Raw genomic sequence first — 57,671 nt, forward strand, 5'->3', positions numbered from 1 at the left:
GGCAGCGGCGGCGTCGGCGGCCAGGGCGGCGAGGCCGGCGCGGGCGTGGGCGGCGGCGGCGGCAGCGGCGGCGAAGGCGGCAGCGGCGGCTCCTCCTGCGTCGGCCCGGACGACAGCACCAGCGATGTCGCGGCCTGCGACGCCATGAACATCACGCCCAAGCCGAAGGGCCCCGCGGCGACCTGCCAGGGCGTCGACGCGAACGGCAACCCCATCGAGTACGACCCCCCCGGCTACGGCACCTGCAAGCGTGGCTTCGAGATCTACACGCGGGGCGCGGCGGGCGTGCTCGAGGACTGCCTCTCGGGTATCGGCGTCGAGCCCTCGAACGCCTGCGACGACAAGCAGGTCGCCGACTGTGTCGGGAAGATGTACGCCGCGGCCTGTCCGTCGGCCGACTCGGCCCTCGCCTGCCAGACGATCGCCACGGATCTCTGCATCAACGGCGAGATCTTCGACACGCAGGGCTGCCAGCTCGAAACGAACCCCTTCAACAGCGCGGCGCTCCAGGAGCTCGCCGACTGCATCACGAACAGCGCCGAGCCCGACTGCAACAAGGCGTACGACGGCTGCTTCGCGCTCGTCACGAGCTACTGATCCGCCCACGTCGCGCGCCCGGCGCGGACCATCGTCCCGGGCGCGCCGCTCCTTCGGCGCACGCGCCTCGCACCCCTCCGTCCTCGCGCCATTCCCCCGGATCGCGAGTTCTCCCACGATGGCGGCCGTTCGTTTGGGCGGCCGCTGCGCGCGTCGGGCCTCGTCCGAGTTGAGCCGCACGCGGAAATCTGAGACGATGCTCCGGAAGTCGCTTCGGCCCGCTTGATTCGGAGCGGCACTCCCGGCAGGCGCGCGCTCCGGATCCGACATGAGCGGCGGGTGCTCCACGTGGCCGCACCACCGCTGGTATCGGGCGGCGCCGCGCCGGCGCTTTGCTCCCGGAGGTTTTGCTGATGGCTCGTACCCTTCTCTTTTCCAGCTCGCTGCTCCTGCTCGCGGGCGCCCTCGGTCTCGCGTCGTGCGCGGACGACACACAGGGCGGCGTGGGTGGCAGCGGCGCGACCGGCGGCTCGGGCGGCGCAGGCGCGACCGGCGGGATCGGCGGCACAGGCGGCGGCGGCACGGGGGGCACCGGCGGGATCGGCGGCACAGGCGGCGGCACAGGCGGCACCGGTGGCGTCGGCGGCACCGGCGGGATCGGCGGCACCGGCGGCGTCGGGGGAACCGGCGGCGAAGGGGGCGTCGGTGGTGCCGGCGGGATCGGCGGCGCAGGCGGCGCAGGCGGCGCAGGCGGCGCAGGCGGCGCAGGCGGCGCAGGTGGCGCAGGCGGCGCGGGTGCCGGTGGGGCCGGCGGTCAGGGCGGCGATCCGACGGCCGTCGACAACGACGGGGATGGCTGGACGGTCGCCAACGGCGATTGCTGCGACAGCGACGTCAAGTGCGACAAGCCGGCGAGCGTGAACCCCGGCGCGTTCGAGTACCCCGGCAACGGCTTCGATGACGACTGCGACGCTTCGACGAAGGACGACGTCGGCGCAACCGACTGCACGGATCCGCCGCTCCAGGTGCCGACGAGCACGCTCGAGCTCGTGAAGGCGATGGATCTCTGCCAGTTCACGACGGAGAACCCGCCGCTCCCGCAGAGGAAGTGGGGCGTGATCTCGAGCCACCTCTTGCTCGCCGACGGGACGAACGCGGTCGTGCCGAAGGACATTCAGGTCGGCGTGCTCGCGAACTACGGCCCCAACGTGCTGCCGAAGCGGGGCGCGACGATGGCCGTGCTCTCGACGGGCACGGCGCGCGACGAGGGCGACCCGGGCTTCATCCACCCGCAAAACGGGCCGAACCCCGACGTCCAGAAGGGCAACTACAAGGCGAACACGGTCTGCCCGATCCCGCCCGCTTACCTTACGGCGAACGGCGGCAAGGTCCCCTCGCCCCCGGAGTGCCCGGCGTGCCAAGGCGAGGACTGCACGAAGGCGTTCGACTCGGTCAACTTCAAGATGCGCATCCGCGTGCCGACGAACGCGAAGTCGTTCTCGTATCGGCTGAAGAGCTACACCGCGGAGTACCCCGAATATAGCTGCGGCCAGTTCAACGACTTCTTCCTCGCGCTCCTGAAGAGCAACTGGACGCCCGGTCCGAACGACCCTCCGCCCCCCGCGGATCGCAACATCGCGAAGGACTCGACCGGCAAGACGATCACGGTCAACAACGCGTTCTACGACGTCTGCTTCCCCTCGCCCATCGCGCTGCCGGATGCGTGCTCGTCGGGCACGCTCGAGCTCATCGGCACGGGCATGGGCGGCTGGAACGGTGATTACAAGGATGGCGGCGGCACGGTGTGGCTCGTGAACGAGGCGCCCGTCCTGCCCGGCGAGATCATGGAGATCGAGTTCATCATCGCCGACGCCGGCGACGCGAACGTCGATTCGACCGTGCTCCTCGACTACTTCCGGTGGGGCCTCGAGCCCACCGGGTTCGGCGTTCACAAGTGATCTGCTGCGCGCCGCGATCTGCGGGGGCGCGGCGCGTGGCCTCGGGCTTCGGATGGTGCGGGCTCGGCCCGCTCGTGGTTTTACGGTGAGGTATTCGAAATGATGAAGCGTACGAGGCGGACCGACATGCGCATTTCGCTATCGACCCTGCTCGTCCCTGCGCTCGTCGCATACGCGGCTGCGGCTGGCTGCAGCGCGCAGGTCGGCGGGGGAGCGGGCGGCTCGGCGGGCACGTCGAACGTGAGCGACGGCGGAAGCGGCGGCACGGGGGGTGCAACCGGCACCGGGGGCATGGGCGGCACCGGGGGCATGGGCGGCGCAGGCGGCATGGGCGCCGGGCCCACGGGTTGCGTGAACGACAACGATTGTGCGAGCGATCCCAACGGCACGATCTGCAACGCGGACACGAACACGTGCGTCGAGTGCATCCCGAGCGGCGACCCCTTGGTCGATGACTGCGGCCTCGGGCAGTACTGCAATCCGCAGTCGATGAAGTGCCAAGTCGGCTGCACGCACAAGGGGGACTGCCTCGGCTCGCAGGTCTGCGACGAGAAGAACAACTGCGCCGACGGCTGCAACGTTGACACGGACTGCTTCCCGGGCTCGATCTGCATCTCGAACACCTGCATCCCTGGCTGCTCCGCGACCCAGCCTTGCCAGGCTGGCTTCAGTTGCTGCGGGTCGAGCTGCTACGACTTCGCGACGGACGAGGCCAACTGCGGCTTCTGCAACAACCCCTGCTCGCTCGCGTGGACCATCGACAAAACCACGGACCCGCCGACCATGGGCCCCCCGCCGAACGGCGTCGCGGTCTGCGACAACGGCGTCTGCGCGCTCAGCGCTTGCAAGCCTGCCTTCTCCGACTGCAACAATGACCCGACCGACGGTTGCGAGTGGAACGTGCTGCAGGACGGCCCGTGCACCTGCGTGCCTGGCCAGACGCAGTCGTGCTACCAGGGCCTGCAGGGCACGCTCGGCGTCGGGCCGTGCAAGGCCGGCACGCAGACGTGCAAGGAAGACGGCACGGGCTGGGGCCCTTGCGTCGGCCAGGTGCTCCCGAAGTACGAGATCTGCGCGAACCTCGTCGACGACGACTGCAACGGCGAGGCCGACGACTCCACCGGTGACTACGACGGCGACGGCTACAGCTCGTGCGGCGGCGGCGACTGCTGCGACTTCCTGAGCCCCGGTTGCCCGAACCCGAGGGCCGTCAACCCCGGCGCCTTCGAGTTCGCCGGCGACGGCGTGGACAACGACTGCGACCCGACGACGCCCGACACCGAGGCGCCGCCCTGCAGCTCGTCCGCGAAGTTCGCCGCCGTCACGGCCGAGGACGTGGCGAAGGCCATCGAGCTCTGCCAGTTCGTGCCGGAGACCCCGCCGGCCGGGCAGTTCAAGAAGTGGGGCGTGCTCGGGGCGAAGCTCGTCTTCGCCGACGGCTCCACGCCGACCGCGGCGCAGCAGTTGGTTTTGTCGGACAAGTCGAGCGCCATCCTGACGGGGTACGGCACGGTCGTGACGCCGCGGAAGGGCCTCACGATGGCCGGCCTCTCCAGCGGCGTCATGCGCGATCAGGACGACGCGGGTTACGCGGGCACGAGCACGAGCCACAGCATCAACGGCAGCCCGCCGGCCACGTACCTCCTGGCGAACGCCGGCAAGCTGCCTTCGTCGCAGGGCTGCAGCGGCAGTTGCGCGGCGGGCTCGGGCGCGAACGACTCGGTCAACGTGCGGCTCGACATCCGCGTGCCTACGAACGCGAAGTCGTTCGAGTACCAGTTCCGCTTCTTCTCCTCGGAGTACCAGAGCTGGCAGTGCTCGTCGTACAACGACTTCTTCCTCGCGCTGCTCCAGTCGGGCGCCATGGGCCTGCCGCTCGACAAGAACATCGCGAAGGACGGCGGAAACAACCCCGTCAGCGTCAACAACGGCTTCTTCCAGGTGTGCGTCGCCAAGGGCTGCAACACGTGCCCCTCGGGCGCGGGCGAGCTCACGGGCACCGGCATGCAGATCAGCAACGTGGGCGGCGGGACGGATTGGCTCTACAACACCGCCTCCGTCGTGCCCGGCGAGAAGATCACGCTCGAGCTCATGATCTTCGACGTGACCGACACCATCCTCGACTCGCTCATCCTGCTCGACAACTTCCGCTGGAACGCGGCCGATCTCGGCACCGGCATCCACGAGTGATCCCCTGAGCCCGCCGCCGCGAGGGCGCCTCTCCCCGAGCGCGCCCTCGCGGACAAACCCGTCCGTGGTCCAACCATTGGACCTCCAAAGACAGATTTTCCGAGGAGCCTCGAGCCCGTTGTCAAGCGGCGAAAGCGCGGGAAGACGATCCCGCCTGCGGGCGTTGGCATTTTCCCCATTGCGTCTCGCCGCGACCGCAGGCATCGTTCGAAGCGCGTGGCGGTAACGGCGGACGACGCAGACTGCAGAATGCCCGGCCCTCCTGGGCAGCCCATGCGATCCAGCCTCCGCGCGCCTCGCGCCGCACGGCACCTTTCCAGCCTCGTCGTGACGGCCGCCCTGGCCTCCGCGGCCGTGGGGTGTGCTGCCCCGGGCGGGCTCTCGCAGCTCCACGCCGTGAAGGAGCCGAGCGCGAACCCGCGCGTCGCGTCGGTGGTCGCCGCCCGCCCGCCCGCGCCTGCCGCGCCTGCCGAGCGGCCCATCGCGGTCCGTTCCACCGAGGCGCGTGTCGTCACGGTCGAGACGCGCCTCGCCGCGGCCGCGTGGCGCTCCTTCGCCGAAGACGTCGACAGCGAGATCCTCGCGAACACCGCGCGCTGCCCGATGGAGATGGCGCTCGTCGACGGCCGCGTCTGCGTCGATCGCTGGGAGGCGTCGCTCGTCGAGCGTGGCCCGAGCGGCGAGGTGCACGCGTGGTCGCCGTTCTACCCCGTGGATGGGCACGAGGCGGCCGTGCGCGCGGTGTCCCGGCCGGGCGTGATCCCCCAGGGCTACATCAGCGGAGAGCAAGCGCAGCGCGCCTGCCAGGCCTCGGGCAAACGGCTCTGCGCGGCCGACGAGTGGGAGCGCGCCTGCCGCGGCCCGAAGCACACCCGCTTTCCCTACGGCGACGAGCGCAAGAGCCGCGTCTGCAACGACGACATCCGCAGCGCGCATCCCGTCATCGAGGTGGCCTTGCGCCTCGGCATCCCCGACGAACGTCGCTGGAGCGAGGGGATGAACCAGCCGCTCATCAACCAGCTCCCGGACTCGCTCTTCGAGACCGGCATGCGCGCCGAGTGCACGAACGAGTACGGCGTCTTCGACATGGTCGGCAACCTGCACGAGTGGATCGAGGATCGCGACGGCACGTTCCGCGGCGGCTTCTACATGGACACGTCGCTGAACGGCGACGGCTGCTCCTACCAGACCACCGCCCACGACTTCCGCTACCACGATTACTCCACGGGCTTCCGCTGCTGCATGGATCCCGATCGAGTCGAGTGAGATGTTTCGAACGACGATGGGCCCCTGGTCCCCGACGGCCTGCGCGCTCATGCTCGCGCTGTCGCTCCTCCCGAGCTGTTCCAAGAAAAAGGAAGAGGCTCCGATCGCGCCGCCGCCGCCTCCACGCGGGGCTGCCTCGCTCGATCAGCTCTCCACCGGCCTCGGCACCGCCAAGGGCCTCGACGCGAGCCTCGCGCCGCCGTCGATGAAGTTCGATCACGTGCTCGTGCTCGACGACAAGCGGGCCATCCTGGCCGGCGGCGTCCCTGGCAGCGTGGCGATCGCGCTCATGACCGTGGACGCGGGCAAGACGTGGAAGGCCTTCCGCACGGACCGCGACACCTGGTCGAGTTACGCCTTCGGGACCGACGGCATGTTCGCGCTCGCCCTCGGCCCGAAGGAGACGACCGCGGAGGCGCCCCCGGCCTTTGGAAAGAAGGCGCCTCCGCCGCCGCCCTTCCAGTTCTTCTTCGCGGGGCTCGACGCGCCCTCGTTCGGCACGGCGACGATGGTCGACCAGCCGCCGCTTGCGCGAAAGCCTGACCCGAAGCAGCCGCTCCCCAAGCCGCGCCTCGCGCTCCTCGACAAGGAGACGGCTTCGCTCGTCGTCGAGCCTACCGCCAAAAAGTTCGTCGCGCGGTACGTCACGCCGCCTGGCACCGACGCGCCGGCCGAGGTCGTGTTGCCCAAGCTCGAGACCTTCGCCACGGGGCCCGTCGGAAGGCCGCCGCGGCTCTTCTCCGTGAAGGGACGGGAGCTGCTCTCGCGCAAGTGGCCTGCGCCCGGCCAGCCCATCGGCGAGCCCGAATACGTGGACGCGGTGAAAACGACGACGACGCTCGTGAGCGAACTCTCCGCGTCTTCGGCGTGCGATGTCGGTTCGATGTCGTACCAGGCGATCACGCAACCGCCGACGAAGCAGAATCCGAACAAGAACTACTACCTCGTGGTGACGCCCGATCGGCTCACGCTGGTCCCGCGTCCGGTCGAGGCGCTCGCCGGCGCGGCTATCGGGTGCAACGACACGAAGTTCGTCGTCGAGGCGCCTGATGCCGACAAGCAGAGCATAACGCTCTTGTTGTGTGACCTGGAAGGCAAGTGCACGACCCCAACGCGCCCCGTATTCAAGCCGTGGATCGAGAAACACGAGCGGGAGATCGTCGCGGTACCGACGTCGACGGGCGCGGCCGCCGTGATGGGCGCGCAGGCCGGTGAGCGCTGGGGCCTCTACTACGCGCAGTCGACGGACGGCGGGAAGTTTTACGAGCGCGCGCGCATCATCGGCGAAGGGACCGGCGCGCGCGGGCGCGTCGACTTCGGCGCGCTCGTTTCGTTCGGGAAGCGCACGTTGCTCATCGTGTCCGCCGATGTAACGGGTACTTCGAGGCGCGGCTTCTACGTGCTCGTATCCGACGACGACGGCGCGACGTGGAACCCGCCGTAAAACGTTCGTCGCACGATTCCCGCGCCTGCATCCCCGCTCCCTCACGCGCGACGGCGTTTGAAGATGAAACGCGCGCGGGCGTGCGTCGTTCAAAATTGAAAGGTTCGACCGTTATCGGTCTGTAAAAAGGCGTCGAACGCGTGACGCCCGCGTCGTTTTGGCGACGCGCATAACGACGAGCGCGTGTCCGCGCAGCGCGGCATGACGTGCAACCCACGGACTCGCTGGCCGGGTTCGTCCGAGCAAGCGGCGTGGAAGTGGCCTCGGTCCGAAAGGACATACCGTCTGCGCGCGCCAGCGTTTTGCCCGACACACGCCTGCCCGTCGTGCTGGGTTTGGCCGCCGACCACCAATCGAACGGGCGACGCGATCCAGCGCGAAAAACGTTTTGGACGTCGCGGCCTCCGGGGGGGCGACGCGTCATTCGGGCGTCACCGCGGGGTCGGCCATAACGATCGATCGTGGGCAACCGCTCCGGTCGAGCAGAGCCGGAGGGCGCGTGATGTCGGCGACGTCGTTTTGACTTCGTCCGGACGACCGATCGACCCTTCGAAACGACCGCGCGGCCCGAATCGAGGGCGGGGAGTCCTCTCCACCACCTTCGCGTCGGGCCGCCACGTTGCTAGCAGGACGTCGATAAAGTTGCTTCGCGCCCTGCTGGCAGGTTGTTGATCAGTCGCGACTCACTTCGCCGCGGGCGCCGCCGCAGGGGCCGCCGCGCGCTTACGCGTGACCTTCGCCGCGGGGGCCGCCTTCTTCGCGGGGGCGCCGGCCGTCGAGGGGCCGCTCGCCGTCTTGCGCGCGTTCAGGCTCGCCTGCTCCGCCGTCTTGAGGTCGGCCGCATAACGGGCGAAACGACGATCACCACCCTGGAAGATGCGCTTCGCGAGCTTCAGCTCCTTGAGCGCCGCCGCCGCCCGCGTCTGCGGAATGCCGGCCTGGCGGGCCACGTCGCTCGCGCTCACGCCGTTCGACGCCTTCACGATGCGCTCCACCGAATTGAGGACCTCTTGCCGCTCCGCGGAGAGGGCCGCCGTCTTCTTCGGACGGCCGGGCTTGCGCTTCGCGGGCGCCGCCGGAGCCGCCGCGCGGCCACGCTTCGCGGGAGCGGGGGCTTCCGGCACAACCGCGAGCGCCTGCGGCACGCGCGCCGGACGACCGCGACCCCGGGTCGCAGCCGCAGCCACGAGCGGAGCCGCCGCCGGAGCGGAGGCAACAGCCTGGCCGAGTTTATCCTTGACCAGTGCGAGAATCGCCGAGTCGGGCATCTTCCGCACAAGTTCCACAATCTGCTGCTCGAAAGCGTCGGTTGCCATGTCTTCTCCCTCGCCGAATCCCGCTCGGCGGATGGTTACGACTATGCCTTTGGTGACGGTCGGGTCAAGCGAATAAAGTGGCAGGACGGTCCTTTCGTTCATTTTTTGGTTCGGCCCGCGCGAGGCTCCCTGGGTTTTGCCTCCACCGCCGCCCGGTAGCGCCGGACGTTTACCGGACCGACCGACCGCTCGAAATCCCCCGAGAGACTGCGCGATGCTCGCATTGTCCAGTCAGGCCCTCTCGTTTGGCGCGCGCGGGCTGCCAGTCGATCCTGGCTTTGCGACCCGGGCTTTGCCGTGCGTGCTGCCGTGTCTTCCCGGATTGGGGGCGGGGCTCTCCCTAAAGACCGGCCCCGACGTCCCCTCATTGCTGCACCTGCACTACGCAGCCCATGCTCGGCGGTGGCACCGGGATAGCCACGAGGACGACCTCGAGCCCTTCGTCGTTGACGAGGCATGCCTCACGACGCGTCCGTGACGATTTGTGTCCGGCTCGCGCGCGTGCCCACGCCCGAGGCCTGAGCGGCGATAGCGGCGCGTCCGGCGCCCATGAAGCCAAGCGGTTCGCCGCAAAGCCGCAGCACGTTGCGCCACGAAACCGACGAGGAGCAGGCGCCCGGGACTTCGGGCTTCCGCCGCGGCTCGTTCTCGCGCTCTATATTATAAGGAGAGGAGGCGCGCCGAGGCAGCCTTCCGGCCGTGCAGCGACGGCCCTCACGAAGCAAGCCGGCGCGCGGTCGACGTTGTCTCCTTTTCGAGGAGCCCGGCTCCACCGAAGTCACGATGGTGCGCCGATCGAGATGAAGAGGAGATGGAGACGAGATGTAGAGAGATGAAGAGGCGCGCGTATCGACGCGGGAGCGCCCCCCGAGGGAGGGCGCGTCGATGTCACTCCGGGTCGATGCGGTACAGCTTGCCGGGTGTCCCGCCCTGGCTGTTGTCCACGATGACGTAGAGCTCGCCCGCGGTGTCCTCGCCGAACGAAGTGATGCCTGCGCTCAGCGCCGTGCTTTCGAGATCGGCCGAAATCTCCCCTTCGGCGATGACGTTGCCCTTCGACCACGCGAGCGTGTAGAAGCGCTTCGAGCAATAGTCGGCGTAGAGGTACGTCCCGACGAGCCCCGGCATCTTCGACCCGCGGTAGACGTATCCGCCCGTCACCGAGCAGTCGCCGAGGCCGCTTGCATGGATGTACTCCGTGACCGGCAACGTGAGGCCCGTCTTGTCGCAGTTGGCTGCCGGGTCGAAGCAGTGCGTGCCTTCCATGGTGTTCCAGCCATAGTTTTTGTTGCCTTCACCCGGCGGCTCGACGTTGATTTCTTCGACCACGTTCTGGCCGACGTCGGCGATGTAGAGATCGCCGGTGCATCGATCGAAGCTGAAGCGCCAGGGGTTGCGCAGGCCCCAGTCCCAGATGTCCTTGTCGCCGTCGTTGAGGTTTCCCGGCGGCGGCGTCGGGTAGTTATCGACATCGATGCGGAGGATCTTGCCGAGCTTGGCGTTGATGTCCTGCCCGTTGTCGTCCGGATCGCCGCCACCGCCGCCGTCGCCCGTGCCCACGTAGAGGTAACCGTCGGGCCCGAACGCGAGCATGCCGCCGTTGTGGTTGCTGTAGCCCGGGTGCGGGATGGTGAGAATCACCTTGCCCGAACCCTGGACCGCCACGTCGGGCGAGGCGCCACGCGCGTACTCGGCGACGGCGATCGCGCCGCTCGGGTTCGCCTTCTGCGTGTAGTAGACGAAGAATCGGCCATTCTGGGCGTAGTCCGGGTGGAACGCGAGGCCGAGCAAGCCGCGCTCATTGGCCTGCCCCTCGACGATCGCGCTGATGTCGAGGAAGGGCTCCGGCGCGAGATTGCCGCCGTTCACGACGCGGATGCGCCCCGGCTTCTCCAGCAAGAAGAGGCGGCTGGTATCGCCCGGCGCGCCCGTCACGTAGGTGGGGCGGTCGAGGCCCGTCACGAGCTCGGTGAGCTTCAGCTTGGGCAAGGGGTCGGCCGTGCCGGGCGCGCATGCCTGCATGCCGCCGCCGTTGCCGCCCGCGCCGCCCATGCCGCCGTCGCCGCCCGCGCCGCCCTCGCCGCCCATGCCGCCCATTCCGCCGGCTGCGCCCGCGCCCCCGTCACCGCCGGTGCCTCCGCTGCCGCCCTTGCCGTCGTCGCCGCAGCCGACGGCTGTCAGCGCGGTGGTGGCCGCGCCGACGAAGAAGAGAAATGCAAACCTGGTCCCGTTCGACTTCAAGAAATCCATGTCCACAACGTACGCGGATCGACCCGCGACGTCGATCCCTTCGCTGGAAATGGCCGGTGGACGGTCTCCGTGGAAGCGGCCATCGGGACGAAACATTGCGACATCGCGGTGGATGACTACGTTTCGTCGGACCGGTTCTTCACCCGCACATCATCCAGGGAGTGAACAGCATGAACTCGTGGGACTACAGGGAGCAACCGTGGGGCGCGCAAGGCCTCACCCGTGGCGCGAGCCGCGTGGCCTTCCTGAAACGCGTCTACGGCCTCTTCACGGCGAGCGTCGTGTTTTCCGCCGCCGGCGCGCTTTTGGCCCTCCGCGGGGGTCTTTCCGCTTCGCAGGCGTTCGTGAGCGTCGGCGGTTCACGCGTGGCCGTGCCGCCGCTCGTCGCGTTCTTCGGGGAGCACTACATCATCGGCATGCTCGTCATGCTCGGCGCCGTCTTCGGCGCTTCGATGGTGCGACACATGAAGGGCATCAACGTGGTCGCGCTTTTTGGTATGGCGACCGTGATCGGCGTGGTCCTCGCGCCGTCGCTCTTCTACGCGACGCTCGCCGCGGGGATCGGCAAGACGCTCTCTTCGTCCCCCATTCGCGACGCGTTTTTGCTCTCCGTGGGTGGTTTCGGCGGGCTCACGGCGTATGCGCTTACCACGAAGAAGGACTTTTCGTTCCTCGGCGGCGCGCTCACGATGGGCCTCTTTGTGGTCATCGGCGCGGGGCTTCTGAACATCTTCCTCGGCAGCGCGGTCTTTGGCCTCGCCATCGCGAGCGTGTCCGTGCTGCTCTTCGGCGCATACGTCCTCTACGATACGTCGCGCCTGCTCCAGGCCGGGGAAGACGACGCGGTGGGCGCCGCGATCCAGCTCTATTTGGACTTCCTGAACATCTTCCTCGCCCTCCTGCGCATCCTCTCGTCGCGCCGCGGAGATTGACGCGCGGCAGGAGACGCGCGAAGCACCTCGGCGCCCGCACCCCTTCGCGGGCGCCGAATCCCCGATGCGACACTGCGTTTCCACGGCCCTCTCCTTGATCGCCTGCCTTTCCCTCGCCGCTTGTGAAAAAAGCGGGAACGAGGGGGGATCGCCGCCTGCTTCCTCCATCGCCCCCGCGCCGGCCGTTCCGTCCGGAAAAACCGCCGAGGTCGCGCCGAGCGCCGCCGCGCCGAGCCCGAGCGCTTCGGCCGCCGCGCCCGCCGAGCCGCCTGGGCTCGTGGGGACGTGGGAAGGCCGCTACGACGCAAAAAAGGGCGAGGTGGAGATGCCGCCCAAAGTGAAGGACAAGGTCCGCACGAAGGACGACGGCAAGGCGGCGATGGGACCGGGGACGCTCTCCATCACCATCGGCCCGGACGGGGAGCTGAAAGGAAAAACCTCGGGCGCGCTCGGCGCCGCGGCGCTGAGCGGCAAAGTCGAGGGCGACGAGGTGCGCGCGACGTTCTTCCCGGACGACGCGGTTTCGAAAGAAGCGATGTTCGGCATCGTCCAGGGCAAGCGCAAAGATGACAAGATCGTCGGGCGCATCCGCGTGGCGAGCGGGGATGCGTCGGTCGTGCGCGAGGCCGAAATCGAGCTGAAGAAGAAGGACTAGAGCGCCGAACGGTTCGGCGCTCTGCGCGATCGCAAAGCGAACTCGCCTCGGGGGGTGAATCGTCCGGGCTTTGCCCGGGCGAGAGGGGGACGCGAGGCGTCCCCCTCGGGACGACGGCCCGCGTTATCGCGAAGACGCCGCGAGGGCCGAGTGCGGCGCGCCGGGCTGTTCGAGCACGGTCCACACCTTCGCTTCGATGAAGACGCGCACGAGGTCGGCGTCGACGTGCTGGTCTTTGACCTCGAAGCCGAGGATGTCGAGCGCGCGGTCGACGGGCACGGCCTTCTTGTAGGGCCTGTCGCTCGCGGTGAGCGCGTCGAAGATGTCGCTGACGCTCATCATCTTGGATTGCAGCGGGATTTCCTCGGCGCGCAGTCGGTGCGGATACCCCGTGCCGTTGAGGCGCTCGTGATGCGAGCCGGCGATGACGGCGACGCGGCGGAACTGTTTGCCCCAGGGGATCTGCGAAAGGAACTGGTAGGTGTGGACCACGTGGTTGCGGATTTCTTCGATCTCCGCGGGCGTGAGTGATCCTCGCGCCACCGACAAACACGCGACCTCTTCGGCGCGCAGGAGCGGCACGACGTCGCCCGAGAAGTCGGTGAACGTCTCGCGCGCGATGGCCTCGATGCGCGCGAAATCGCCGCCTTTGAGGACCGAGGGTTCGTTCGCGGCGACGATGGCCGTATACGCGGCTTCGAGCTCGGCCTTGCGCGCCGATAACTCCTGATCGAGCGCGGCGAGCTCGTCGGCGCGCGCGCCGCGTTGCACGAGCCGGAGCTTGCGTTCGAGGATCTCCACCTCGTACGAGCGCGAGGCGATCTCGATGCGATGGCGGATGATGGCGAGCTCGTGGGGATAGAGCTTCTTCGCCTTCACGAGCACCTGCTCGCGGACGCCGATCTTGCCGAAATCGTGTAGCAGCGAGGCGTACTCGAGCTCGCGCAGATCGTCCTTCGTCCATGTGACGCCGCGATAGGGCCCGGCCTTGTCGCGCTCGAGCGCGCGCGCGAGCCCCACCGTGAGGAGCGCGACGCGGCGCGAGTGACCACTCGTCGTCGGATCCCGCTGCTCGATGGCCTCGACGCTGGCGCGCACGAACCCTTCGAGCATGTGGTGGATCTCGGTATAAAGCACCGCGTTTTCCAGCGCGATGCCGGCCTGCGATCCGAGCGTGCCGACGAGCTCTTCGCTGCGCGCGTCGAAGGGGACGACTTGGTCTTCGACGTCCTCCTCGGAAAGCAGCTTGCGGTCGGCCGCTCGTTTCTTGTTGATGAGCTGGATGACGCCGATGACCTCGCCTTTGCGCGAGAGCAGCGGCATGCACAGCATCGACTTCGTGCGATAGCCGATCTTCGCGTCGAACGATCGATCGAAGCCGTACGGCGATACCGCGGGCAGGTCGTAGACGTCGGCGATGTTGATCGGCCGTTTGTGGAGCGCGACGTACCCCGACATCGATCGGGGGCTCACGGGCAGGGTGAACTCGCGCGCGTCGAAGGGGACGGAGTCGTTTTGCGAGAGCTTGAAGCGCAGGGTGCGGCGTAGCGGATCCGGGTCGTCGCCTTCGACGACGTAGATGCTCCCGGCGTCGGCGCCCGTGATGAAGCGGCTCTTCTCCAGGATGAGCGAGAGCAGTTTGTCGAGCTCGCGCTCGGTGGTGATGGCCTTGGCAATCTCGATGAGCTCGCCGAGCTCGTAACGATAGCGGTTCAGCCATTTGCCGCGCGCCTCGGCGCGGGCCTTCGACTCGAGCAGCTCGCAGACGTTGTGGATGGCGACGTAGAGCTCGTCGGCGCTCGGATCGGGGCTACAGAGCGCGCCGAGGCCGCGGTTCAAAGCGCCCGCCACGTCGCTCACGGCGGGGCTGCCGACGAGGACGAGCATGGCCTCGCCCGAGGCGAGCTTGTGCGCGAAGGGGCGGAGCACCTCGCGGCCGCGATCCCAGAGCGAGCCGGGCGCGAGCACCGCGAAGAGCCTGTCGCTCCGCACCGTGACGAGCAATGGATGCGGCCGGACGACGGTGCGATCGGAGAGGCGCGCGTCCGACACGAGGCGCGCCTCGATGAGGTTCATCGTGGTCAGCGCGTCGCGGCCGGATCGCGCCGAGCTCCGGGCGGCGTCGTTCGCCCCGTCGAGGAAAAGGCTCACGAGGCCGCCCCTTTTTCGCGAGGTTCGTCCGCGGGATCGGGGTTCGTCGGGGTCGATTGCGCCGCAGCCGGTCCGTCGCGCCGATCTCGCTCGCGTTCTTTTTCTGCGCGCCGGGCCGCGACCTCCTGATCACGTTTCTCGTAGGCGACGATGATGCGCTGCACGAGCGGGTGGCGGACCACGTCGACCTCGGTGAAGTGACATATCGCGATGCCATCGATCCCCGCGAGCAGCTCCCGCGCTTCGGCGAGGCCGCTGCGGGCGCCGTGCGGCAGATCGACCTGCGTGACGTCGCCCGTGACGACCGCGCGCGACGAGTAACCGAGGCGGGTCAGGAACATGCGCATCTGATCACTCGTCGCGTTCTGCGCTTCGTCGAGGATGACGAAGGAATCGTTCAGCGTGCGGCCACGCATGAACGCGAGCGGCGCGACCTCGATCTGCCCGCGCGAGACGAGTCCGGAGGCTTTGTCGGCATCCATCATGTCGTGCAAAGCATCATAGAGCGGACGGAGGTACGGGTTTACTTTCTCCGCGAGGTCGCCCGGCAGAAACCCGAGCCGCTCGCCCGCTTCGACGGCGGGCCGCGTGAGGATGATGCGTTTCACTCGCCGTTCGAGGAGCGCGTGCACCGCCATGGCCATGGCGAGGTACGTCTTGCCCGTACCGGCCGGCCCTATGCCGAACGTCATGTCGTGCGTACGGATCGCCTGGATGTATCGCTTTTGCGCGATCGTCTTGGCGGTGACGGGCCTGCGCCGCGCGGTCACGAGCACGACGTCTTCGAAGAGCTCGCGCAGCGTGAGCGCGGGGTCGTCGTGGAGGGCTTGCACGGCGCGCACGTAATCTTGCGCGTCGAGCACGGCGCCGCCGCGCAGGAGCTGGGCTGCCTCGGCGAGGAATCGCTCGGCGAGCGCGACTGCGTCGGCGTCGCCGGCGAGGCGAATGATGTTGCCCCGCATGCTCGCGTCGATGCCGAGGGTTCTCGCCACGGACTTCAGGTGTTCACTCGCAGGACCGGCGAGCGAGACGAGCGTGGCGTTGTCGAGCACCTCGACGTCTGCCGTGATCCGAATGGGCGTGCTGCTGCTCATGGTTGGAACCGTCGCTTCCTCCGTGCGACCCGGACCGCGCGTGGCTTGACCGTCCGCGCGTCGCATGCGAGCGTCGTGCCCGCCTGTCGGGCGCGAAGCCGGAAACATTCGCGAATGCTGCATAGGAAAAGCCGGGACACGAAGCGCCTCGAAGGAGGCCTCCGCGGGAGCATAGCCAAGGCGGTGCTCTCCGGCGCGCTCGCGTGTGTTTTTTCTGTCCCCGCGGCGCTCGCGCAAGTCCCGCCGGCGCCGCCTGGTCCCGGCCCCAAGCCAGCAGGGGAAGGAAAAACCCAGGCCGATCCGGCGGCGCCCAAGCCCACGGGGAGCGTGCCGCGGCCCTTCGTGCGGCCGAACGCGTTGATTCCAGCGCCGCAGCCCGCCGGCCCTCCGCCGCCGCCGCCCGCCGGCAAAACACCACCTGCGATCACGCCGCCGCCCGCGCCCGTGCAGCCGTTTCCGATCGAGGTCGACGTGCCGACGCGCACGGAGCCGCGGATGGCGCTGGCCGGTTTTCAAGGCGGAATTTTCCTTCGGGATCCCTCGGACGACATCCGTGTGTATGTCCGGGGCCGCCTGCACCTCGATTTCCATTCCTTCCTCGGGGGTGGCGCAGCCGACTTGCCCGCCGCGGAGGGCGGCGCGCTGCTCGCGCCTCGTTTTTTTGCACGCCGCGCGCGTATCGAGCTCGCCGCCGACCTCTTCCGTCGATGGTTTGCCCTGGTCGGGGTGGATTTCGGCGGGCAGCCCATAACGAACCCGATGGGCGACGCGCAGCCGCCCACGTTGCCGCCCGGACAAGCGCCGCTCCAGGCGTGGACGCGCTTCGCGCCGCCGCAGTCCGTCGGGCCGTCGGCGCAGCTCGCGAACGTGTACATCGACTACACGCTCCTCCGTCAGTTTCACGTGATGCTCGGGCAACACCAGGCGCCGTTTTCCCTGGAGAACCGCACGGGCAACGATCAGCACCCGTGGATGGAGCGCGTGCTGCCGATTCGAGCGTTCGTCCAGCCGAACGGCAAGGAAATCGGCATGACGATCTGGGGCGACATCAACGAGGCGCAAACCCTGAGCTACGAGCTCGGCCTCTTCGTCGGTGACGGACCGAATCGACCGCAGGTCGACAGCTACCCCGATTTCATCGGCCGCATCGTGGTGCGCCCGTTCGCCCGGGGCACGCCGGTCGGGAAGGAGGAGGCGCCTTCGGGTTTGTCGAAGTCGTTCTCCCGCGCGCACCTCGGCGTGAGCATGCAACGGGGCGCGCGCGACCCGGCGTTCGTCGTGTACGACTATCCGGCGATCACGACGGCGCAGGGGTTCGCATTGTGGGATCCGCGGTACGTCGACGCGCGCGGCAGGCTCGTGCGGGTGCTGCCGTCGGGCGCGCAAAACCGCATCGGAGGTGAGCTACGCGTGCCGATCGATCGGTACGAGCTGCGCGCCGAAGCGTACTGGGTCGACAACGGGACACGCGAGGCGATCGACGGGCTCGCGTTCGAACACACCGCGCGGCTTGGAAATGTCGAGGGCGTGGGCTGGTACGTGCATGCCTCGGCGTGGCCTGTCGGCGATGCGTTCGTGAACGGGGAGCCGGGTTTTTCCCGGCCACCCAGGCTCGAACTGTCCGGTGCGACGCCCAAAAAGAGCTACGACGATCGGCGCGGCCTCGAAGTGATGGCGATCGCGGCGGGTGTACAGGCGCGATACGACGGCGCCGCGCGCGACGGCGACTACGACGCGGCGACGCCGGGCGCTCCGGGGCGGACGTCGAAGATCTCGGTCGTGCAGCTCGGCCTCGGCGCGACGTACTGGCACACGCGGTTCGTCCGGGTGTCGGTGAACTGGCTCGCCTACCACACGCCGGGGAGCGGCGCGGGGGAGAACCTCGCGCTCGTCCCGGGGAATTTGCTGCGGGACGCGGAGAACCCCGCGCGATCCGCGGCGTGGATGCACGAACTCGGCGCGCGCGCGGCCGTGAACTTCTGAGGCGAACCGGTCGCACAACAATTTTGGCCCAGCCCCACGCCGCGCGTTAAGGCCCGAGGAGCCAATGCGTCAGTGGATCGCCATCGGTGCCGCCGTGGGCCTCGTCGCCGTCACGCTTCCCATGCTGCGCAAGCATGACGTGGAGCTCGCGGGCCTCCTCGCAAAAAGCAAAATCGAATCGAACGGAGGGCCCGTCGTCACGCGGGAAGTGACGCCACCACCCCTGACGGACATCGACCTGACGCGGATCGACGATCGCGGAAACATCGCGATCGCCCCCGCCCACGGCAATCGCAGGGCCGAGCTCACCGTGGTGCCGAAGTACCAGCGCGCCGCGGTGGCGCTCTTGCGCGGCGGGCACGTGCCCGAGGGCGCCGTCGTGATGACCGACATCAAGACGGGTCGGGTGCTCGCGTGGGCGAGCTACGTGGATCAAGGCGCGATGCACGACGTCGCGGCGGAGGCTTCGGCGCCTTCGGCGAGCGTGTTCAAGATCGTGACCGCGACGGCGCTCGTGGAGCACGCCGGGCTCGGGCCGAACACGAAGCAGTGTTACTCGGGCGGCGAGCACGCGATCACCGCGAAGGACATGGTCGACAACAAGAAGCGCGACAAGTGGTGCGCCACGCTCGCGCAGGCGATGGGCCGCAGCTTGAACACGGTGTTCGCGCGGCTCGCGGCCAAGAACCTCGATCGCAACGAGCTCGAAGGGACGGCGCAAAAGCTCGGCTGGGGGCAGGACATCCCGTTCGACGTGAAGCTCGCGCAGAGCACGATCACGCTGCCCGAGGATGACCTCGGCTTCGCCCGCACGGCCGCTGGCTTCTGGAACACGACGCTCTCGCCGTTCCAGGGCGCGAACCTGGCGACGACGATCGCGAACGGCGGCGAGATGGTGCGCCTGTCGATCGTGGCGAACGTGAAGGACGAGGACGGCGAGATCTACAAGGGCCCCACGGTCCGTATGCCCCTCAAGCGCGTGATGAACGAGCAGACGGCCCGCGCGATCACGTCGATGATGGAAGAGACCGTCGACTCGGGGACGAGCTACAAGTCGTTCCACGATCGCGCCGGCAGGGCCTATCTGCCGGACATTCGCATCGCGGGGAAGACCGGCACGCTGACGAAGCCGACGCCCGAGGGCCCGTTCTACACGTGGTGGGTGGGCTTCGCGCCGAGCGACAAACCCGAGGTCGCGCTCTCGGTGCTCGTGGCGAACGGCGCGAAATGGCGCGTGAAGGCGACGCACGTGGCCTCCGACATGCTTCGCGTGTACTTCGCGGACAAGAATGCGCCGGGTGTGCGGAGCCCCTTCGATTCCGGGTCCGTGGCGCGGCGCGACTAAAACTCGGTGCGGGGGACGTCGCGGTCCTCGAAGCAGCCGCGGCAGCGCGCCTCGTAGCTCTCGGCGCCGCCGACGAGCACCGTGGTGGCCTTGGGGATGAGCCGCTGCGAGCGGCTCGCAGGACCGCCGCAAACGGCGCAGACGGCGTGCACCTTCGTGACCTCCTCGGCGATGGCCATGAGCTCGGGCATCGGCGGGAAGGGGCGGCCGAGATAGTCCTGGTCGAGGCCGGCCGCGATGACGCGCAGGCCACGATTGGCGAGTTTGTCGCAGACCTCGATGATGCCCCGATCGAAGAACTGCGCCTCGTCGATGGCGACGACGTCGGTCTCGTCGAGGACGCGCTCCTCGATGCTCGCGCTCGTGCCGACGGCGACGGCCTCGACGCTCACGGCCTCGTGGCTGACGATGCGGTGCGCGTCATAGCGATCGTCGATGCGAGGCTTGAACGCCTGCACGCGCTGGCGAGCGAGGATGGCGCGCTTGATGCGCCGGATGAGTTCCTCGGTTTTTCCACTGAACATCGAGCCCGTGATGACTTCGACGGACCCGGTCGGACGAGCAGGTACCCCGCGCACGGGCGGAGACAGACCGCGGACGGCGGAAAGAGGCAAGGGGAAACGGCAGGCACGGGGGAGACGTGCCGCCGGGCCCCGCGTATGACGCGCCTCGGAATGGCTAGGATCTCGGGGAATTTCGGAGGTTTGTGGGAGCCTGGTCGCTCGATGAAAACCCTCCCGAGGCGAAGCACGCGTCGCGTCGTTGGCGGATTTGCAAAGACGCGCGCTGGACGGAAGCGCGGAAATCAGGCGACGCCTTTGTGCAGCTTGTGCCCGGCTCGCGAGTGCATGCTAGGATGGCTGCTGTGCAAGTTGTGCTCCGCAAGCTCGGCCGTGGCTCCCGCGCCGTCGTCGGTCGACTGGTACGTGCTCCGCGGAAAGGCTCCGTCGTCGTGATCGAGTTTTCCGACGGGATGCACGAATACGTGACGACGCCGGTCAAGCGGGTCCTCCGGCTCGCGGGGCGGGAAGTTTTCTACATCGAGACGGTGAACTCCCGGTATCGCCTCGAGGTCCGCGGCCGTGAGGTCGCCCTCGACGGAGCGGTCGGCGGGAGCTGACGAGCCCACCTCGATCGCTACCCAAATCCTTGCGGGCGGGCCCCTTCTTGGGCAGATTTGCCGCCCGTTTTTCAGACCGAACGACGGGGCCTCCGCAGCCGTGGCTGCGCAGAGGCCCAACGATCCCCCGAGGAGTCACACGCGATGGGTTACCGTGATCGCCGCAGCTCAATCAAGATGAGGCGCCGCAAGGCACAGGCGAAGAAGAAGGCGCGCGCCAAGGCCCCGAAGGTCGAGCAGACCACGCAGGAGACCGCAGCGCCGAAGAAGTCGCGCAAGGCCGCGGCGGCGCCTGCGGCGAGCTGAGCGGATCGACTCCCTCACTCTCTGACCGACTCTCTCACCCCCACCCCCTCTCCCCTGCGGGAGAGGGGAGGGTGAGGAGAGGACCTCAAAGGTTCTACAAACCGTCCTTTGCGCTGCCGGTCTCGCCTTCGGGCGTGTCCGTGTCCGCGGGACGATCGAGGAGCGCCGTGTCGCCCGAGGCGCACTCCTCCGTGGCGACGTGCCAGCCGCTCGCGTTGCGCCACTTCTGGACGAGCTCGGTCGTGCGCAGCTCGGCTTCGTCGGGGCGTTGCCACTCGACACGCACGTGCACCTCGGCTTCGTCGCGCGTCTTCATGCGGACGTCCGCGAGCTCGAGATCGAGGACGCGCACGCGGTCGCGCCAGGACGCATGGCGCTTCGCCCACGCGTCGCGCGCCGAGGCCGCGACGTGCTCCCGCGCGAGATCCATGCGCCCGAAGCGCAGCGCGGTGTTGTGGTCGTACGCGGCGTCCATGAGTTTGTCCGTCGGCGTATTGGGCATGACGCAGCCGAGCGGGGCGAGCGCGAGGAGGAGGAGGGCGAGGGGGCGGCGCACGTGCCGAAGAGACGCCTTGCGCGAGGATCGGGGCAAGTTCTTGGCCTTTCTCGTCAGAACGCGCTCGAAGCGACGAAGTACGCCTGGCCGCCCGGGATCGCCTTCCCGCTGAAGCCATAGGCGTAGCCGAGGCGGAGCTGCGTGTTGAGGTAGTAGCCGAGCGAGAGGCCGAGCCAGAGCTCGGCGCCGACCGAGGTGTGGAGCTTGGGCGCGTCGATGAGCGCGCCGTTCGAGAGGAACGAGACGTCGTCGCGCGTGAGCTTGTCGAAGGCGCCGCCGTAGTCGACGAAGACGTTGCCGTCGAGGCGGCGGATGAAGAAGGGGAGCGTGGACAAACCCCAGTCGGGCTTGACGATCGGGAAGCGGTACTCGGCGTTCGAAAGGACGTACGCGCGGCCCGACGCGCTCCCAGGCGCATACCCGCGCAGGACGAAGGAGCCGTCGTAGATGCCCGTCGTGACGGTGTCGACGATGCTCACGTTGTCGAGGTCGTAGCCGCCGACGAAGAAGAAGCCGTCGCGCGGGTAGCTGCCCGCGGCGATGCCACCCGCGACGCGCAAGGCGAGCGTGTGGAGGCCACGCCAGGGCATGGGGATGTAGCCCGCGATGGAGGTCTCGGCGGTCTGCAGGGTGAAGTCGCTGCCCGTCATGGGGCCCGCGTACTCGACGGCGAGGCGCATGGAGTAGCCACGGATCGAGCCCGCGGCGTCGAGCGAGCCTTCGACGTTGGAGAACGAGTACGCGGCGCGGACGGTGCCGATCGTGCCGCCGATGGGGAGGCGCGTGCGCGTGGCGTAGGGGTCGGGCTGGGTTTGTCCGGGGAGGTCGCCGCGGAAGCCGGTGAACGAGTAGGAGAAGCTCACGCTCTGATCGGTGAACTCGCCGGGCATCCGGTAGACCATGCTCGACGAGAGGCCGATGCCGCGCTCGTCGTAGGGGATGTCGCGGCCGTTGCTGCGGTAGCCCTGGTAGCGCGGGGAGACGGCGTAGAAGAAGCGGAGGCTGAGATCGACGGGGAGCCTGCGGTAGGAGTAGTCGAGGTTCACGCGCGGCGCGGGCGCGGCGAAGTCGGCGATCATCTCCGCCTGGAACTCGTGAAAGCCCGCGACGTCGGCGCCGAACGTGGAGAGCGTGAGCGCGTTCTGGCTGTAGTTGCCGGGGCCAAAGGCGACGCCGTAGTTGCGCGGCGCGAGCGTGGAGAGCGCCTGGTACGGGACCTTGCGCATGAGGACACGCTCGGGCTCGGGCGGCGGATCGGGGCGATCGGTCGGCGCAGGCGGCGCGTCGAGGAAACGCGCCGGGTCGAGCGGCATCGCGTAGAGGTCGTAGCCCTTCGAGGTGTAGCCGACGTAGACGAGCGTCTTGCCGTCGGGGCTCACCGCGGGCTGGAGCGCGCCGATGCGCACGTTCGTGACTTGCTTGAGCGCGCGGCTCGCGACGTCGTAGGCGTAGATGTTCGGGACGCCGCTGCGATCCGAGGAGAAGTAGAGGGTCTTGCCGTCGCTCGACCAGGTGGGGTTCGCCTCGATCGCGCGGTCGTGCGTGATGTTCTGGAAGGAGCCGGTGGCGACGTCGACGACGCGGATGTCGCGGTAGCCGCCCGTGGTCCACGCGCTGTAGGCGATGGAGCGGCCGTCGGGCGAGAAGCGCGGCGTGTAGGCCTGCTCGAAGCGCGCGCTCGGGACGAGGTCGCGGCGGTTCTGGATGCGGCCCTCGGGGTCGAGGTCGGCGATCTGGAGGAAGGTCGTGCCCTTCGTGTTGACGGTGAACGTGATGCGACGGCCGTCGGAGCTGATGTCGGGCGCGCCGGCGCGCAGGCCCGTGGTGAGGCGATGGCGCGCGGCTTCGTCGCCGCGTGGGGCCGTCTTGCCGTTCTCGACGCGGTAGAGGTCGTCGCGGCGGTAGACGAGCTTGAAGGGGCTGTTGCTCTGGTGGAAGTGATCGCCGGCGGGCGAGAACGCCGAGGGCGAAGCGCCGCGGGTGCGCGCGACGAGCTTCGCGTCGTCCTCGAACGCGTCGTGTCGGGCGCTCAGCCGCGCGCGGTAGATGCCCTCGCGGACGTTGTAGTCGTCGCGGTAGTAGACGAGCTCGTCGGCGTCCGTGGCGCGGGCGTTTCGTGGGACGAACCGCGGGTAGAGGACGTTTCGGCCGTGGCGCGTGAGGCGCACGCCTTCGCGCAGGCCTTTGGCCTCGATGGCGCGCACCTGCGCGGCGTACTTGAGGCGCAGGTGATCCTTGAAGCCTTCGAAAAGCTCCTCGTACGTCCGGCCGGTCGCGCGGCGCATCGAGCGGTTGATGCCCCAGGGGATGACGTTCTGGCCGTAGTCCGCGGCCACGGCCGTCATCGTGTGCCCGCCGTAGACGTCGGTGATCCAGCCGAGGAAACGCGAGCCGTAGAGGTACCAGATGTTGCCCTGCGGCCAGCGCATCGAGGTCGACGACATCTGATCGAGCCGGGCGATGTTGTCGTCGAGCACGTCGGCGCGCAGGAACATGTCGAAGAGCGCCGAGCGCAGGCGGCCCGCGCTCGACTCGCGCGACTCGTACACCGTGGCGAGCCCCTCGATGACCCACCGGGGCTGCACCTGGTTCGGCGCGTAGCTCTTGCCGAGGATCGCGTTGGCGATCGCTGGAATCCCCGAAATGTTGTCGAGGTGCAGGATGTGCGTGTGCTCGTGCGTGATGAGGTCGAAGAGCCAGTCGTCGTAGTCGCCGAGCGGCGAGAGGTCCTCGGGCGAGGTCGCGTAGAGGCGAACCGTGTTGAAGGGCAGCGCCGTGGCCGAGCCGTTCGCCGAGTCGACGTCGTCGGTGATCACGACCTCGGTGATGCTGCGCGGGCGGTTGCCGAGCGCGACGGTGAGGCGCTCGTGGATGGCCTCCGAGAGGCGCGCCACGCGCTCGGCGAGTGGCGTGAGCGTGCTCGGGTGATGCACGCGGAAGTGCGCTGTCTCGATGGTTTGCCAGTCGAGATCCGGGTCTCCGACGGCCTCCGCGGTGCGCGGCACGGCGAGGGCCAGGGAGAGCGCGGCGCCTACGAGGGCCGCGCGGCGCGCGAAAAAAGCTTTCACAGGTCGTCGTAGAACATGGGCTCGCGGTTCCGCGCGTAGCGGTAGACGAGCTGCCTGCCCTCGTTGCCGATCTGGGTGAATCGAGCGCCGAAGCCGGGCTCGGAGGAGCCGCTCGACTCGCGCGTCCACTGCACGACGGCGCGCGCGTAGAACTCGTAGTCGCCGGGGAGCAGGACGCGGAGCTGCACCTCGGCGCCGAGCTTCGGGATGCGGTAGGTCGAAACGAAGATGCCGCCGTGCTCGATGACGTCGTTGCCGGAGAGGCCCTTGTAGAAGTTTGAGGAGCTGTGCGTGCCGAGCTCGACGTCGACGGTGCGCGTGCCGGGCGGAGGCGTGGGCTCCTTGGCCTTCACGGACGCGGGCGCAGGCGTGACCTTGGCGGGCGCGGGCGTGGGCTGCACCTTCGCAGGCGCGGGCGTGGGCGCGGGCTCCTTGGCCTTCACGGGCTGCGGCGCAGGCGTGGCCTTCACCTCGACGACGGGCTGCGGCGCGAGGATCGGCGCGGGCTTGATCTCGGCGACGGGCTGCGGCGCAGGCTCGGGGACGATCTGGAGGACCGGCGCGGGCTTGATGATCTCGACCGGCTGCGGCGCAGGCTCGACCGCGACAGGGTGCGGAGGAGGCTCCGGAGCGGGCTTGGGAGCTTCCGCGGCTTGCAGCGGTTGCGCCGGAGCGGGCTTGGGCGCTTCCGCGGCTTGCAGCGGTTGCGCCGGAGCGGGCTTGGGAGCTTCCGCGGCTTGCAGAGGTTGCGCCGGAAGGGGCTTGGGAGCTTCCGCGGCTTGCAGCGGCTGCGCTGGAGCGGGCTTGGGAGCTTCCGCGGCTTGCGGAGGTTGCGCCGGAAGGGGCTTGGGCGCTTCCGCGGCTTGCGGAGGTTGCGCCGGAGCGGGCTTGGGCGCTTCCACGACGGGTTGGGGCGCAGGCTGCGCAGCGGGCGCGGGCGCGGCGGTTCCCTTGTACTTCGCGAGCGCGTTCACCTTCGCGAGTGACGCGGCGACCGCTTCGAGCACCGTGTCGACGGCGGGGTGATCCACGTCGAGCGCCTGCACGTCCGCGAGGACCTTGCGCACGTTCTTGAGGGCGACGTCGCGGCCGTCGAGCACGGCGCCGTGGCTGCGCTCGATCTTGTGCAAGATGCCCATCGTCTTCGCGATGGGCTCGGCGGCCTCGAGGAGCTCGTCGGGCGCGTCGTCGGCACTCTGCAGGGCACCGAGCGCTTCGGCGAGGGATGCGCGCGCGGTCTTTGCGAGCTGAGCGGGTTCCACGGTCCTCCTCCAAGAAAGCGCGCCTGTCGCGGAGCGCGGCGTCAGCCTAGCAAAGGCTCCGGCGCAAGAAAGAGCCGGGCGAGGGCTTCCGCCTCGACGGGCGCGCCTTCGATCTCACCCCGGACCAGGATCACCGCGCCATCCCCGGTGCGAATCACGGCGTGGCCCCCCTCGGCGTACCCCTCTCCAGGCTCGAGCGCGTCGGGAAACCGAGGCGCTTTGCGGGCCTCGAGCACGGTGACGAGCACGCCCGCGATTTCGGTGAAGGCCCCCGGCGTGGGCGCGAGCGCGCGGATGTGCCGGAGGACGCGGTCGGTGGGCCAGGACCAGCGGATCGCGTGCTCGTCCTCGCCGAGGGCAGGCGCGTGCGTGACGAGGTCTTCGTCTTGCGTGATCTCGGCGATCGTCTCGCCCCGCGCGAACCTCTGGCACGTGCGACGCAGCGCGCGGAGCGAAGGTCGATCGAGGGCGCGCGCGAGATCCCAGCCGGTCCAGCGTGGATCGATCACGAGCTCTTCCTGATCGAGGATCGCGCCCGTGTCGTACTCCGCGGCGATGCGATGCACGGACACGCCCGTCACCGCGTCGCCGCTCAAGATCGCCCACGTCGTCGGATCCGGGCCGCGATGGCGAGGCAGGAGCGAGGGGTGGACGCCGATGCCGCCGAGCCGGGCGGCCTCGACGAGGCGCATGGGCAGGCGCGTGGTCCAGAACCAGCTCACGACGAGGTCGGGCGCGAGGCGCTCGACCCGGTCGGCGAGCGCGCGATCGGTCACCTTGGGCCGGACGAGGACGCGCTCGCCGAAGACGCGCCGCGCGCGGCGTGCGCCGAGCGCGTCCTTGCGGCAGAGGGCGCAGAGCTCGATCGAGTGCCCGTCCTTCGCGAGCAGGAGCGCGGCGAGCGGCAGGCCAAAAAACGCGATGCGGAGCGGCATGTCCTCTCTCCCTTACCCCAAAAATTTTCCCGCTCCGTAGGGCCCTGATAGCAATCGCGCCCATGGCGTCATCCCCGCGCCCTTCGTTTCACCCGGCCTTGCGGACCGGACATCGGTTCGACCCGGCTACAGCGAGGCGACCGATCCTGGTGTTCGAGGACGTGCACAAGGCCTACCGGTCCGATCAGCCCGTCCTGCGGGGGATGTCGCTCACGATCGAGCGGGGAGAGTTCGTGTTCATCACGGGACCCTCGGGCTCGGGCAAGAGCACGCTCCTGCGCCTCGTGCACCGCACCGAGCGCGTCGACGACGGGCGGATCCTCTTCCTCGGCCGCGACGTGGGTCGCCTCCGAGACGAGTCGATCCCGGCCTTGCGCCGCAACATCGGGTACGTGTTCCAGGACTTCAAGCTCGTGCCGAGCTGGACCGTGTTCGACAACGTCGCCGTGGCCCTCGAAGTCGTGGGCCTGCCGCCGCGCCTCGTGCGCAGCCGCGTGGGCGAGGCGCTCGAACGCGTGGGTCTCACGGGGCGCGGCGACGAGGAGGCCAAGCGCCTCTCGGGCGGCGAGCAGCAACGGGTCGCGATCGCGCGGGCGATCGTGGGCGAGCCGGCGCTCATCCTCGCGGACGAGCCGACGGGCAACCTCGACCCGCAGCTCGCGATCGACATCCTCGGCCTCTTCGAGGACATCCACGAGACCGGGGCCACGGTGCTCTTCGCGACGCACGATCGGACATTGCTCGATGTGCGTCCGCGGCGCGTGGTGGTGCTTGATGCCGGCAAGGCGACGGACGCGCCGAACGGGCTCGACGCGGCGGGGGCAGAAGCCCCGATGAACCTCGTGGCGTAGAGAGGGAGTGACCGCATGGCGAGCGAACGGTACGGCGTGCGAGTGCCCATGAAGGCCTGGAGACCCGGGCGAGGGGACATGCGCGTGCACGTGCAGTCGATCTTCTCCCTCGCGGTCGCGTTCGTGTGCCTGGCGGCCTCGCTGCTCGTGGTGACGAACCTCTCGGCGGTGCGGGATCGCTGGTCGCGGGCCGGGCGCGCGACGGTGTACCTGCGCGAAGGCGTGGCCGATCCCGACGTGAACGAGCTCGTCCGCGCGCTCGAACGAACACCCGGGATCAAGCGCGTGCGGCACGTGACGAGCGTGGAGGCGCGGCGCGAGATCGTGGTCGACGAGTCCGACGCGGCGCTCGCGTCGCTGCCGCCTGGCGCGTTTCCGGCCTCGCTCGAGCTCGGCTTCACGGACGACATCGGCGAGACCGATCTCCAGTCGATCGCGCTCAAGTTGCGGGCGCTGCCGGCGGTGGAGTCGGTCGAGACGTACCAGCGCTGGACCGAGCGCCTCTCATCGCTTCTCGGCGGCGGCGTCTCGGCGAGCGCGGCGCTCGCGGTGGTCGTGATGTGCGCGGTCTTCAGCGTCATCAGCTCGACCATGCGCCTCTTGCTCAGCCGTCGGCGGACCGAGGTCGAGGTCTTGAAGCTCGTCGGCGCGACGAACGAGTTCGTGCGTCGTCCCTTCGTGATCGAGGGCGCGATGCAGGGTGCGGCGGGCGCGGCGGCGGCGATCGCGCTGCTCGGCGGGCTGTTCTTCCTGGTGCGCGGGCGCTTCGATCACGAGCTCGCGAACCTGCTCGGTCTCTCGCCCTCGTTCTTGCCCTGGACCGTGTCGCTCGGTCTCGTGCTCCTCGGCGGCGCGCTCGGCGCGACGACGGCGCTCGTGAGCCTGCGCCGGATGGCGGCGATCTGATCATGTTGCGCCGCACGTCGTTCCTGCCGCTCGTGTTGCTCGCCCTCGTCTCGGGCGCGGCGCAGGGCGGCACGCCCGTGGAGCCGCTGCCCGCCCAGGCAACGAGCGCGCTCTCGTCCGTCGCCGATTTCGAGCGGCTGCTCAAGCACATCGACGACGAGCAACGCGCTGTCGAGACCGAGCTCGCGGGGATCGACCCGCGCATCGAGACCGTGCGCAAGCGCATGCTGGCGCGCGGCCGGGCCTACTACCGCCACGTGCACGCGGGCCTCTTGCCGGTGGGGGAGGGCTTCGATGCGCTCGTCGATCATGCGGCGCGGGTCGAGCGGGTTCGCCGCGCGCTCGAACGCGACATCGCCGACGAGAAGGCGCTGCTCGAACGTCGGACCGAGCTCGAAGGCCGCATCCTCCGGCTCCGCGGCGAGCGCGCGCCGCTCGAAGTCCAGCGCGAGGCCATGATGCGGGCCAAGCGCGCGCTCGAAGCCGAAGACGAGCGAAGGGCGGCGTTCGCGCGCGCCTTCGAGTCGTCGTCACGCCCCGATTACGTGGCGATCTACGGCGCCGACAGCGGACCTCGGGACGCGGACGCGCGCCTTGGGTTCGAGGCGCAAAAGGGCCGCCTGCTCTTCCCGGTCGCGGGTCGCGCCGAGGTGCGACGCTCGTCGAAGCACGGCGTGAGCGGCGTTGAGCTCTTCACGCAGCCCGGCGCGGCCGTGCGCAGCGTCGCCGCGGGTCGTGTGGTGTTCGCGGATCGGTACGACAGCTACGCGCTCACCGTGATCATCGACCACGGGGATCGGTACTACAGCGTGTACGCGAGCCTCGGCGGGACCGAGCTGCGCGCCGGGGATCCCGTGGCCGCGGGTGCGCGCGTGGGGACGGCGCCGAGCGCGGGGCAGGGCGACACCGTGTATTTCGAGATCCGACGCGGCGCGAGCGCGCTCGATCCCGGCGACTGGCTCGGGCTCTAGGCCAGGGGATCGACGCGACCGCACAGGGCTTGCGACCTGCCGCGGGGTGGGGCTCGGCGGTGCTCGCCGATGGGTCGACCTGCGCGCATGCGGGTTGCCTGGGTCAGGCGGAGGTGGTCGACCCTGCTCGAAGGGGTGGTGGGAGGGTGTTCGGGCAGGGTGGGACCTGCTCAAAGGGGTGGTGGGAGGGTGTTCGAGGAGGGTCGAGGCAGCCGGGGAGAGGCTCGGGGTGGGTGTTGGAGGATGATGGGACCTGCTCGAAGGGGTGGTGGGAGGGTGTTCGAGCAGGCGGGGACCTGCTCGAAGGGGTGGTGGGAGGGTGTTGGAGGAGGGTAGGACCCGCTCGAAGGGGTGGTGGGACGGTCTTCGAGGAGGGTTGAGGAAGCGGGAGAGAGGCTCGGGAGGGTGTTGGAGGAGGGTAGGACCTGCTCGAAGGGGTCGTGGGAGGGTGTTCGAGCAGGGTTGAGGAGGTCGTCAGGGGGAGGAGGACAGATCGGAGAGGACGGCGGTGGCGAGGTCGAGCGCGTAGCGGTTCTGTGTACGCTCGGCGAGGGGGAGGGCGCGCGTGATGGCGACGAGGGCTTCGGTGGGTTGACCAAGGAGCGCGTGGGCGCCCGCGATCGCGGCGAGGACGCTGGAGAGGCCAAAGGCATTGTCCAGGGCCTCGTACAGCGCCAGCGCGGCCTGATAGTGGGGCAGGGCGGCGGCGGGCTCGTCGCGGACGATCTCCACGTCACCGTGCGCTTGAAGGACGTTTGCCTGTCCGAGGCGGGAGTCGACGAGGAGGTAGAGCTCGAGAGCGCGCTCGTAGTCGAGGAGAGCGCCGTCGAGGTCGTCCTTGACTCGTCGGAGGTCGCCGCGTGCTTTCAGGACGTTTGCCTGTCCGAGGCGGTCGTCGACGAGGAGGTAGAGCTTGAGAGCGCGCTCGAAGTCGAGGAGAGCATCATCGAGGTCGTCCTTGACTCGTCGGAGGTCGCCGCGTGCGTAAAGGACGTTTGCCTGACCGAGGCGGTCTTCTGTTTGGTCAAACGACACGAGCGCCTGCTCCAGATCCTGAAGGCTCGTCTCCACATCGTCCGACGCCCGTGCGCGCTTCCAGAGGATGCGTCCGCAATCTGCCGCTCGTTCGAGTGCCTGGTACATCGCCAGCGCGCGACCAAAGGCTGCCATCCCCTCGCGGGGGTTATGCAGCCAAACGTCGACATCCCCCCGCAGCTCCTCGCAGAGCGCCTCCTCGTAGCTGCCATGAAACGATGGGAGACCCCCCAGGATCGCGGCCCCCTCCGCAAGACAAGCCTCGGCGCCCCGTGGATTCCCCTGCCACAGCAGCTCGTTCGCATGCCGCAGCAGCAACCGCCCGAGGTTTCTGTCATCGCCGACCTTCCGCGCCGCCTCGATCAGGCGCGGCGTCTCCTCGCGATCGACCACCTCGCTCCCCACCATCATCGTCGAGGAGGCGCGCTGCATGTCGTGCGTGCCGAGCAGCGGAATCCGGAACGTGAGATCCCGGATCGACCAGAAGTCCGGCGCCTCCTCCCACGTCGCATTCAAGAACGTCCGAAGCCCACACCAGACGAGCGTCTTGCCGAGCCTCGCTGCCAGCGTGTCGCGCTGCAAGTTGAGCCCGTTGAGCCCGTCGCGGATGTCGTCCGTCACGTCGCGCGGCCCGAGCACCACCACCACGTCCACGTCGCTCACGGGCACGGAGAGCAAGTCCCGCGCGAACGCGATGCCCTGTCCCGGCGTCACCACTACGCGCGCGACCTTCATGCCCGCCCGCTCGAACGAGGCCACGAGCTCGCGGCCGACGTCCATGGAAGGCACCTCCACCGGCGCGAGCACGAACCCCTCCTGCATCGCGAGCGTCGCGCGGAACTCCGCGAAGTGCCCGAGGTAGGGACGCGCGAACGGCGGCGCTAGCTCCCGCTCGGCTCGCTCCCGCTCGGCTTCTTCAGGCGCGCGGAGACCCTCGGATCCCGTCGCGCCATCGGATGAAGGTCGTACCATTCCTTCCCGTTCCTGTACGCCAGCACGAGCCAGCGATCGAGCAGGCGGATGAACCGCCCCACCTCCCCATCGTTGCTCAGCGGGACCGCGTTCTTCTCCGCCACCTGCACGAGGACGTCGAGCTCGTCTCCGTAGAGCGCCATCGCGTAGTCCTGCGCGAGCCGCTCGATCTGTCGCTCGATCTGCTCGGGCGTCGCCGGGAAGCCGCCGCCGGAGGTGAGCAGGTTGCGCACGAGGCGGAGCAAGTCCCGCGGATAACCGCCGGTCGCGAGGATCATGCGGTCGAGCGTGTTCGACGTGTCGTCGCCGAAGATGCTCTTCACATCGAGCCGCTTGCCGACGAGCGTCGTCAGGCAGTCGATGCCTTCCCGGACGGGCTCACGCTCCTTCGTCGTGACCTTCACCATAGGCAGGACGAGCGGCTCGCCGTCGTACGTCGCTCCGAGGTCCGGGCGTCGATACCGCAGCCACAAGGGAAACGTGTAGATGACGTGGCATGGCAGCCGCAGGAGCGGCGCGTGCGTGGAGAACAAGAGCTCGACGCTCGCCGCGATCGCCTCGCGATCTTGCTCCCTGCGGGGTCGCATCTTCTCCAGGCCGTCCGCGATGACCACGACGCGCTGGGCGTGCGAGCCCCGCGCCTTTTTCAAGCGCACGACGGAGTTCATGATGCTCAGCCGTGCCTCGTCTACGAAGAGCTGAAACCGCCCGCTGAGGGCCTTTTCCGCGCGCTGGTAGAAGTCGGGGTTGTTCTTGAACTCGAGCATGAGCGTGGCGCCGTAGGCGCTCAGCTCGACCCCCTTGGGCAGCTCGATGTTGGTCTGCTCCAGGAACTTGATGAACCGCTGGAGATACCCGGGCTTCTTGTCCGGGTCGCCGCCCTCCATCCGTGTCGCCTCCCGGTCCATGCAATACGCGAGGATGCGCAGGACGTCGGTGACCGCGATGGGCGAGAAGATGTCGATGTACTCCTCGAGGTCGACGTAGACGATCTGCGTGGGCAGGTCCTTCGCGTCCTCGAAGCGCTGCTTCAGCCGGCGGAGTTCGGTGGTCTTTCCGGTCCCGGGGAAGCCCGTGAAGAGCTGGCAGGACTCGTCCGTGATGAGGACCGTCTGCTCCAGGAGATCCACGCACGTCGGCCCGGTGCTGCCGCGGACGCGGTCGAGCGAGACGTACCGCTCGTCCGTACCCGAGAGAGACTTGTTCGGATCACACGAAGCGTAGAAGCGCTTCAGATCTTCACGCGGGACCGTCATCGCGCGGCACGGTACCGCGGAGCGCGCGCGGGCGCCAAGAAGCCGCGGGACGTCGCGCCTCGAGGCGTCCCAGGCGGCAGGGGCCGACGAAGAGGCAGACGAGCGCAAGTCGGTCTCGTGCTTGACGCCCGGGTGCGATCTGCTTGTCCTCGGGCCCGCGAGCCAAGGCGATCCCTCATGACCGACGACCGGCCATCTCTCCTCACCCGCCGCCGCGCCCTCCTCGGCCTCGCCGCGTTCTCGCTCGGCGCCTGTCGCAGCAAGCAGACGCCGCCGTCACCGGTGGACGGGCTCCGCTGGAAAGACCTCTCGTTCCCGATCGACGAGCAGCGCGCGCTCGTGCTCACGCCGCCGTCTGCAAGGCCGCTCCCCGTCCTCGTCGCGCTGCATGGTCGTGGGGAATCCGGGCGCGGCCTCGAGGTCGGCGCGTTTGCGTGGCGGGACGACTACGGCCTAGATCGGATCGATCGAAGGCTCTCCGCGCCGCCGCTCACAGGCGTTGATCTCGAAGGGTTCTTCCGATCCGAACGCCTCGCGCAGATGAACGACTCGCTCGCGAAGCACCCGTACGAGGGGCTCGTCGTCGCTTGTCCGTACACGCCCGTCGTCGCGGATCGATCCGAGAAAGGCGCCGCGCCCTTCGGCCGGTTCGTGACGGACGTGCTCCTGCCGCGCGTGCGCGCCGAAGCAAAAGCGTCCACGGATCGCGCGGCGACGGGCATCGACGGCGTGAGCATGGGCGGGCGGCTCGCGCTCTTCGTCGGGTTCGCGTTTCCGGAGATCTTCGGCGCGGTCGGCGCGCTTCAACCCGCCTTGAAGCCGGACGAGGCTCCGGTCTTCGCCAAGCTCGCCCGCGCCGCGATGGATCGGCAGCCGTTCGCGCTCCGGCTCGTGTCGAGTGACGGCGATCCGTTCCTGCCAGCCGTCCGGGCGCTCGCCGCGGCGCTCGCGGACGTCAAGGTCCCGCACCAGCTCGTCGTGACGCCGGGGCCCCATGACTACGCCTGGAATCGTGGGCCCGGCGGGGCCGAGATGCTCCTGTGGCACGAGCGCGTCCTGCGCAGATGGCCCGCCCCCTGAGCGCCGCCGCGCACAAAGCATGGTAAGGCGTCGGCGTGGTCGACCCTTCGGCGCGAGCAGGTAGAACGCCCGGCGGCACGGACACGCCGAACGGCTACGAGAACACCCTCCGTCCGCTCGCGCTCGCCTGGAGCCGCAGGCGCGGCGACGCACGGCGCTTCGGCGGCAAGGCCACGAGCCTCGGGCGCCTCGTTCGCGAGGGCCTGCCCGTCCCGCGCGGCTGGGTCCTGCCCGCCGATCACTTCGACGCGCTCGCCGAGACCACGCTCCCGCGCGGCCACGACCTGCCCACGCTGATCAAGCTCGCCGGCAGCCGCACCGGGATCGATCGTGCCGCGCGCGCCCGCGATCGCATCCAGGCATCCGCGCTCGCCGCGCCGCTGCAAGCCGCGATCGAGGCGCTCTGGGCAGACGTCGGCGAGAGCGCGCCGTGGGGGCTCGCCGTGCGATCGAGCGCGACGTGCGAGGACGGCGACGAGACGAGCTTCGCCGGGCTCGCGACCACGGTGCTCGGCGTGCGTGGACCCGAGGGGCTCGCCGCGGCGATCAAGCAGGTGTGGGCGAGCGCGTTTTTGCCGCGCGCGATCGAGTACCTCGCGCACCACGGCGTGCGTGACGTGGCCATGGCCGTGCTCGTGCAGGTGATGGCGCGCGCCGAGGCCGCGGGCGTGCTCTTCACCGCGCCGCCGCCGGGGCTCGCGGGGGAGCACTGGGGCGAAGACGAGCGGCTCGTCAACGTCACGCTGGGGCTCGGCGCGCCCGTCGTGGAGGGCGCGATGCCGACGGACGCGGTGCGCTTCTCGAAGGCGGGCGGCGTGGTCGCGACGATCGTCGCCGAGAAGCGGCGCGCGCTCGTCGTGGGCGCGCGTGGCATCGAGGAGGTCTCGATCCCCGAGGATCACGCGAGGAAGGCCGCGCTCTCGGCGGATGCGATCGGGCAGCTCGGCGATCTCGCGAGCCGGCTCGAACAAGGCGGCACAGGGCCCTTCGATGTGGAGTTCGCCGTCGAGCGGACGCCCGAGGGCAAGGATCAAGTGCTCCTCCTGCAGGCGCGTCCGATCGGCGGCGGGGGTTTTCCCGAGGGCGGCGATGCGCAGACGGTCTGGTCACGCGCGAACGTCGGCGAGGCCTTGCCCGGCGCGGCCACGCCGCTCACGTGGTCGATCGCGCGGAGCTTCAGCGAGAAGGGGTTCCGCGAGGCGTTCGCTGCGCTCGGTTGTCGCATCCCGCGCGGCGCGCACCTCGTCACCAACGTGCACGGGCGCTTCTACCTGAACCTCACGGCCTTCATGCAGATCGCCGCGCAGGTCCCGCTGCTCTCGCCCCGCGCGCTCCTGCAAGCCTCGGGCGGCGCGGGCGAGGCCGCGATCGCGCTCCTCGAACGACAGACCGAGGACGTCTCGAAGCGAGGCTTTCTCGCGCGCCTGCCGCTCGTGGGGCCGCGCGTGCTCGCGAGCCAGGCGCGGCTCGAGCGCGACGTCGCGAGTTACGAGATCGAAGCCGAGCGCGCGCGCCGCTCCCTCGCCGAGATGGACCTCGGCCTCCTGCCCGACGACGCGCTCGCGACCACACTGCGCACGGCGAGCGCGCTGCTCGATCGCACCGGCACGTTGATGCTCTCGTGCGCGTCGGCCTCCCTCGCGAGCCACCTCGCGCTCGCGCGCCTCCTCGATCGCGTCGCCGCGCGCCGCTCCTCCGCGCGGGACGATGAAGACGACGCGCTCGCGACGGACCCGCTCATGCCCCGGTCCCTCTCGACCGGCGCGTCCCTCGCGCACGCCCTCGTCGGCGGCGTTCGCGAGCTCGAAAGCGCGGGCCCCGGCGTCGCGCTCGCCCGCATCGCCATGCGCGCCCGCGAAGAACCCGAGGCCCGCGAGCGCCTCCTCGCCGGCAAGGTCCGCGCGCTGAACGATCTCCCCGAGGGACCCACGCGCCGCGAGCTCGAAGCGTTCCTCGACACGTTCGGCGATCGCGCCGTCCGCGAGGCCGAGCTCGAAACGCCGCGCTGGCGCGAAGATCCCTCCGCGGTCCTCGCCATGCTCGTCGCCGCGCTCCGCGCGCCCGACAGCGACCCCGAGCGCGCGCTCGCCCGTGCCCGTGCCCTCGCCGACCGCGAGATGGCGCAGCTCGAAACGCGCATCGGCCCGGCCATGCTCTACGCCGTCCGCGCCCTCGTCACGCGCACGCAGCGCTTCACCCGCCTCCGCGAGCGCATGCGCATGTGGGTCACGCGTGTGCTCGGCATGCTCCGCACCATCGCGCTCGACGTCGATCGACGCCTCCGCCGCATCGACCCCTCCTTGCCCACGGGCGCCGTCTTCTTCTGCACCTACGACGAGCTCATCCTCGCGCTCCGCAGCGGTCGCGCGGAGATCGGCCACGTCGCGCGCCTGCGCCGCGCCGAGCACCTGCGCGACGCGCAGCGCCCCGATCCTCCGCCGACCTTCATCGGCCGCCCGCCGCCCGTCCAGCTCCCGCCGGCGTCGGGCCGTCGCCTCGTCGGCCTGCCTGCTTCGAGTGGCGTCGTCGAGGGCCGCGCGCGGGTCCTCGCGCCCGGCACCGGCGGCCTCGACGCCGTCAGCGTCGGCGAGATCCTCATCACGCGCACGACGGACGTCGGCCTCTCGCCGCTCTTCCTCGTCGCGGCCGCGGTCGTCACCGAGCTCGGCGGCCCGCTCTCGCACGCGGCGATCGTCGCGCGCGAGTACGGCGTCCCTGCCGTCGTCAACGTCCCGGGCGCGACCGTGGCGATTCGCACCGGTGATCGCGTCCGCGTCGATGGGGACCGCGGGACGATTGAAATCTTCGGCGACGATGTCAGGTCCAAGGACACGTGAAGCACCGCCGCCTCTTCCTCGCGCTCGGCCTCGGCGCTGCCCTCGGCGCTGCCGCTGCGCTCTCGCTCGCCGAGCCTTCCCGCGCGAAGGCGCCCGCCGCGCCCGCGCCCCCCAAGGGTGGTTTTGTCCCGGATCCGCCGGGCAACGCGTCGAAGAAGCAGTGGGTCTTCGATGTCTCGATCCAGGGCGGCAAGGCCGCGCTCCCGCGCGCCTCGTCGGTCCTCGTGGACACGCCGACGCCCACGCTGCGCATGATGGGCCGGTTCGCGGTCGAGTTCTGGGTCGGCAAGGAGCTGCTCGATCGGATCCGCTTCGACGTGCCGATGCTCGATCGCGACCCGAACAATCGGCGCCGCGACCCGCTGCGGGGCCCGGATTTCACGAACGTCTCGACGCGCCTCAAGGTGCGCATGGCCGACAGCCCGCGGACGGCGTTCGTCGCGCTCGTCGACCGCGCCACGGGCGATGTGCAGCGCTTCGCGTGGCCGCCCGACGCCGAAGGCAGGCTCGCCCCGCTCGGCGCGCCGGCGGCGCCTGCGCAGGCCAAGGAGGCCCCGTCGGACGCGGGTTCGCCGGGGGATTCCGGCAGTTTTGGGGACGCGGGTCCGGGCGACGCGGCGGCGGACGGCCGGTAGGGTTTCTTTTCGGCAGAAGTTCCATGCCGTCCGGGGCTGAGGTAGGCTGCTCGGGCCATGGCAAGCCGTCTGCTCGTTGCCTCCCTCGTGATCTCTTCGTTCGCGCTCGCCGGAACGGCGCTCGGCCAGGGTGCGGCTCCTGCGAAGGCCGACGCGGCCAAGCCTGCTGCGGGCGCGGCAGCTCCCACGGCCCCCGCGGCGCCTGCGGGACCGCTCAAGGATCCCGAGAACAAGAAGGGCTTGAGCCCGTACATGGAGGCGATCAAGAAGGGCGAGGACGCGTTCGTCGCGCGTGACTTCCCGGCCGCGGTGACGACGTTCCAGGACGCGATCAAGATCGACTCGTCGAAGATGCTCGGCTTCTACCGGCTCGGCGAGGCGCAACTCGCCGCGGGCAAACCCGAGGAGGCCGAGGCCGTGTGGAACGTCGCGCTGAACAAGGACGGCCCGCCGGATCTCAAGTCCAAGGTGCTCTTCGTCCTGGCCGACCTGCGCGAGCGGCAGCGCAAGCTCGACGTGAGCAAGGAGGCGTGGGCGAAGTACGCCCAGTTCCTCAAGGATCAAGCCGACGCGAAGGGGTACGCGGGCACGCCCGAGGAGCGGCAGAAGGTCATCGACCGCCGCGTGAAGGACGAGAAGGACTACGCCGCCGTGAAGGAGCGCATCCAGAAGCGCCAGGCCGAGCGTGAAAAAGAGGCGGAAGAGAACGCCAAGAAGGACAAGCTCAACAAGTAACGAACCGGCTCCGCCCAAACGAAAAGGCCCGCTGGCTGTCACGCCCGCGGGCCTTCGTGTTTGTCGGGTCGTCTCAGCGCTTGTGCGCGATGGGCACCGGGCCCGACTCGGTCCAGCGGTAGAACCCTTCGCCGCTCTTCTTGCCGAGCCTGCCCGCGCGCACCATCTGCCGCAGGATCGCGGGCGGCCGGAACTGCTCGCCGATCTCGCGGTGCAGGTGCTCGAGGATCATGAGCCGCACGTCGAGGCCCACGAGGTCGGTCAGCTTGAGCGGGCCCATCGGGTGCCGGTAGCCGAGCTCCATCGCCCGATCGATGTCCTCCGCCGAGGCCACGCCGCTCTCCAGCATGCGCATCGCCTCCGCGCCGATCACCACGCCGAGGCGGCTCGTCGCGAAGCCGGGCATGTCGTTCACGACGATCGGCGTCTTGCCGATGCGCTTGGCGATCGCGAGGCTCGTCGCCACGACGCCCTCGTCCGTGCCGAGCCCGCGCACGACCTCCAAGAGCTCCATCACGGGCGGCGGGTTGAAGAAGTGCAGGCCGATCGTGCGCGCCGCGGCGGCCGTGCGCGTGCCGATCTCCGTGATCGACAAGCTCGACGTGTTCGTCCCGAGGATCGCGCGCTCCGGCGCGAGCGCCTTCACCTCGCGGAGCAGCCCGACCTTCAGCTCCATTTGCTCGGGCGCGGACTCGATCACGAGGTCCACGTCGCTGCACGCCTGGGCGAGATCGGACGTGGGCACGAGTGCGCCGATGAGCTCGCTGCGCGCCTCGTTCAGCATCTTGCCCTTCTGCACGAGTCGATCCGTCGCCTGCTTGATCGACTCGATCGCGCGCCCGATCCGCGCCGCATCGACATCGTAGAGGTGCGTCACGTACCCGGCTTGCGCCATCACCTGCGCGATGCCCTGGCCCATCGTGCCCGCGCCGAGGACCACGACGCGACGCACGTCCGAGGCCTGCACGGACTCGCTCATCGCGGCACCGGTTGCGCCGGCTGCGGCTGCGGCGCGCCGCCCTGCTGCTGCTTCGCGCGGAGCGCCTCGATCTGCTGCTGGATCTGCTTCGCCTGATCGGGCGAGAGCTGACGCAGGCCGCCCGAGCCAAGCGGCGCCGGCGCCGGACGCGTCAGCGGCACCGCCGGCGGCACGCGCCCGGGCAGAGCTTGCGGCTGCTGCGGTTGCGGCTGCGGTGCGGCTTGCGGCGCGGCCTGGGCGGGCGCCGTGTCGGCCTTCGGCTGGGCCTCGTCGCCGCTGCCCGCGAGCAGCCACGCGGTGCCCGCGAAGAAGAACAACAAGAGCCCCACGATCGGGATCCACGTGGGCGTGCGCGGCTCGTCCGCCGGCAGCTCCTGCACCGGATCGTTGTCGAAGTGATCGTGATCGTGGGAGGCGTGGTGGCCCGCGGCGTGAGCTCCGTGGGCGTCGTGCGCTGCGCTCATGGTGGGGGAGGGAATGCCCCACTTCCGGCCCGAAGTCCATGGGAAGCCCCCCGGACGATGCGCGCTCCGGGGGCTTTCCGTTTCACGGACCCCAGGGATTGAAGGGCCTGTCCGTGACCGGGACCAGGCGGGAGGTGAAGAACACCCGCATCGTCCCGACCTCCGCGCGCGGACCCGTGAGCACGAAGGGCACCTTCCGCGTCTCGCCCGCGAGCTTGAGCAAGAGCTCGCCCCGCACCGGGATGTTCTGGTCGGCGCCCGATGCGCGGGCGATCTCGACCACGTAGCTGCCCGAAGGCGTGTTCACGAGCCCGAGCGCCTCGGTCCGCGTGCTCGTCACGTCCCGCGCGCTGACGAGCGCCTTGCCGGCCGAGCCGAGCCACGAGGTGCGGCGGCCCTGCCCGTCGATGAGCCCGATGTCGAGGTCCACGCCGCCCGTCCACTCGGCCGTGACCTGGATGTCACCGCGCAGCGAGGACGCGGCCGGGGTCTCGGGCTGCGCGAGCAGCTTGTCGATCGAGCTCCGCACCGACTCGCTCGCGTCGAGCTTGAGCAGGCTCGCGAGCTCCGTCATGCCGAGCGTGTTCGCGCAGCGCACCGCGTCCGCGACGAGCTTCGCCTCGCCGGGCGCCATGTCCGCGAGCGCGATGCGGTGCTCGCAGGCGAGGGCGCGGTTGCCCGATGCCTCGTGCATCTCGGCGAGCCGCGTCTGTGTGGCGCGATCACCCGGACGAACGTCCGCGAGGCCGCCGAGGATCCGGATCGCACGCTCCCTGTCGCCCTGCCGAGCCGCGAGATCCGCGCGCGCCGTGAGCGCATCCGGATCGAGCGCGTCGCGTCCGCTCCACTTCGCCGTGAGCTCCTGCGCCTCGCCGAGCCGCCCCGCCGTCGCGTAGAGCGCGAAGAGCTCCACGGTCTTGTCGCGGCTGTCGGGCGTGCTCGCGAAGGCGTTCTCGGCGGCGAGCAGCTTCGTGGCGTTCTGCGAGGCGAGCGTGTTCAGCGCCTCGAACGATCCTTTGCGTTCAAAGATCTTGCGCATCGGGACCAGGCGCTGCGAGGGCCGTCGCGTGCCGCTCCATCCGCTGCTGGCGCCGATGTCCTCCTCGGAACTGCGGCCTCTCCATCCGCCTCCCCCAGCCTTGGATGCGGGCTTCGGCGCCGACGCCGCCGTTGCGGTCGGCGCGGGCGGAGGCGAGGGCATGTTCGGCGCCGCAGCGCCCGGGGCGAGGTTGTCGTCGCCAAACGCGTCGAACGGGGCCTCCGCCGCGGGAGCCGACTCGGTTCGTTTGCCCTTCGCAGGACCACGCGTGTCGAGGTCTGCCGAGGCCTCCGCCTCCTGCTTCGCCTCGTCGGCGGCCTTCTCCTCGCCCTCGGCGTCCGCGTTCGAGCTCTTCGCGAGCTCCTCGCCCGTGAACGTCGGCGCGACGCGCGTTCGTTCGAGGCCGAACGCGTTCATCATCGCCTCGCTCTCCAGCACGAGCAGCGAGGTGAAGCGGCTCGCGACCGCGAAGCGCTTCGACAGCTCGATCGCCGCGAGCTTGCTCGACGCGCCGCCCGTGTTCTCGAGCTCCGCGATTTTCGCGGCGGCGTAGAGCCGCGGCACGAACGCGTTGCCCGCGCTCGACGTCGCGAGGATCTTGATCGGGTACGTCTGCTCGAACCGCTCGCTCGCGACGCGGCCGCGCAGCCGGATCGCCCCTTCGATCGCGTCGCCGCTCGACATGCGCGCCACAACGAACGTCTCGCCGCCGGCGCGGATCGGATCGAGCCGCCCCGGCGTGACCTGCGTGAGCCCAGACGGAAGCTCGATCTCCGGATCCCGCAGCGTCACGCCGTACGCCGCGGAGAGCACCTCGAGCGCCGCGGACGAGACCTTTTGTCCGGGCACGTACGGCACCACGACGCCACCGCCGCCGCGCGCGAGCGCCGCGAGCGAGGTCAGATCCGCGTCGGCGCCCATCGCCACGGACACGACGGATCCATCGTTGCCCGACAGCGAGCTGCGCACCGCGGCCTCGATGTGCGAAGGCCGCGTCGGGCCCACGGTCGGCGTACCGTCGCCGAGGTAGAGGATCCGAAGCTCCTTGCCGCCGAGTGATCCGGCCGCGCTCCGCGCCGCGCTCACGGCTGCCGCCATGTCGCTGCCGCCGTCCGGTTCGACGCTCCCGAGGAAGCGCTCCACCTCGCCCGCCGCCGCCGCGCCCGGCGCGCTCGGCGTGGGCAAACCGTTGCGGCCGTCCTGCGTCATCGGTCGGCATACGGTGTCGCACGCGAGCAGCACGAACGAGTCGCGCCGATCCATCTCGCGCACCATCGTCGAGGCGAGCCGCGTCGCCCGCGAGAAACGCTCGCCGACCATCGACCGGCTCGCGTCCACGACGATCGCGTGCACGCGCTCCTTCGCCTCCTGCCATCGCGGCAGCTTCGGCCGGAGCGCGATCGCCACGTACGGCGACGAATCGAACGCGATGGCGCGCGCCGCCGCGGCTGCGTCCTTCTCCTCGTTCGTCTTCGCCTTCGTCGCGGCCGGCCCGTCCTTCGGCTCCTCCGGCAGCGGCGCGCTCGTGGGCTCCATGCGGTACGCCCACGCCGTTGCCTCGCGATCCCGATCGGGGAGCGCGTACTCGACCGTCAGATCCCCCGCCGGGACGAACCCCGTCGCGCTCAGCGTGCGCCGCTCGGCCGCTGCGTCGCCGCCCGAGGGCGAAAGCTCGTAGCCGCGCGTCTGCACGCCGAACTCCTTGTCGTGCCCGAGCACCTGCATGTCGAGGTCGAACGCGTCGATCTTCGTCGTCCCGCTCGGATCGTGCGCGAGCGGGTAGGTGAAGCGCCGGACGCCCGCGGCCTGGTCCACGGTCTGCGTGTACGTGAGCACCACGCGACGGGATCCGCGCCTCGGGATCGGGAAAATTTTGAGTTCGAAGCGCCCGCCGCGCTGCCACTCGAGCAGCGCCGGATCCCGCCACGGCCCCGGCACCCAGATGATCTCTTCGCGCGGCTTCGGCGTCTTCGGCGCCGCGTTCTGGATGACGCCGCGCCAGATCGCCGCGCCCTTGTCGCGGTCGACGAACGCGCCCTCCATCATCTTGCCGTCCACCTCCAGCGCGAGTTTTTCGATCTGCGCGCCCGGCGGCAGCGGGAAGCGGAAGATGCCTTCGAGCTCCTCGTCCGTGTCGTTCGTGAACGTCTCGTCGACCTCGGTCCGCGCCACGACGTCCACGATGCGCACCTTCACCGAGTGCTTCGCGAGCCGCACCGCGTGGTCCTTCTCCTTGGTTTGTCCGGGCTTGCGCGCCCGAAGCTCGCCGAGCCCGCGCAGCACCGGCGCGTCGAGCTCCTCCGGCGATCGATCGCTCCATTCGAGCGAGTCCGCGACGCTCGACGTGCTCGCCACGAGCGGCTCGCGACCCTTCTCGATCGTCGCCTCCTCGCCCGCGCGCACGGCGACCGGCTTGCCCGACGCCGCCGAACGCACGAGCACCACGCCCCGCGCCACCTCGACGCTCGCGCGGCCCTTGCTGGCCGTCATGACGAGCTTCGTGCCGACCACCTCGACCTCGCCGTCATCGACGCTGATCTTCGCCGAAGGCCCGTGCTTCAGGCTCGCCACGTCCGCGACGATGGTCCCTTCCACGAGCTTCGCCTGACGCACCTTGCCGCCCTCGAGCGAGATCGACGAACCTCGATCGATCGCGAGCTGCGAGCCGTCCGCGAGCGACACGTACGCCCGCGTGCGTGCGTCCGTGCGCAGCGTCGTGTCGTTCTTGAACGCCCATCCCGGCTTCACCGGCTTGCACGCGCCGCTCGCGTCACACGCTTCGAGCCCGCCTTCCTTGTCGGCGGATGCGCGCGAGATCGAGTCGATCTTGCCCGACCACGCGGCCTCGAACTTCGGCTCCTCCGGCCCTTGCTTCTGTCCCTTCAGGTAGAACCCGACGGCGGCTGCCGCGGCCATCGCGCCGAGCAGCCCCGCGACGAACGTCGGGCGGCGAAAGAGCGAGACGACCTTGCCTCCCTCGCCCCCCTTCGTCGTCTGCGGCGGCGACGTGCGCGCCGCTCCCGTCGTCGCGCTCTTCGCCTCGGGCGCGCGCGAACGGGGCGTCTCACGCTCCGTGATCGCCTGCGTCGGCTCGGCCGCCTTTGCTTCGTCGTTCACCGTCGGCGAAGGCTGCGTCGCATCGAGCCCACGCTCCGAACCTTTGGACACCAACGTGTTCGTCCGCGTCCGCGGGGGCTCGCTCTCCGTCGTCGCGCTCGCGACCTCGGTCTTCGCCGTCGCGATGTCCGTGATCTTCGGCTCGGAGACCCGATCCTCGGCGACCACGCTCTTCGCCGTGCGCGGCGCCGACACCGTGGCCTCGGCGCTCTTCGGCGCCACGCCGGCCGGCGGCTTCAAGTTGTCCACGTCGAGCCGCGCGAGCACCTTGTCCGCGAAGCCCGCGTCGACCCGGAAATCGCCGCCCGTGTGCCCCACGAACTCCGCTGCGCGCTCCGCGTCGTGCCGCAGGTCCCGGCACGTGTCGCAGTCGGCGATGTGATCGAAGAGCTCCTTCGGCGCCGAGCCGTCCAGCACCTCGGCGATTCGCTCCTCGACCTCGCGGCAGAGCCCACCCTCGTTCGTCTCGCTCGTGCTCATCGCTTCACTCCTCGCCGATCTCCGCTCGCATCTTCCCGAGCGCGCGGCTCACGCGTTTGCGCGCCGCCGCCTCGTCGATCCCGCACGCCTGGGCCACCTCTCGGAAGCTGAGCCCCGCGTCGTACCGAAGCACCAAGGCCTCCCGCTCACTCGGCTTGAGCTTCGAGAGCGCGTCGCGCGCGCGCGTCGCCCTCTCCTTCTCCAGCGCGAGCTCGCCCGCGTCCGCACGTCCCGACGACGTGTCGTGCACCAGCCGGAGCCGCGCCTTCTGCCGCGCTTGCGTCTCGGAGAACCGACCGCAGATGCGACGCGCGATCCCGAACAGGAACGCCCGCACGCTTCCTTCTGCTCGGTACGTCGGGAACGCGTCGTACGCGGCCAGCAAGGTCTCTTGCACGAGCTCCTCGCTGTCCGCTTGCGAGCCCGTGAAGGCCATGCAAAGCCGACCGATCGGCGTTGCGTAGACCCGGGCGCACCGCGCGAGCGCCTCGCGATGGTTGCCCGCCGCGAGGAGCTCCTCGATGTCGCGCGCCTCCTCGGCGTGCGATCGGCCTTCCTTCATTTCTGCACGTGCCAGACCCGGGGCCATGGTTGCCTCTTCGCCTGCCATGTTGCTCGGAGCTCCTCTTTTGTGACCGCGACCGAAGCGATTCGCGCGAACCCCCGGAAAGCGACGTCGCGCGGACCCGGAGCGCCCCGCCCCGCGCCGTGGTAGGATCGAACGAGATCGCCGGCCCCTCGCCGGCGGCCCGGCCGCCCACGGCGCGACCTTTGCAGCGCCCCCGTCCACGCTACATCATCGCGCGAGCGCCGATCTCGCCGACGAGCTTCGAGGAGCGCCTCCCATGACGAATTTCCCCGCCTCGCCCGCCAAGTCCTCCACGTTCGGTCACACCTCCGGCGTGAAGAATCGTCAACGCTGGTCGATCGCGGGGTGCCTCGCCGTCCTCGCGCTCATGGCCCCGACGGCGGTCTTCGCCCAGCCGGCGCCCGCGGTCGCCCCGGCCGATGTCGAAGCCCCGCCGGTCGCACGGCCTCAGCCGAACGCGCCGCCGCGCCGCGTCGCGCCGCCCCCGCAATTGCCCGCCGCGATCCCTCCCGCGCCCACGCCCGCCGCAGAACCCAACACGCCCGCAGATCCCAACGCCAAGAAGGAGCCCTCCGTCGAGGAGAAGGCGCTCCGCGGCGTCGTGGCGATCGAGCGCGCCGGCCAGCCCCTCTCGCTCGGCGTCGCGCTCGCGGGCGACGGTCGGATCCTCGCGGCGCTCTCGCCGCTCGGCTCGGGCAACGATCTCGAAGCGCGCTTCGCCGACGGCGCCGTCGTCCGCGTCAAGCTCGGCCACCACGATCGCACGTGGGACCTCGCGCTGCTCGTCCCGCAGTCGGGGCGCTGGACCGAAGGGCTCGTCGCCTCCACGCGGGACCCGCTCCGCACCGACGCGACCATCCGCGGCTTCGCGATGGGGCCCAAGGGCAAACCCTCGGTCGCGCAGATGGTGATCCGCGGCCGGAAAAACCTCCTCGGCGCCGACGACGCCACGCTCGCGAACGCGTTCGAGCTCGGCTCGCGCATCTCGCCGCTCGACCTCGGCGCGCCGGTCATCGACGAGGACGGCCGCGTCGTCGCCCTCCTCGGCCGCGGCTGCTCCCCGAACGAAGGTCGCCCCTGCACCCCCGTCGCGTTCGGCATCCCGATGAACGCGATCCGCGGCTTCCTGCGCAGCGTCCCGCCGACCGCGGTCGCGCCTGCGGCTTGGCTCGGCATCCAGGGTTCGTCCGAGGTCGGCATGTTCGCCAAGGGCGTCCGTGTGCAGAGCATCCATCCGGACAGCCCCGCGGCCGAGGCCAAGCTCAAGGGCGGCGACGCGTCCGTGAGCGACATGATCGTCGCCGTCGACGGCGTGCCCGTGACGAGCCCCGAGCAGCTCGCGGAGGTCATCCGGACACACGCGGTCGGCGAGAAGGTGCCGCTTACGGTGTTTGGCCAGGGCAAGTATCGTCAGGTCACGGTCGTGCTCCGTCAGGCGCCCGATCCGCGCGCCGCACCGAAGGCGCCGCCGGCGCACCCGGCCGAGCTCCCGACGCTCGGCGATGCAGCGCCCCCCACGCAAGCCCGTCCCAGAGCGGACGGGCTCGACCGGAGGAGGTAAGGTCGATCCCATCTGATCCCCTTGGAAACGACGCCCGCGACGACCCCTCTCGCGGGATCTCGTTGACACCCCGCCGAACGATCCCGACCATGACGAGCGCGGCTCTCGGCTCCCCTCAAAGGAACGAGACAAGGCGAGCCGCTCCGTCCCCCACATTCGGTGAACCGTGGCTCAACAGCTCCGCATCGAGGTAGCCGGCGAGACGAACGTCGGCCGCAAGCGTAATCACAACGAAGACAACTTCGCGATCATGGCGGAGTACGGCCTCTTCATCGTGGCCGACGGCATGGGTGGTCATGCATCGGGCGAGGTCGCCTCGAAGATGGCCGTCGATGCGATGCAAGAGTTCTTCGCGCAGACGCAAGAGGATCCCGAGCGCACGTGGCCCTACAAGATGGACCGCACGAAGGGCTACGAGGAGAACCGCCTCATCACGGGCATCAAGCTCGCGAACCTGCGCATCTACGAGACCGCGCAACGCGAGTCGAAGAAGCGCGGCATGGGGACGACGTTCGTCGGCATCTTCACGGCCAACGACGGCGTGTACATCGCACACGTCGGTGACAGCCGCGTCTACCGGCATCGCGACGGCAAGCTCGAGTGCCTTACCGAGGACCACTCGCTGCTCAACGACTACATCAAGATGAAGCGCCTCACGCCCGAGGAGATCGCGAACTTCCCGCACAAGAACGTCATCGTTCGTGCGCTCGGGATGAAGGAGACCGTCAAGGTCGACACGCGCTTCGAGGTGCCCGCGGTCAACGACACGTACCTGCTCTGCTCCGACGGCCTCTCCGGCCCCGTGAGTGACCCCGAGATCGCCGACATCCTCTCGCGCCACGGCGACATCAAGACCGCGACGGCGAAGCTCATCGAGCGCGCCAACGAGAACGGCGGACCGGACAACGTCACGTGCGTCCTCGTCCGCTGGACGCTCTGACCCACGTCCCACGCGAACGACGTCTTACGCGCCGCACCCACGGCGCGTGAGGGCGTTTGTGCGCGCGGCGCGCGCGAGGATCACTTGCCCGTCGAGAGCATGATCGCCGCGACGATGCCGAAGCCGATCAGCGCGAACAGCACGCCGCCGAGCAGGAAGGGCCAGACGCGGCGCGGCGCGGGCTGCGAAGCAAGGTCGGTCGCGACCGGCTGCAGCCCGGTCTGCTGCTGCCACGGAGCCTGCTGCACCGGCGCGCTCATCGACCGCTGCGCGTAGGACTGCGAGGCCTCCGGGTACGATGCGTTCGGCATCGGCGTCTGCACCGGCGAGCCGTAACCCGGCGGCATGCTCGGCGACGCGGACACGGGCGGCTGCACCGCGCCGTACGTCCCCGAGTTCGCCGCGCCCATGTAACTGTTGGAGCTCGAACCATACTGCGACGGGCTCGGCCGCCCCGCGCTCGAACCCGACGGCTGCGGCAGCGGCGGCCACTGCGGGCCCCCTCCGTTCGGGTTCGGCATGAGCCGCGCGATGGGCATCGCGAGCGTCGCGGCCGCGTCGTCGGTCGTGTTCTCTGCCTCGATGGGCGGAGGCTCGGGGCGACGGATGTGCGGCTCGTGGCGCGTCACGTCGTACGGCATCGTCCCGCGGGGCCCGCCGCTCAGCGACGATGGCGTGTGGGAGGGCGCGGGCATCGTGTGCGCGGTCCCGAGCGCGGCGGGCTGCATGTACGAACCCGACGAACGCGGGCTCAGCTCGCGCCACGCGGCGAGCGCCTCCGTCGCGGTCTGGAACCTCTGGTCCGGGTCTCGCGCGAGCCCGCGCGCGACGAACGCCTCGAGCCGCGGATCGACGGGGCCGTCCATCGCGTCGCCGATTCGCCGCGGCGGCGCCTTGGCCTTCATCTCCACCATCACGAGCACGTTCTTCGCGAGGTAGGGGAGCTGCCCCGTCAGCGACTGGTAGATCATCGTCGTGCACGCGTAGATGTCCGCGCGCTCGTCGACCATCTTCGCCTTGCCGATCTGCTCGGGCGGCATGAACGAGAACGTCCCGAGGCTCTGCCCCATCTCCGTCAGCGTCTCGCCCTCCATCTCCTTCGGCAGCTTCGAGATGCCGAAGTCGAGGATCTTCACCCGCGTCGAACCGTCGGGGCGGCGCTCCAGGTAGATGTTCGAGGGCTTGAGGTCGCGGTGGATGATCTTCACGCGGTGCGCGTCCGCGAGGCCCATCCAGACCTGCTCGATGATGGTGTAGAGCTCGTCGAAGTGAATCGGCCCGGTGCGCTTCAGCCGATCGATGAGGCTCTCGCCTTCGAGCAGCTCGAAGACGAGCACGATGCCGAAGTTCGCGTCCTCCTCGACGTCGAGGACCTGCGTGACGTAGTCGCTGTTGATCGAGCCCGCCGCGCGCGCCTCGCGCCGGAAGCGCTCGACGGCCGAGTGCTTCGCCTTCGCGTCGGCGTGCAGCACCTTGATCGCCACCTGGCGCCCGGTGCGCGTGTTCTCCGCGGCGAACACCTCGCCCATGCCGCCGCGCCCGAGCGGGCGGATCACGCGGTAGCGACTCGCGATGAGGGTGCCGGTTTCGATCTCCAAACGCGCGCCTCGTCCCTTCGGACTAGAACGTTCCGACGGCCATCATGCCGCCGCCTTGCGGTATCGCCCATGGAGCGAAGGCGAACGACTCCTTCGGCGGCTCGGCCGGCTTCTTCTCGGGCCGCAGGACGAAGAGGACCGTCGCCGCCACGGCGCCCGACGCGGCCAGGCCGAAGCACACGTCCGCGACCGCGTTGAGCGTCACGACCTTCGAGCGCATGTCTTCGAGGACCTGCAGCTCCTCTTTGCTGTTCGCTTTCCCGTTCGACGCGTCGAAGTCGGCCCTCGCGCCCGTCGCGAGCGCGCCGCCGACGATCGCGCCGGCCACGCCCGCGGCGATCGCCGCGCCGCCGACGACGAACACCGTGATGGGCACCGGACGCGAGGGCTGCTCGGCGGGTTTGTCCTCGTTCCCGAGGAAGTCCTTCTCGGTAAAACCCTCGGCCGTCACGGGCTTGCCCTTGTCGAACTCGAACTCGCGATCGTACTTGCCGCCGTTCGTGATCTCGACCTTCCAGACCTGATCCGGCGCGCCTTCGACGCTCGCCTTGAACTCGTGCGTGCCGGGGTGGATGCCGATGCGCGTGCCCGTGAGCCCGATCGTGTAGCGGTTCGTGATCGGAAAGCCGCGCGCCGGCGTGCGCACGTCCGTGATGGTCACGCCCGGCCTGTCCGACTTCAGCGTCACCCACGCGACGACCGAGCGCAGCGCCTTGAGGTCGGTCTCCATCTGCTGTTTGTCCGCGGGGTCGAGCTGATCGCCCTTCGCTTCGAGGAATTTTTCGAGCAGGGAGATCGCCTCGCCGTCGCGTTCGAGCTCCATCGCGCAGAGGCCCATGCCCTTGACCGCGTTCATCGAGCCCGACAGGTCGAAGGCCTTCTTGAACTCGCGATACGCCTCCTCGCACTTGTGCCCGGAGGGATCGTTGTAGAAGGCGGCGCCCGCCTCCATGTGCTTCTTCGCTTCGACGAGGTTCGGATCCTCGGGCGCCGCAGGCTCGGCCGGAGGCTTTTTGCCGCCTTTGCCCTGCGCGAGGGCTGGGCATGCAGTGGCAAGCATGGCGAGAGCCGTGATCGCGGAGAACGTACGCGTCAGCGCGGACCGCATGCCCCAAAGGGTACCGCGGGTCGCGCAGGATCGGAAAGAGAACCGCAGGGATTCGGGGCGTGGCTCCGCTCGCGGAGCGCAGGCCCGCGCGTCGAACGACGCGGCGGCAGGGGGGCGTCTTACTCCTCGTTGGAGCGGAGCTTGGCGAGAACGCTGAGGTCTTCGAGGGTCGAGGTGTCGCCGGTGGTCTCGCGCCCGCTGGCCACGTCCTTCAGGAGGCGCCGCATGATCTTGCCGCTCCTCGTCTTCGGCAGCGCGTCGGCGAAGCGGATCTGATCCGGCCGGGCGAACTTGCCGATCTCCTGGCCGACGTGATTCGCGAGCTTGGTCGCGAGCTCCGGATTCGCTGAAAAGCCGGGGCGCAGCGAGACGAAGACCACGAGCGCCTGGCCCTTGAGGTCGTCCGGCCGGCCGACCGCGGCCGCCTCGGCCACGGCCGGATGCGAGACGAGCGTGCTCTCGATCTCCGCGGTGCCGATGCGATGTCCGGCGACGTTCAGGACATCGTCGATGCGGCCGACGACCCAGTAGTAGCCGTCCTCGTCACGTCGCGCGCCGTCGCCCGTGAAGTAGCAGCCCTCGATGTCGCTGAAGTACTGCTTGCGGAAGCGCTCGTCGTCGCCCCACACGGTGCGCAGCATCGACGGCCACGGGCGCTTGAGGACGAGCATGCCGCCCGCGTTCGCGCCGACGCTCGTGCCTTCCTTGGTCACGACGTCCGGCACCACGCCGAACATCGGGAGGCCCGTCGATCCGGGCTTCGCCGCGGCCGCGCCGGGCAGGGTCGTCATGAGGATCGAGCCCGTCTCCGTTTGCCACCACGTGTCGACGATGGGGCAACGCTCGCCGCCGATGTTCTTGTGGTACCAGATCCACGCCTCGGGGTTGATCGGCTCGCCGACGGAGCCGAGCAGGCGCAGGCTCGAAAGATCGCTCTTCTTCGGCCAGTCGTCGCCTTGGCGCATGAAGGCGCGGATCGCGGTCGGCGCGGTGTAGAGGATGGTCACGCCGTGCCGCTCGATGAGGCGCCAGAAGCGGCCCCAGTCGGGGAAGTTCGGCGCGCCTTCGTAGAGCAGACACGTCGCGCCGTTCGAGAGCGGGCCGTAGACGATGTAGCTGTGCCCGGTCACCCAACCGACGTCGGCCGTGCACCAGTAGACGTCGTCGTCGCGCAGGTCGAAGACGTACTTCGTGGTGACGTGCGTGCCGACGAGATACCCCGCGGTCGTGTGAAGCACGCCCTTCGGTTTGCCCGTCGATCCCGAGGTGTAGAGGATGAAGAGCGGGTGCTCGGCGTCGACGATCGTCGCCTCGCGGCGCGCGTGTCCGTTCGGATCGACGATGTCGTGCCACCACACGTCGCGCCCCTCGACCATCGTCACGGGGCACTTCTCGGCGCCGAGGTGACGCAGCACGACGGTCTTCTGCACGCTCGCCGATTGCGGCTGCGCGAGCGCCTTGTCGACCGTCGACTTCAGCTCGAGCACGTGGCCGCGCCGGTAGCCGCCGTCCTGCGTGATGACGACCTTCGCCTGGCAGTCGTGCACGCGGTCGCGGATCGCGTCCGCCGCGAAGCCGCCGAAGATCACGGTGTGCACGGCGCCGAGGCGCGCACACGCGAGCATCGCCACCGCGACCTCGGGCACCATGCCCATGTAGATCGCCACGCGGTCGCCCTTCTCCACGCCGAGCTTCGCGAGCGCGTCGGCGAAGAGCACGGTCTCGCGGTAGAGCTGCGCGTACGTGAGCGTGCGCGTCTCGCCGTACTCGCCCTCCCAGATGATCGCTGCCTTGTTCCGCGTCGGCGTCGACATGTGCCGATCGAGACAGCTCTCCGAGACGTTGAGCGTCGCGCCCTGGAACCACTTCGCGTGCGGGAGGTTCCATTCGACCGTCTGCGTCCACGGCGTGCGGAAGACGAGATCCTTTGCCTCGCGACGCCAGAACGTGTCCGGATCGTCGAGGCTTTCGCGGTAGAGCGCGTCGTAGGCCTCACGCGAGGTGATGCGCGCGCGCGCGGCAAACTCGGCCGGCGGATCGAACCGGCGCGTCTCCTTGAGCAAGCTGGTGATGGCTTCGTTCGACATGCGTCCTCCCGAGGCGGACGCGGAGGATACCGCCGCGCACGCACGAACCAAGACAAGGATCGCGTCCTAGCTTTGCCCGGGTTCGATCGCTCGCGACGCAGCCGCGACGCACGGCGTCACCAACCGCCGAGGCCCACGCGCGCGCCGAGGCCCAGGGTCACGCGCGGGTCGGCGAGCTCGACCTCGGCCGTGTCGGTCCCGCCGAGCAGGAGCGTCTGCTGCGCGGCGAGGCCGACCAGGACGCCGCTCCAGTCGAGCTCGAAGCCCGTGTCGAGGTTGATGAAGGCGACGCCGCCGGGGCTCTCGCCGCTGCCGAGCCAGTTGTACGCGAGGCCGCCGCCGATCGTGGCGACGAACCGCGCCTTGCGCCCGGGGCTCATGAGCCGCACGCCGCCGCCGAAGCGCGCCGAGTTCAGGCGGACCGTGCTGTCGCCGCTCTTCGTGGCGATGGGGTTGTTCGCGTAGTCGAAGATGAACTCGAGCCCGATCGGCGTGGAGATCCGGTAGCCGAGCCGCGCGCCGACCATGCCGCCCGCGCCCTCCTCGCCGAGCATCAGGAAGACGCCGCCCGTCGCGTTCGCGTACGCCCCGCGGAGGGGCGGCTCCGGCGGCTTCGCGATCTTGGGCGGCGGCGGAGGCGGGGTCGGGAGCGAGCGCGGCACGGCGATGGGCACACCGCCGACGTCGGGACGAACCTCCTGCGCTTTGCCGGCCACGACGAGCACCTGGAACGCGTACTCGGGGCCGCCCTGCCGATACATCTGCACGAGGTGCGTCCCCGGCTCGACGAGGCCGGCCCACTGCCCGAGCGCGAGCGGCACTTGATCGATCGCGATGGCCATCTCGGGGTCGTCCGTCTTCACGACGACCCACCCCTTGTTCGGCACGAGCGCGAGCTTGACGACCTTGTCCTGGTCCTTGCTCGTGATCGTGATCGTCTCCTCGGCGTCCTCGTACCCCTCGGCGCGCGCGCCGATGCGGTGCCGACCCGGGCCGAGCGGCAGCGGTTTGTCCGCGGTGCCGGGGGGCTGCGGCTCGTCGTCGACGAGGAGCACGGCGTGGGACGGCGAGAGCTCGACCTTCACGTACCCGATGAGCGCGCGCATCTCGGCGATCGCGCTCTCGGCGGCGGCTTTGTCCTCGGGCTCCATCGTGTCCGCGTGCTTGCGGAGCGCGAGCTCGAGGGCGGCGATGGCCTTCGGGTATGCGAAGAGGCTCTTGTGCGCGAGCGCGATGTTGACGAGCGGGCTCGCGCGCGGGCGTTCGGCGTAAGCGGCCTCGAACTCCACGACGGCGGCGGCGAAGTTGCCGTCGCCGTAGAGCTTCACGCCGTTCGCCATGTGCTGCTTGTACGCGTCGGAGAGCGGCGCGTTTTCGGCCTTGGGCTCCCCGGCCGCGACGGCATCGGGCGCGATCGTGGCGAGCGCGATCGTGATGGCGAGGGCCGCGTGGGACCTGGATCGACCGAGGAGCGAGCTCATTCCACCTTCAGCTTGAGCTGCGGGGCGACGCCCTGGACCTTCGTCGTCGCCGTCTTCGCGCTCGTCAGCGGAGGCGTGGTCGCCGGCTGCTTGGCGTTCGCGGTCTTCGTGGTCTTTTTCGTCGAGGTCGGCGTCGTTCGAGGCGTCTGCGCGGACGCGCCCGCGGGTGTGTTCGTCGCGAGGGGCTCTGGCGTCGACGCACCTGCGGGGTTCGTCTCGCTCGTCTGCGCGGGCTCGGGAGGCGTCTCCTGCGTGGGCGCGGGCGCCGTTTCGACGCGCGTCTCGATCGTCGCGTTCGTGGTGGGAACGGTCGACGCGGGCGCGGGCGGCACCGGCGTGCTGCGGCTGTAGACGACCCCCGCGCCGATCAAAAGCGCCGCGGCGCCTGCACCCAAGCCGATCCAGAGCGCGCGGGATCGCTCCTTCCCGCCGCTCGCGCCGCTGCTCGTCGACCAGCCCACGCGGGACGGTCCGCCCGTGCCGACCTCCTCCGCGGGCCGCGTCGAGGCCTCGTTCGTCTGCGCGACGCGCGGCGTGTTCCGCGCGAGGTCCGGCGACGAACGCGAGCTCGTGTCGCCGCCGACGCGAAGCGCGCGCGCCGGGAGCACGCCGCCGGACGCCGCGCCGATCGCTTCGAGCATCTCGCGGGCGTTCGCGAAGCGTTTGTCGCGGTTGCGCTTGAGCGCCTTCACGAGGAAACGCGCCACGCTCTCGGGCACCTCGGGGTTCCACGTGCGCACGTCGGGCGCGGCCTTCGTGCAGATGTTCACGATGACCTGCTCGTACGACTGCCCCTCGTGCGGCGGCCTCCCCGTGAGGCACTCGTAGAGGATCGCGCCCGTGGACCAGAGGTCCGTGCGCTCGTCGACGTCGGGCAACGCCTGCGATTGCTCGGGCGACATGTAGAACGGCGTGCCGAGCACGGTGCCTTGCCGCGTGATCGTTTTTTCGGGCACGCCGCCCGTGCGTCGCACCTTGGAGATGCCGAAGTCGAGGATCTTGACGAAGTCGGTCTCGTCGTCGCGCTCGGCCAAGAAGACGTTGTCGGGCTTGAGATCACGATGAACGATGCCCGCCTCGTGGGCGCGGCAGAGGCCGCGGAGGAGCTGCGCGATCACGCCGAGCGCGGCTTCGAGGTCGAGCCGTCCGAGGCGCTTGATCCGGTGGCCGAGGTCCTCGCCGCGGAGCAGCTCCATCACGATGAAGGGTTGACCGTCGTCGGTGACGCCCGAGTCGAAGATCGTGACGATGTGCGCGCTCTCGACTGCGCTCGCGGCCGCGGCCTCGCGCTGGAAACGCGCCACGGCGTCGGCGTTGCGGGCGAGCTCGGGGTCGACGAACTTCATCGCGACGCGCTTGCCGATGCTCGTGTTCAGCGCTTCGTACACCGCGCCCATGCCGCCCCGCGCGACGAGGCGGACGATCTTGTACTTGCCCACGTCACGACCGACGAGCGAGCCGTCGCTCGTCGGGGCGTCGGGCAGCGGAGCGTCGGCAGCGGGCATGCGGGTCATCGAGGCCGGGTCGACCTCGTCCCCCCATGGACGAGTGAACGAGAGAAAACCTTCGGCCGATCGGGCCGAGCTTATCACCGCTCCCCCGGGGCGTGCACGATCTCGACGAAACGGCGTCTCTAACGAGGCAGCGGCGACAGATCCGGCGGGGGGGTCTCGCCGAGCAACGCGTCGAGCTTTCCGTTTTGATCGAGCGCGGCCACGTCCGTAAATCCGCCCACGGGGCGGCTGTTGATGAACACCTGCGGCACCGTGCGCTGGCCCGTGGCCTCCGAGAGCCAGCGGCGGAGGTCGGGCCGTGTGTCGACGTCGATTTCCTCGAAGCGTACGTTCTTCCGAGAAAGCAAGGCTTTCGCGCGCTGGCAGTAGGGGCACCAAGGGGTCGTGTAGACGGCGACGTCGGCTGGCATGATGCTGGACATTTCGGTTCTACCAGCGACGAGCGCAAGGGGTGGATGCGTGCTCGGTCGGTTGGTGGACGGATGGAGGGGGTGGGGGGACGAGGGGTCGCTGGGGGAAGCGAGGGGGCGGCGGGCCGGTGGTTGTGTGAGCAACGCAGGGGCTCGACGACCTCGTTCGTGTCGCTTCACCTGGCAAGGTCGAGGGCATCTTTGGCGGCGACGAGCTTGTCCGTGGTGCGGACCCCCAGTACGTCTGGGCCTCGGAGCACAGAGAGGTGTCATGAAGCCGCCGATGTTCCAGCTAGAAACGGACGGAGATCCGCAGGAGGCCGTGGCGCAGGTCTACCGTGCCGCGGGCTTCGAGGTCGAGCGGCGCGTCGGCGATGCGCCTGGCACGGTCGAATGGTTTGCTTCTTCCACGGGGTTTCCCCGCGTGCGCACCTACTTCCGGGTCTTGCCGAAGGTCCCCGAGGACCTCGCACGTGAACTCGCGGAACTCACCGCCATTTGCCAGGTCACCGCTTCCGACCGCGCGATCGGGATCGTGCTGGAGGGCGAGTTGCCCGAGGGCTACGAGCCCAACCTCGCCACGGCGACGTCCGCGGCCCTGATCACCATCCGGCAATGGGTGCTGGAGGTCACGGGTATCGCAACCAAAGCGAGAGAGCTCGTCCGTACGATGGACGCGGCTGCGGCAGGCCTCTACTTCCCCCGGAGAGCGCGGCTCGCATCGGGCGAGGAGGTGGACGCGGATGTGTTCATCGCTCGCTGGGCAGACGAGTCGGTCGACTCCACACTCATCGTTGTCGGACCAGGGAAGAGGACGACGGTGTCCCATGCCGCATGGAGCCTCGCTCGTCGGTTCGAGGAGCGGCCGGACGTCGTGACTCCGCCCATCATGTCGTACGCGGGTGAACGGTCTTTTCACCTGCCCAGCGTCGTGGTCGTGGCGGACGCCAGGCATTACGACCGCCCACCGCCCACGCGTAGCCTGCTGTATTGGAGCGATCGTAGCGACAAGACCCTGCTCACGGCGCCTGGCATCGTCGTGCTGCGGTTGCTACCGCCCCGCGCAGACGAGATCGAGCGTTGGTTCGAGCGGCATCTCGAACCACGCCCGTCCTTCGATCGCTTCCTCGCGGCGCGCAGGACCAGCAAGGACTTCGCTGATCTCTCGAATGTCCTCGGAAACCTCGTGCTCCTGCGGGACACGATCCGTGCCCTGCCGACCCCTGCCTCCGATGCGACGCCCATCGAGGCATGGATCGTCGTGGTGGCCGCTGCTCATGTCGGCCAGGTGGCGTCGACCGTATCGCAGGATTGGGGTCGTGACCGCGCCAGCGCCTCCGATCTCGAGGATCTCGCCCTGGAGCAGTTTGCGATCGGCAAAGCAGCGTCCCGAAGGTTCCTGCTTCCTTGGGAATCCTATGGCTGGTTGGACCGGGAAGGCGAGCTCTTCTCCAACCAGCTCGTCATGCACTTCTTCCTCGCCCGGAAGATCGTCCGCGAGGTCCGCGCTGGTCACGACGACGTGCTCCTTCGGTACCAGTTCCCTCGGGAGGTCTTTCTCTTCCTGACCGTCATCGCACCGGACGTCGCCGCACGGCTCACGGACAGCGCCGTCGCCGGCATGGAGCAGCGGATCCGCGAGGAGGCCGAGCGCATCGCGCAGCTCGGGTTCGCGCATCGGCTCAATCGTCCGGTCGGCGCGATGCGCCAGCACCTCGGCGAGATCCGTGACGCGCTCGACAAGGAGCAACGAGCATCGCTCGCGCGTCCCTTCGCCAGACTCGAAGAGGAGATCGACTACATCGAGCGGCTCACCGAAAAGACACGTATCTGGGAGGCAGGGCCCACGGGCACCAAGGCGAACGTCGTGCTCCGTCCGCTCGTCGAGGACGAACTCGCGCCCCTCACACGACGCTACACGGAGGTCGATACGCTCGTCGAGGTCCCGAGCGAGCTCCACGTCGAGGCGATCTCCGACGCGCTCCACGAGACGCTGCACTGCCTCCTCGAAAACGCCTTTCACGCGGTCCTGTGCAGCACGCGGGCGACGGTTCGAAGGATCGTGGTCTCGGGGAGTCGCACGGGCGACGTGATCCGCCTGGAGATCCGCGACAGCGGCGACGGCGTGAACTCCGGCGACCGCGATCGCATCTTCGAACCGTTCAACACGAACAAGACGGGCGGCGCCGGCAAGCCTCGCGGCACGGGCCTCGGTCTTGCGATCGCCAAGCGCTTCGTGGAAAGGATGGGGGGCCGGATCGGCCTAGATCCTGCGCACGAGGAGACCTGCTTCTTCATCGAGCTGGTCGCGGGCAAGGAGGACGGATGAGTGACGCTGCGAAGCGGATCCTGCTCGTCGAGGACGACGATCAGAACGCGGAAGACTACACGGACTGGCTGAAGACCGCCGGCTACGAGGTCGAGCGCGCCCGCGCCGCCGAGGACGGCCTCACGCTCGCCGAATCGTTCCGCCCGGACGTCGTCGTCCTCGACCTCCAGATCCCTTCTCAGCCGGGGCGGACCGACGAGGACACGCGGTTCGGGCTCGCCACGCTCGAAGGGCTCATCCACGCCGATCCGTTCCGGCCCGTCGTGATCGCCACCGCGCACAAGAACAACCCCGAGCTCATGCGCGAGATCATGCAGCGCACGCGGGGC

General features: G+C 69.6%; 43 protein-coding genes (1 of these 43 running past the window's edge). 22 read left to right on the forward strand and 21 right to left on the reverse strand.

Going from position 1 to position 57,671, the window contains the following annotated elements; genetic code table 11:
* The 5 genes from E8A74_RS54215 to E8A74_RS35190 form a co-directional block, all read left to right on the forward strand.
* Positions 1-597: hypothetical protein (locus tag E8A74_RS54215; protein WP_211365519.1), on the forward strand; the 597-nt coding region annotated here is incomplete at its 5' end.
* Between the two features lie 353 nt (positions 598-950).
* Complete coding sequence (locus tag E8A74_RS54220) at positions 951-2,495, forward strand: choice-of-anchor L domain-containing protein (protein WP_211365520.1); 1,545 nt, start codon at positions 951-953, stop codon at positions 2,493-2,495.
* Between the two features lie 126 nt (positions 2,496-2,621).
* Positions 2,622-4,685 carry a choice-of-anchor L domain-containing protein gene (locus E8A74_RS35180; RefSeq protein ID WP_170229602.1) on the forward strand — a complete coding sequence of 688 codons (2,064 nt, stop codon included), beginning with the start codon at positions 2,622-2,624 and terminating at the stop codon, positions 4,683-4,685.
* Positions 4,686-4,958: 273 nt separating this feature from the next.
* Complete coding sequence (locus E8A74_RS35185) at positions 4,959-5,951, forward strand: SUMF1/EgtB/PvdO family nonheme iron enzyme (RefSeq protein ID WP_136933460.1); 993 nt, start codon at positions 4,959-4,961, stop codon at positions 5,949-5,951.
* Positions 5,952-5,967: 16 nt separating this feature from the next.
* Positions 5,968-7,395: a sialidase family protein gene (locus E8A74_RS35190; protein WP_136933461.1), complete on the forward strand. Its 1,428-nt coding sequence runs from the start codon at positions 5,968-5,970 to the stop codon at positions 7,393-7,395.
* A gap of 683 nt (positions 7,396-8,078) precedes the next feature.
* On the opposite strand, the gene E8A74_RS35195 is transcribed toward E8A74_RS35190, so the two are convergent.
* Both E8A74_RS35195 and E8A74_RS35200 read right to left on the reverse strand, forming a co-directional pair.
* The gene (locus E8A74_RS35195) at positions 8,079-8,711 is read right to left on the reverse strand and encodes a hypothetical protein (RefSeq protein WP_136933462.1); all 633 of its coding nucleotides are present in this window, start codon (positions 8,709-8,711) and stop codon (positions 8,079-8,081) included.
* 888 nt (positions 8,712-9,599) lie between these two features.
* Entirely contained in the window at positions 9,600-10,961 is a 1,362-nt protein-coding gene (locus tag E8A74_RS35200) for a PQQ-dependent sugar dehydrogenase (RefSeq protein WP_232379897.1), read from the reverse strand.
* Positions 10,962-11,131: 170 nt separating this feature from the next.
* Between E8A74_RS35200 and E8A74_RS35210 the strand changes: the two genes are divergently transcribed.
* Positions 11,132-11,893, forward strand: coding sequence for a Bax inhibitor-1/YccA family protein (locus E8A74_RS35210; RefSeq protein WP_136933463.1), 762 nt, complete (start codon positions 11,132-11,134; stop codon positions 11,891-11,893).
* 64 nt (positions 11,894-11,957) lie between these two features.
* Positions 11,958-12,548, forward strand: coding sequence for a hypothetical protein (locus E8A74_RS35215; protein WP_136933464.1), 591 nt, complete (start codon positions 11,958-11,960; stop codon positions 12,546-12,548).
* A gap of 123 nt (positions 12,549-12,671) precedes the next feature.
* Here E8A74_RS35215 and E8A74_RS55675 read toward each other — a convergent pair whose 3' ends face one another.
* Entirely contained in the window at positions 12,672-14,699 is a 2,028-nt protein-coding gene (locus E8A74_RS55675; protein ID WP_136933465.1) for an HD family phosphohydrolase, read from the reverse strand.
* Entirely contained in the window at positions 14,696-15,793 is a 1,098-nt protein-coding gene (locus E8A74_RS35225; RefSeq protein ID WP_136933466.1) for a PhoH family protein, read from the reverse strand. The genes E8A74_RS55675 and E8A74_RS35225 overlap by 4 nt, the downstream gene beginning before the upstream one ends.
* Before the next feature lie 114 nt (positions 15,794-15,907).
* On the opposite strand from E8A74_RS35225, the gene E8A74_RS35230 reads away from it, so the two are divergent.
* The gene (locus E8A74_RS35230; RefSeq protein WP_136933467.1) at positions 15,908-17,776 is read left to right on the forward strand and encodes a porin; all 1,869 of its coding nucleotides are present in this window, start codon (positions 15,908-15,910) and stop codon (positions 17,774-17,776) included.
* Between the two features lie 64 nt (positions 17,777-17,840).
* Positions 17,841-19,121 carry a penicillin-binding transpeptidase domain-containing protein gene (locus E8A74_RS35235; protein WP_136933468.1) on the forward strand — a complete coding sequence of 427 codons (1,281 nt, stop codon included), beginning with the start codon at positions 17,841-17,843 and terminating at the stop codon, positions 19,119-19,121.
* On the opposite strand, the gene E8A74_RS35240 is transcribed toward E8A74_RS35235, so the two are convergent.
* A complete protein-coding gene (locus tag E8A74_RS35240) occupies positions 19,118-19,645 on the reverse strand; it encodes a thymidine kinase (RefSeq protein ID WP_232379898.1) in 528 nt (175 codons plus the stop codon). The two genes, E8A74_RS35235 and E8A74_RS35240, sit on opposite strands and share 4 nt — an antisense overlap.
* A 341-nt stretch (positions 19,646-19,986) precedes the next feature.
* Between E8A74_RS35240 and E8A74_RS35245 the strand changes: the two genes are divergently transcribed.
* A complete protein-coding gene (locus E8A74_RS35245) occupies positions 19,987-20,241 on the forward strand; it encodes a hypothetical protein (RefSeq protein WP_136933470.1) in 255 nt (84 codons plus the stop codon).
* Between the two features lie 144 nt (positions 20,242-20,385).
* On the forward strand, positions 20,386-20,547 hold the full coding sequence (locus E8A74_RS53100) for a hypothetical protein (protein WP_170229603.1): 162 nt from the start codon (positions 20,386-20,388) through the stop codon (positions 20,545-20,547).
* Between the two features lie 94 nt (positions 20,548-20,641).
* On the opposite strand, the gene E8A74_RS35250 is transcribed toward E8A74_RS53100, so the two are convergent.
* The 4 genes from E8A74_RS35250 to E8A74_RS35265 are packed head-to-tail and all read right to left on the reverse strand — an operon-like array spanning position 20,642 to position 26,368.
* Complete coding sequence (locus E8A74_RS35250; protein WP_136933471.1) at positions 20,642-21,103, reverse strand: hypothetical protein; 462 nt, start codon at positions 21,101-21,103, stop codon at positions 20,642-20,644.
* Between the two features lie 53 nt (positions 21,104-21,156).
* On the reverse strand, positions 21,157-24,171 hold the full coding sequence (locus E8A74_RS35255; RefSeq protein WP_136933472.1) for a BamA/TamA family outer membrane protein: 3,015 nt from the start codon (positions 24,169-24,171) through the stop codon (positions 21,157-21,159).
* Positions 24,168-25,433 (reverse strand): PilZ domain-containing protein, encoded by a 1,266-nt coding sequence (locus tag E8A74_RS35260; protein ID WP_136933473.1) that lies wholly within the window; start codon positions 25,431-25,433, stop codon positions 24,168-24,170. The genes E8A74_RS35255 and E8A74_RS35260 overlap by 4 nt, the downstream gene beginning before the upstream one ends.
* Before the next feature lie 41 nt (positions 25,434-25,474).
* Positions 25,475-26,368, reverse strand: coding sequence for a methionyl-tRNA formyltransferase (locus E8A74_RS35265; protein WP_136933474.1), 894 nt, complete (start codon positions 26,366-26,368; stop codon positions 25,475-25,477).
* 149 nt (positions 26,369-26,517) lie between these two features.
* On the opposite strand from E8A74_RS35265, the gene E8A74_RS35270 reads away from it, so the two are divergent.
* Genes E8A74_RS35270 through E8A74_RS35280 form a run of 3 tightly spaced genes read left to right on the forward strand, consistent with a single transcriptional unit; the run spans position 26,518 to position 29,096 of the window.
* Positions 26,518-27,219, forward strand: coding sequence for a cell division ATP-binding protein FtsE (locus tag E8A74_RS35270; protein WP_232379899.1), 702 nt, complete (start codon positions 26,518-26,520; stop codon positions 27,217-27,219).
* 15 nt (positions 27,220-27,234) lie between these two features.
* Positions 27,235-28,125, forward strand: coding sequence for a cell division protein FtsX (locus E8A74_RS35275; RefSeq protein WP_136933476.1), 891 nt, complete (start codon positions 27,235-27,237; stop codon positions 28,123-28,125).
* 2 nt (positions 28,126-28,127) lie between these two features.
* Positions 28,128-29,096, forward strand: a complete 969-nt coding sequence (locus E8A74_RS35280) for a murein hydrolase activator EnvC family protein (RefSeq protein WP_136933477.1) — start codon at positions 28,128-28,130, stop codon at positions 29,094-29,096.
* Positions 29,097-29,570: 474 nt separating this feature from the next.
* On the opposite strand, the gene E8A74_RS35285 is transcribed toward E8A74_RS35280, so the two are convergent.
* Entirely contained in the window at positions 29,571-31,103 is a 1,533-nt protein-coding gene (locus E8A74_RS35285; RefSeq protein WP_136933478.1) for a tetratricopeptide repeat protein, read from the reverse strand.
* Positions 31,013-32,359 carry a hypothetical protein gene (locus E8A74_RS35290; RefSeq protein WP_136933479.1) on the reverse strand — a complete coding sequence of 449 codons (1,347 nt, stop codon included), beginning with the start codon at positions 32,357-32,359 and terminating at the stop codon, positions 31,013-31,015. Before E8A74_RS35290 ends, E8A74_RS35285 begins: the two co-directional genes overlap by 91 nt.
* 177 nt (positions 32,360-32,536) lie before the next feature.
* On the opposite strand from E8A74_RS35290, the gene E8A74_RS35295 reads away from it, so the two are divergent.
* Genes E8A74_RS35295 through E8A74_RS35310 form a run of 4 tightly spaced genes read left to right on the forward strand, consistent with a single transcriptional unit; the run spans position 32,537 to position 37,646 of the window.
* The gene (locus E8A74_RS35295) at positions 32,537-33,439 is read left to right on the forward strand and encodes an alpha/beta hydrolase (RefSeq protein WP_136933480.1); all 903 of its coding nucleotides are present in this window, start codon (positions 32,537-32,539) and stop codon (positions 33,437-33,439) included.
* Positions 33,440-33,474: 35 nt separating this feature from the next.
* Positions 33,475-36,276: a PEP/pyruvate-binding domain-containing protein gene (locus E8A74_RS35300; RefSeq protein ID WP_136933481.1), complete on the forward strand. Its 2,802-nt coding sequence runs from the start codon at positions 33,475-33,477 to the stop codon at positions 36,274-36,276.
* The gene (locus E8A74_RS35305) at positions 36,273-36,911 is read left to right on the forward strand and encodes a hypothetical protein (RefSeq protein WP_136933482.1); all 639 of its coding nucleotides are present in this window, start codon (positions 36,273-36,275) and stop codon (positions 36,909-36,911) included. Before E8A74_RS35300 ends, E8A74_RS35305 begins: the two co-directional genes overlap by 4 nt.
* Positions 36,912-36,968: 57 nt before the next feature.
* Positions 36,969-37,646 (forward strand): hypothetical protein, encoded by a 678-nt coding sequence (locus E8A74_RS35310; RefSeq protein ID WP_136933483.1) that lies wholly within the window; start codon positions 36,969-36,971, stop codon positions 37,644-37,646.
* Positions 37,647-37,719: 73 nt separating this feature from the next.
* Here E8A74_RS35310 and E8A74_RS35315 read toward each other — a convergent pair whose 3' ends face one another.
* The 4 genes from E8A74_RS35315 to E8A74_RS35330 form a co-directional block, all read right to left on the reverse strand.
* On the reverse strand, positions 37,720-38,625 hold the full coding sequence (locus E8A74_RS35315) for a 3-hydroxyacyl-CoA dehydrogenase family protein (protein WP_136933484.1): 906 nt from the start codon (positions 38,623-38,625) through the stop codon (positions 37,720-37,722).
* Positions 38,622-39,089 (reverse strand): hypothetical protein, encoded by a 468-nt coding sequence (locus tag E8A74_RS35320; protein ID WP_136933485.1) that lies wholly within the window; start codon positions 39,087-39,089, stop codon positions 38,622-38,624. The genes E8A74_RS35315 and E8A74_RS35320 overlap by 4 nt, the downstream gene beginning before the upstream one ends.
* An 82-nt stretch (positions 39,090-39,171) precedes the next feature.
* On the reverse strand, positions 39,172-43,725 hold the full coding sequence (locus tag E8A74_RS35325; RefSeq protein WP_136933486.1) for a VIT domain-containing protein: 4,554 nt from the start codon (positions 43,723-43,725) through the stop codon (positions 39,172-39,174).
* A gap of 4 nt (positions 43,726-43,729) precedes the next feature.
* The gene (locus E8A74_RS35330; protein WP_232379900.1) at positions 43,730-44,287 is read right to left on the reverse strand and encodes an RNA polymerase sigma factor; all 558 of its coding nucleotides are present in this window, start codon (positions 44,285-44,287) and stop codon (positions 43,730-43,732) included.
* Positions 44,288-44,570: 283 nt separating this feature from the next.
* On the opposite strand from E8A74_RS35330, the gene E8A74_RS35335 reads away from it, so the two are divergent.
* Positions 44,571-45,875 carry a S1C family serine protease gene (locus E8A74_RS35335; RefSeq protein ID WP_136933488.1) on the forward strand — a complete coding sequence of 435 codons (1,305 nt, stop codon included), beginning with the start codon at positions 44,571-44,573 and terminating at the stop codon, positions 45,873-45,875.
* A gap of 166 nt (positions 45,876-46,041) precedes the next feature.
* On the forward strand, positions 46,042-46,815 hold the full coding sequence (locus tag E8A74_RS35340) for a Stp1/IreP family PP2C-type Ser/Thr phosphatase (protein ID WP_136933489.1): 774 nt from the start codon (positions 46,042-46,044) through the stop codon (positions 46,813-46,815).
* 80 nt (positions 46,816-46,895) lie between these two features.
* Here the strand turns inward: E8A74_RS35340 and E8A74_RS35345 are convergent, their stop codons facing one another.
* From E8A74_RS35345 to grxC, 6 genes are all read right to left on the reverse strand, one after another.
* Positions 46,896-48,413 (reverse strand): serine/threonine-protein kinase, encoded by a 1,518-nt coding sequence (locus E8A74_RS35345; protein ID WP_136933490.1) that lies wholly within the window; start codon positions 48,411-48,413, stop codon positions 46,896-46,898.
* A gap of 22 nt (positions 48,414-48,435) precedes the next feature.
* Entirely contained in the window at positions 48,436-49,473 is a 1,038-nt protein-coding gene (locus E8A74_RS35350) for a hypothetical protein (protein ID WP_136933491.1), read from the reverse strand.
* 167 nt (positions 49,474-49,640) lie between these two features.
* Complete coding sequence (gene acs / locus E8A74_RS35355) at positions 49,641-51,608, reverse strand: acetate--CoA ligase (protein WP_136933492.1); 1,968 nt, start codon at positions 51,606-51,608, stop codon at positions 49,641-49,643.
* A 116-nt stretch (positions 51,609-51,724) separates the two neighbouring features.
* Entirely contained in the window at positions 51,725-53,089 is a 1,365-nt protein-coding gene (locus E8A74_RS35360; RefSeq protein WP_136933493.1) for a hypothetical protein, read from the reverse strand.
* Positions 53,086-54,594, reverse strand: coding sequence for a serine/threonine-protein kinase (locus tag E8A74_RS35365; RefSeq protein ID WP_136933494.1), 1,509 nt, complete (start codon positions 54,592-54,594; stop codon positions 53,086-53,088). The genes E8A74_RS35360 and E8A74_RS35365 overlap by 4 nt, the downstream gene beginning before the upstream one ends.
* A gap of 128 nt (positions 54,595-54,722) precedes the next feature.
* Positions 54,723-55,025 (reverse strand): glutaredoxin 3, encoded by a 303-nt coding sequence (gene grxC, locus E8A74_RS35370; protein ID WP_232379901.1) that lies wholly within the window; start codon positions 55,023-55,025, stop codon positions 54,723-54,725.
* 271 nt (positions 55,026-55,296) lie between these two features.
* On the opposite strand from grxC, the gene E8A74_RS35375 reads away from it, so the two are divergent.
* Complete coding sequence (locus tag E8A74_RS35375) at positions 55,297-57,342, forward strand: sensor histidine kinase (RefSeq protein ID WP_170229604.1); 2,046 nt, start codon at positions 55,297-55,299, stop codon at positions 57,340-57,342.
* On the forward strand, positions 57,339-57,671 hold the 5' end (the start) of the coding sequence (locus E8A74_RS35380; protein ID WP_136933496.1) for a Shedu anti-phage system protein SduA domain-containing protein. The gene runs 642 nt beyond the window's last position; 333 of the gene's 975 nt are visible here — the first part of the coding sequence; its start codon is at positions 57,339-57,341; its stop codon lies off the right edge, out of view. The genes E8A74_RS35375 and E8A74_RS35380 overlap by 4 nt, the downstream gene beginning before the upstream one ends.

This window comes from Polyangium fumosum, from assembly GCF_005144585.1.
Classification (GTDB): domain Bacteria; phylum Myxococcota_A; class Polyangia; order Polyangiales; family Polyangiaceae; genus Polyangium; species Polyangium fumosum.

Coding starts and splice junctions, on each gene's coding strand:
- E8A74_RS54220 (WP_211365520.1), top strand. CDS start 951: ATGGCTCGTACCCTTCTCTTTTCCAGCTCGCTGCTCCTGCTCGCGGGC.
- E8A74_RS35180 (WP_170229602.1), top strand. CDS start 2,622: ATGCGCATTTCGCTATCGACCCTGCTCGTCCCTGCGCTCGTCGCATAC.
- E8A74_RS35185 (WP_136933460.1), top strand. CDS start 4,959: ATGCGATCCAGCCTCCGCGCGCCTCGCGCCGCACGGCACCTTTCCAGC.
- E8A74_RS35190 (WP_136933461.1), top strand. CDS start 5,968: ATGGGCCCCTGGTCCCCGACGGCCTGCGCGCTCATGCTCGCGCTGTCG.
- E8A74_RS35195 (WP_136933462.1), bottom strand. CDS start 8,711: ATGGCAACCGACGCTTTCGAGCAGCAGATTGTGGAACTTGTGCGGAAG.
- E8A74_RS35200 (WP_232379897.1), bottom strand. CDS start 10,961: ATGGATTTCTTGAAGTCGAACGGGACCAGGTTTGCATTTCTCTTCTTC.
- E8A74_RS35210 (WP_136933463.1), top strand. CDS start 11,132: ATGAACTCGTGGGACTACAGGGAGCAACCGTGGGGCGCGCAAGGCCTC.
- E8A74_RS35215 (WP_136933464.1), top strand. CDS start 11,958: ATGCGACACTGCGTTTCCACGGCCCTCTCCTTGATCGCCTGCCTTTCC.
- E8A74_RS35225 (WP_136933466.1), bottom strand. CDS start 15,793: ATGAGCAGCAGCACGCCCATTCGGATCACGGCAGACGTCGAGGTGCTC.
- E8A74_RS35230 (WP_136933467.1), top strand. CDS start 15,908: ATGCTGCATAGGAAAAGCCGGGACACGAAGCGCCTCGAAGGAGGCCTC.
- E8A74_RS35235 (WP_136933468.1), top strand. CDS start 17,841: ATGCGTCAGTGGATCGCCATCGGTGCCGCCGTGGGCCTCGTCGCCGTC.
- E8A74_RS35240 (WP_232379898.1), bottom strand. CDS start 19,645: ATGTTCAGTGGAAAAACCGAGGAACTCATCCGGCGCATCAAGCGCGCC.
- E8A74_RS53100 (WP_170229603.1), top strand. CDS start 20,386: ATGGGTTACCGTGATCGCCGCAGCTCAATCAAGATGAGGCGCCGCAAG.
- E8A74_RS35265 (WP_136933474.1), bottom strand. CDS start 26,368: ATGCCGCTCCGCATCGCGTTTTTTGGCCTGCCGCTCGCCGCGCTCCTG.
- E8A74_RS35275 (WP_136933476.1), top strand. CDS start 27,235: ATGGCGAGCGAACGGTACGGCGTGCGAGTGCCCATGAAGGCCTGGAGA.
- E8A74_RS35280 (WP_136933477.1), top strand. CDS start 28,128: ATGTTGCGCCGCACGTCGTTCCTGCCGCTCGTGTTGCTCGCCCTCGTC.
- E8A74_RS35285 (WP_136933478.1), bottom strand. CDS start 31,103: ATGGTACGACCTTCATCCGATGGCGCGACGGGATCCGAGGGTCTCCGC.
- E8A74_RS35290 (WP_136933479.1), bottom strand. CDS start 32,359: ATGACGGTCCCGCGTGAAGATCTGAAGCGCTTCTACGCTTCGTGTGAT.
- E8A74_RS35295 (WP_136933480.1), top strand. CDS start 32,537: ATGACCGACGACCGGCCATCTCTCCTCACCCGCCGCCGCGCCCTCCTC.
- E8A74_RS35310 (WP_136933483.1), top strand. CDS start 36,969: ATGGCAAGCCGTCTGCTCGTTGCCTCCCTCGTGATCTCTTCGTTCGCG.
- E8A74_RS35315 (WP_136933484.1), bottom strand. CDS start 38,625: ATGAGCGAGTCCGTGCAGGCCTCGGACGTGCGTCGCGTCGTGGTCCTC.
- E8A74_RS35320 (WP_136933485.1), bottom strand. CDS start 39,089: ATGAGCGCAGCGCACGACGCCCACGGAGCTCACGCCGCGGGCCACCAC.
- E8A74_RS35325 (WP_136933486.1), bottom strand. CDS start 43,725: ATGAGCACGAGCGAGACGAACGAGGGTGGGCTCTGCCGCGAGGTCGAG.
- E8A74_RS35330 (WP_232379900.1), bottom strand. CDS start 44,287: ATGAAGGAAGGCCGATCGCACGCCGAGGAGGCGCGCGACATCGAGGAG.
- E8A74_RS35335 (WP_136933488.1), top strand. CDS start 44,571: ATGACGAATTTCCCCGCCTCGCCCGCCAAGTCCTCCACGTTCGGTCAC.
- E8A74_RS35350 (WP_136933491.1), bottom strand. CDS start 49,473: ATGCTTGCCACTGCATGCCCAGCCCTCGCGCAGGGCAAAGGCGGCAAA.
- acs (WP_136933492.1), bottom strand. CDS start 51,608: ATGTCGAACGAAGCCATCACCAGCTTGCTCAAGGAGACGCGCCGGTTC.
- E8A74_RS35360 (WP_136933493.1), bottom strand. CDS start 53,089: ATGAGCTCGCTCCTCGGTCGATCCAGGTCCCACGCGGCCCTCGCCATC.
- E8A74_RS35365 (WP_136933494.1), bottom strand. CDS start 54,594: ATGCCCGCTGCCGACGCTCCGCTGCCCGACGCCCCGACGAGCGACGGC.
- grxC (WP_232379901.1), bottom strand. CDS start 55,025: ATGTCCAGCATCATGCCAGCCGACGTCGCCGTCTACACGACCCCTTGG.
- E8A74_RS35375 (WP_170229604.1), top strand. CDS start 55,297: ATGTTCCAGCTAGAAACGGACGGAGATCCGCAGGAGGCCGTGGCGCAG.